The 54,908-nt window shown below is 44.3% G+C and carries 70 protein-coding genes (2 of these 70 only partly in view); 48 read left to right on the top strand and 22 right to left on the bottom strand.

What is annotated here, in order from left to right; translation table 11 throughout:
* Nucleotides 1–187, top strand: partial view of a tyrosine-type recombinase/integrase gene (locus Pas1_RS09340; RefSeq protein ID WP_112295099.1) — the 3' end only. Its footprint begins 1,088 nt before the window's first position; the window shows 187 of its 1,275 coding nt (coding positions 1,089–1,275); its start codon lies off the left edge, out of view; it ends in the stop codon at nt 185–187.
* Between the two features lie 30 nt (nt 188–217).
* Here Pas1_RS09340 and Pas1_RS09335 read toward each other — a convergent pair whose 3' ends face one another.
* From Pas1_RS09335 to Pas1_RS09325, 3 genes are read right to left on the bottom strand one after another with little or no spacing between them, the layout of a single operon-like run.
* A complete protein-coding gene (locus tag Pas1_RS09335; protein ID WP_112295098.1) occupies nt 218–403 on the bottom strand; it encodes a hypothetical protein in 186 nt (61 codons plus the stop codon).
* 10 nt (nt 404–413) lie between these two features.
* A complete protein-coding gene (locus tag Pas1_RS09330; protein ID WP_158526002.1) occupies nt 414–1,097 on the bottom strand; it encodes an AAA family ATPase in 684 nt (227 codons plus the stop codon).
* 54 nt (nt 1,098–1,151) lie between these two features.
* Nucleotides 1,152–1,934, bottom strand: coding sequence for a hypothetical protein (locus tag Pas1_RS09325; protein WP_112295096.1), 783 nt, complete (start codon nt 1,932–1,934; stop codon nt 1,152–1,154).
* Between the two features lie 106 nt (nt 1,935–2,040).
* Here Pas1_RS09325 and Pas1_RS09320 point away from each other — a divergent pair, with 106 nt between their 5' ends.
* Entirely contained in the window at nt 2,041–2,805 is a 765-nt protein-coding gene (locus tag Pas1_RS09320; protein ID WP_136625613.1) for a hypothetical protein, read from the top strand.
* A gap of 63 nt (nt 2,806–2,868) precedes the next feature.
* Nucleotides 2,869–3,207 (top strand): hypothetical protein, encoded by a 339-nt coding sequence (locus Pas1_RS09315; RefSeq protein WP_112295094.1) that lies wholly within the window; start codon nt 2,869–2,871, stop codon nt 3,205–3,207.
* Here Pas1_RS09315 and Pas1_RS09310 read toward each other — a convergent pair whose 3' ends face one another.
* Nucleotides 3,208–3,774 (bottom strand): tyrosine-type recombinase/integrase, encoded by a 567-nt coding sequence (locus Pas1_RS09310; RefSeq protein ID WP_112295093.1) that lies wholly within the window; start codon nt 3,772–3,774, stop codon nt 3,208–3,210.
* Between the two features lie 317 nt (nt 3,775–4,091).
* Between Pas1_RS09310 and Pas1_RS09305 the strand changes: the two genes are divergently transcribed.
* The 6 genes from Pas1_RS09305 to Pas1_RS09280 all read left to right on the top strand — a co-directional run bounded on the left by Pas1_RS09305 (nt 4,092) and on the right by Pas1_RS09280 (nt 8,876).
* Complete coding sequence (locus tag Pas1_RS09305) at nt 4,092–4,730, top strand: hypothetical protein (protein ID WP_112295092.1); 639 nt, start codon at nt 4,092–4,094, stop codon at nt 4,728–4,730.
* A 665-nt stretch (nt 4,731–5,395) separates the two neighbouring features.
* Nucleotides 5,396–5,833 (top strand): DUF6641 family protein, encoded by a 438-nt coding sequence (locus Pas1_RS09300; protein WP_112295091.1) that lies wholly within the window; start codon nt 5,396–5,398, stop codon nt 5,831–5,833.
* A gap of 283 nt (nt 5,834–6,116) precedes the next feature.
* Complete coding sequence (locus Pas1_RS09295; protein WP_112295090.1) at nt 6,117–6,446, top strand: hypothetical protein; 330 nt, start codon at nt 6,117–6,119, stop codon at nt 6,444–6,446.
* A 238-nt stretch (nt 6,447–6,684) separates the two neighbouring features.
* Nucleotides 6,685–7,047, top strand: coding sequence for a hypothetical protein (locus Pas1_RS09290; protein ID WP_112295089.1), 363 nt, complete (start codon nt 6,685–6,687; stop codon nt 7,045–7,047).
* Nucleotides 7,048–7,407: 360 nt separating this feature from the next.
* Nucleotides 7,408–7,923 (top strand): DUF1003 domain-containing protein, encoded by a 516-nt coding sequence (locus Pas1_RS09285; RefSeq protein WP_112295088.1) that lies wholly within the window; start codon nt 7,408–7,410, stop codon nt 7,921–7,923.
* Nucleotides 7,924–8,024: 101 nt separating this feature from the next.
* Entirely contained in the window at nt 8,025–8,876 is an 852-nt protein-coding gene (locus tag Pas1_RS09280) for an LpxL/LpxP family acyltransferase (protein ID WP_112295087.1), read from the top strand.
* 65 nt (nt 8,877–8,941) lie between these two features.
* Here the strand turns inward: Pas1_RS09280 and Pas1_RS09275 are convergent, their stop codons facing one another.
* Nucleotides 8,942–9,382, bottom strand: coding sequence for a tautomerase family protein (locus tag Pas1_RS09275; protein WP_112295086.1), 441 nt, complete (start codon nt 9,380–9,382; stop codon nt 8,942–8,944).
* Nucleotides 9,383–9,782: 400 nt separating this feature from the next.
* Between Pas1_RS09275 and Pas1_RS09270 the strand changes: the two genes are divergently transcribed.
* Entirely contained in the window at nt 9,783–10,016 is a 234-nt protein-coding gene (locus Pas1_RS09270) for a DUF2789 family protein (protein ID WP_112295085.1), read from the top strand.
* 15 nt (nt 10,017–10,031) lie between these two features.
* Here Pas1_RS09270 and Pas1_RS09265 read toward each other — a convergent pair whose 3' ends face one another.
* Complete coding sequence (locus Pas1_RS09265) at nt 10,032–10,907, bottom strand: MBL fold metallo-hydrolase (RefSeq protein ID WP_112295084.1); 876 nt, start codon at nt 10,905–10,907, stop codon at nt 10,032–10,034.
* A 66-nt stretch (nt 10,908–10,973) separates the two neighbouring features.
* Between Pas1_RS09265 and Pas1_RS09260 the strand changes: the two genes are divergently transcribed.
* From Pas1_RS09260 to Pas1_RS09210, 11 genes are all read left to right on the top strand, one after another.
* Nucleotides 10,974–11,783 carry a sulfite exporter TauE/SafE family protein gene (locus Pas1_RS09260; RefSeq protein WP_112295083.1) on the top strand — a complete coding sequence of 270 codons (810 nt, stop codon included), beginning with the start codon at nt 10,974–10,976 and terminating at the stop codon, nt 11,781–11,783.
* A 484-nt stretch (nt 11,784–12,267) separates the two neighbouring features.
* Nucleotides 12,268–12,774: a hypothetical protein gene (locus Pas1_RS09255; protein WP_112295082.1), complete on the top strand. Its 507-nt coding sequence runs from the start codon at nt 12,268–12,270 to the stop codon at nt 12,772–12,774.
* A 150-nt stretch (nt 12,775–12,924) separates the two neighbouring features.
* A complete protein-coding gene (locus Pas1_RS09250) occupies nt 12,925–13,167 on the top strand; it encodes a type II toxin-antitoxin system Phd/YefM family antitoxin (protein WP_112205687.1) in 243 nt (80 codons plus the stop codon).
* Complete coding sequence (locus Pas1_RS09245; RefSeq protein WP_112205897.1) at nt 13,164–13,427, top strand: Txe/YoeB family addiction module toxin; 264 nt, start codon at nt 13,164–13,166, stop codon at nt 13,425–13,427. Before Pas1_RS09250 ends, Pas1_RS09245 begins: the two co-directional genes overlap by 4 nt.
* Before the next feature lie 226 nt (nt 13,428–13,653).
* Nucleotides 13,654–14,874, top strand: coding sequence for a SorA family sulfite dehydrogenase catalytic subunit (gene sorA, locus Pas1_RS09240; protein WP_112208648.1), 1,221 nt, complete (start codon nt 13,654–13,656; stop codon nt 14,872–14,874).
* A gap of 10 nt (nt 14,875–14,884) precedes the next feature.
* Nucleotides 14,885–15,196, top strand: coding sequence for a SorB family sulfite dehydrogenase c-type cytochrome subunit (gene sorB / locus Pas1_RS09235; protein ID WP_112205683.1), 312 nt, complete (start codon nt 14,885–14,887; stop codon nt 15,194–15,196).
* 108 nt (nt 15,197–15,304) lie between these two features.
* Nucleotides 15,305–15,958, top strand: coding sequence for a cupin domain-containing protein (locus Pas1_RS09230; protein ID WP_112295081.1), 654 nt, complete (start codon nt 15,305–15,307; stop codon nt 15,956–15,958).
* A gap of 53 nt (nt 15,959–16,011) precedes the next feature.
* Nucleotides 16,012–16,407: a COG4315 family predicted lipoprotein gene (locus Pas1_RS09225; RefSeq protein WP_112295080.1), complete on the top strand. Its 396-nt coding sequence runs from the start codon at nt 16,012–16,014 to the stop codon at nt 16,405–16,407.
* Between the two features lie 131 nt (nt 16,408–16,538).
* Nucleotides 16,539–17,141: a histidine phosphatase family protein gene (locus tag Pas1_RS09220; protein WP_225971616.1), complete on the top strand. Its 603-nt coding sequence runs from the start codon at nt 16,539–16,541 to the stop codon at nt 17,139–17,141.
* Between the two features lie 27 nt (nt 17,142–17,168).
* A complete protein-coding gene (locus Pas1_RS09215; protein ID WP_225971615.1) occupies nt 17,169–17,615 on the top strand; it encodes a tetratricopeptide repeat protein in 447 nt (148 codons plus the stop codon).
* Nucleotides 17,616–17,716: 101 nt separating this feature from the next.
* Nucleotides 17,717–18,364, top strand: a complete 648-nt coding sequence (locus tag Pas1_RS09210; protein ID WP_112295079.1) for an aquaporin — start codon at nt 17,717–17,719, stop codon at nt 18,362–18,364.
* Nucleotides 18,365–18,378: 14 nt separating this feature from the next.
* On the opposite strand, the gene Pas1_RS09205 is transcribed toward Pas1_RS09210, so the two are convergent.
* The gene (locus Pas1_RS09205; RefSeq protein WP_112295078.1) at nt 18,379–19,134 is read right to left on the bottom strand and encodes a hypothetical protein; all 756 of its coding nucleotides are present in this window, start codon (nt 19,132–19,134) and stop codon (nt 18,379–18,381) included.
* A gap of 120 nt (nt 19,135–19,254) precedes the next feature.
* Between Pas1_RS09205 and Pas1_RS09200 the strand changes: the two genes are divergently transcribed.
* The 7 genes from Pas1_RS09200 to Pas1_RS09175 all read left to right on the top strand — a co-directional run bounded on the left by Pas1_RS09200 (nt 19,255) and on the right by Pas1_RS09175 (nt 24,254).
* The gene (locus Pas1_RS09200) at nt 19,255–19,890 is read left to right on the top strand and encodes a CPBP family intramembrane glutamic endopeptidase (protein WP_112295077.1); all 636 of its coding nucleotides are present in this window, start codon (nt 19,255–19,257) and stop codon (nt 19,888–19,890) included.
* 33 nt (nt 19,891–19,923) lie between these two features.
* Nucleotides 19,924–20,316 carry a tautomerase family protein gene (locus Pas1_RS09195; protein WP_112295076.1) on the top strand — a complete coding sequence of 131 codons (393 nt, stop codon included), beginning with the start codon at nt 19,924–19,926 and terminating at the stop codon, nt 20,314–20,316.
* 105 nt (nt 20,317–20,421) lie between these two features.
* Complete coding sequence (locus Pas1_RS09670; RefSeq protein WP_158526000.1) at nt 20,422–20,574, top strand: hypothetical protein; 153 nt, start codon at nt 20,422–20,424, stop codon at nt 20,572–20,574.
* Nucleotides 20,575–20,686: 112 nt separating this feature from the next.
* Complete coding sequence (locus Pas1_RS09190; RefSeq protein ID WP_112295212.1) at nt 20,687–21,784, top strand: transglutaminase-like domain-containing protein; 1,098 nt, start codon at nt 20,687–20,689, stop codon at nt 21,782–21,784.
* Between the two features lie 3 nt (nt 21,785–21,787).
* Nucleotides 21,788–22,315 (top strand): TlpA disulfide reductase family protein, encoded by a 528-nt coding sequence (locus Pas1_RS09185; RefSeq protein WP_112295075.1) that lies wholly within the window; start codon nt 21,788–21,790, stop codon nt 22,313–22,315.
* 267 nt (nt 22,316–22,582) lie between these two features.
* On the top strand, nt 22,583–22,864 hold the full coding sequence (locus Pas1_RS09180) for an HU family DNA-binding protein (RefSeq protein ID WP_112205669.1): 282 nt from the start codon (nt 22,583–22,585) through the stop codon (nt 22,862–22,864).
* A 76-nt stretch (nt 22,865–22,940) separates the two neighbouring features.
* Nucleotides 22,941–24,254: an alpha/beta fold hydrolase gene (locus Pas1_RS09175; RefSeq protein ID WP_112205667.1), complete on the top strand. Its 1,314-nt coding sequence runs from the start codon at nt 22,941–22,943 to the stop codon at nt 24,252–24,254.
* Nucleotides 24,255–24,267: 13 nt separating this feature from the next.
* Here the strand turns inward: Pas1_RS09175 and Pas1_RS09170 are convergent, their stop codons facing one another.
* Entirely contained in the window at nt 24,268–24,819 is a 552-nt protein-coding gene (locus Pas1_RS09170) for a hypothetical protein (protein WP_225971614.1), read from the bottom strand.
* 79 nt (nt 24,820–24,898) lie between these two features.
* Here Pas1_RS09170 and Pas1_RS09165 point away from each other — a divergent pair, with 79 nt between their 5' ends.
* Entirely contained in the window at nt 24,899–25,675 is a 777-nt protein-coding gene (locus Pas1_RS09165) for a YoaK family protein (RefSeq protein ID WP_112236849.1), read from the top strand.
* Entirely contained in the window at nt 25,675–25,923 is a 249-nt protein-coding gene (locus Pas1_RS09160; protein ID WP_112205663.1) for a CDGSH iron-sulfur domain-containing protein, read from the top strand. Before Pas1_RS09165 ends, Pas1_RS09160 begins: the two co-directional genes overlap by 1 nt.
* A gap of 6 nt (nt 25,924–25,929) precedes the next feature.
* Here the strand turns inward: Pas1_RS09160 and Pas1_RS09155 are convergent, their stop codons facing one another.
* Nucleotides 25,930–26,688 carry a MipA/OmpV family protein gene (locus Pas1_RS09155; protein ID WP_112205661.1) on the bottom strand — a complete coding sequence of 253 codons (759 nt, stop codon included), beginning with the start codon at nt 26,686–26,688 and terminating at the stop codon, nt 25,930–25,932.
* Nucleotides 26,689–26,829: 141 nt separating this feature from the next.
* Here Pas1_RS09155 and Pas1_RS09150 point away from each other — a divergent pair, with 141 nt between their 5' ends.
* On the top strand, nt 26,830–27,882 hold the full coding sequence (locus tag Pas1_RS09150; protein WP_112205659.1) for an alpha/beta hydrolase: 1,053 nt from the start codon (nt 26,830–26,832) through the stop codon (nt 27,880–27,882).
* A gap of 12 nt (nt 27,883–27,894) precedes the next feature.
* On the opposite strand, the gene Pas1_RS09145 is transcribed toward Pas1_RS09150, so the two are convergent.
* Nucleotides 27,895–28,107 (bottom strand): hypothetical protein, encoded by a 213-nt coding sequence (locus Pas1_RS09145; protein ID WP_112205657.1) that lies wholly within the window; start codon nt 28,105–28,107, stop codon nt 27,895–27,897.
* 72 nt (nt 28,108–28,179) lie between these two features.
* On the opposite strand from Pas1_RS09145, the gene Pas1_RS09140 reads away from it, so the two are divergent.
* Nucleotides 28,180–28,416 (top strand): hypothetical protein, encoded by a 237-nt coding sequence (locus tag Pas1_RS09140; RefSeq protein ID WP_112205655.1) that lies wholly within the window; start codon nt 28,180–28,182, stop codon nt 28,414–28,416.
* Here Pas1_RS09140 and Pas1_RS09135 read toward each other — a convergent pair whose 3' ends face one another.
* A complete protein-coding gene (locus tag Pas1_RS09135) occupies nt 28,417–30,045 on the bottom strand; it encodes a peptide chain release factor 3 (protein WP_112295074.1) in 1,629 nt (542 codons plus the stop codon).
* A 53-nt stretch (nt 30,046–30,098) separates the two neighbouring features.
* Entirely contained in the window at nt 30,099–30,842 is a 744-nt protein-coding gene (locus tag Pas1_RS09130; protein WP_112208634.1) for a pseudouridine synthase, read from the bottom strand.
* A 112-nt stretch (nt 30,843–30,954) separates the two neighbouring features.
* Here Pas1_RS09130 and Pas1_RS09125 point away from each other — a divergent pair, with 112 nt between their 5' ends.
* The gene (locus Pas1_RS09125) at nt 30,955–32,283 is read left to right on the top strand and encodes a dicarboxylate/amino acid:cation symporter (protein WP_112208633.1); all 1,329 of its coding nucleotides are present in this window, start codon (nt 30,955–30,957) and stop codon (nt 32,281–32,283) included.
* Between the two features lie 3 nt (nt 32,284–32,286).
* On the opposite strand, the gene Pas1_RS09120 is transcribed toward Pas1_RS09125, so the two are convergent.
* The 4 genes from Pas1_RS09120 to can are packed head-to-tail and all read right to left on the bottom strand — an operon-like array spanning nt 32,287 to nt 36,078.
* The gene (locus Pas1_RS09120; protein ID WP_112205646.1) at nt 32,287–33,705 is read right to left on the bottom strand and encodes a protein kinase domain-containing protein; all 1,419 of its coding nucleotides are present in this window, start codon (nt 33,703–33,705) and stop codon (nt 32,287–32,289) included.
* Between the two features lie 3 nt (nt 33,706–33,708).
* Nucleotides 33,709–34,461: a metallophosphoesterase family protein gene (locus tag Pas1_RS09115; protein WP_112205644.1), complete on the bottom strand. Its 753-nt coding sequence runs from the start codon at nt 34,459–34,461 to the stop codon at nt 33,709–33,711.
* A 57-nt stretch (nt 34,462–34,518) separates the two neighbouring features.
* Nucleotides 34,519–35,391, bottom strand: coding sequence for an LpxL/LpxP family acyltransferase (locus Pas1_RS09110; protein ID WP_225971613.1), 873 nt, complete (start codon nt 35,389–35,391; stop codon nt 34,519–34,521).
* A gap of 15 nt (nt 35,392–35,406) precedes the next feature.
* A complete protein-coding gene (gene can / locus Pas1_RS09105; RefSeq protein ID WP_112205640.1) occupies nt 35,407–36,078 on the bottom strand; it encodes a carbonate dehydratase in 672 nt (223 codons plus the stop codon).
* A 22-nt stretch (nt 36,079–36,100) separates the two neighbouring features.
* On the opposite strand from can, the gene Pas1_RS09100 reads away from it, so the two are divergent.
* On the top strand, nt 36,101–36,400 hold the full coding sequence (locus Pas1_RS09100; protein ID WP_215272773.1) for a DUF167 domain-containing protein: 300 nt from the start codon (nt 36,101–36,103) through the stop codon (nt 36,398–36,400).
* Between the two features lie 12 nt (nt 36,401–36,412).
* Here Pas1_RS09100 and Pas1_RS09095 read toward each other — a convergent pair whose 3' ends face one another.
* On the bottom strand, nt 36,413–37,309 hold the full coding sequence (locus Pas1_RS09095; RefSeq protein WP_215272472.1) for an aspartyl/asparaginyl beta-hydroxylase domain-containing protein: 897 nt from the start codon (nt 37,307–37,309) through the stop codon (nt 36,413–36,415).
* Nucleotides 37,310–37,437: 128 nt separating this feature from the next.
* On the opposite strand from Pas1_RS09095, the gene Pas1_RS09090 reads away from it, so the two are divergent.
* Both Pas1_RS09090 and Pas1_RS09085 read left to right on the top strand, forming a co-directional pair.
* Complete coding sequence (locus tag Pas1_RS09090) at nt 37,438–37,803, top strand: hypothetical protein (RefSeq protein ID WP_112209376.1); 366 nt, start codon at nt 37,438–37,440, stop codon at nt 37,801–37,803.
* Between the two features lie 96 nt (nt 37,804–37,899).
* On the top strand, nt 37,900–38,184 hold the full coding sequence (locus Pas1_RS09085) for an HU family DNA-binding protein (protein ID WP_192874755.1): 285 nt from the start codon (nt 37,900–37,902) through the stop codon (nt 38,182–38,184).
* A 43-nt stretch (nt 38,185–38,227) separates the two neighbouring features.
* Here the strand turns inward: Pas1_RS09085 and rodA are convergent, their stop codons facing one another.
* Genes rodA through Pas1_RS09060 form a run of 5 tightly spaced genes read right to left on the bottom strand, consistent with a single transcriptional unit; the run spans nt 38,228 to nt 43,804 of the window.
* A complete protein-coding gene (gene rodA, locus Pas1_RS09080; RefSeq protein WP_112295071.1) occupies nt 38,228–39,379 on the bottom strand; it encodes a rod shape-determining protein RodA in 1,152 nt (383 codons plus the stop codon).
* Nucleotides 39,361–41,268 (bottom strand): penicillin-binding protein 2, encoded by a 1,908-nt coding sequence (gene mrdA / locus Pas1_RS09075; protein WP_112295070.1) that lies wholly within the window; start codon nt 41,266–41,268, stop codon nt 39,361–39,363. Before mrdA ends, rodA begins: the two co-directional genes overlap by 19 nt.
* Nucleotides 41,269–41,276: 8 nt before the next feature.
* Nucleotides 41,277–41,801: a rod shape-determining protein MreD gene (gene mreD, locus Pas1_RS09070; protein ID WP_112205629.1), complete on the bottom strand. Its 525-nt coding sequence runs from the start codon at nt 41,799–41,801 to the stop codon at nt 41,277–41,279.
* A complete protein-coding gene (mreC, locus tag Pas1_RS09065; RefSeq protein WP_112295069.1) occupies nt 41,798–42,736 on the bottom strand; it encodes a rod shape-determining protein MreC in 939 nt (312 codons plus the stop codon). Before mreC ends, mreD begins: the two co-directional genes overlap by 4 nt.
* Nucleotides 42,737–42,760: 24 nt before the next feature.
* Nucleotides 42,761–43,804, bottom strand: a complete 1,044-nt coding sequence (locus Pas1_RS09060; RefSeq protein ID WP_112295068.1) for a rod shape-determining protein — start codon at nt 43,802–43,804, stop codon at nt 42,761–42,763.
* A gap of 61 nt (nt 43,805–43,865) precedes the next feature.
* On the opposite strand from Pas1_RS09060, the gene gatC reads away from it, so the two are divergent.
* The 12 genes from gatC to Pas1_RS09000 all read left to right on the top strand — a co-directional run.
* The gene (gatC, locus tag Pas1_RS09055; protein ID WP_112205623.1) at nt 43,866–44,159 is read left to right on the top strand and encodes an Asp-tRNA(Asn)/Glu-tRNA(Gln) amidotransferase subunit GatC; all 294 of its coding nucleotides are present in this window, start codon (nt 43,866–43,868) and stop codon (nt 44,157–44,159) included.
* On the top strand, nt 44,156–45,673 hold the full coding sequence (gene gatA, locus Pas1_RS09050) for an Asp-tRNA(Asn)/Glu-tRNA(Gln) amidotransferase subunit GatA (RefSeq protein WP_112208627.1): 1,518 nt from the start codon (nt 44,156–44,158) through the stop codon (nt 45,671–45,673). Before gatC ends, gatA begins: the two co-directional genes overlap by 4 nt.
* Nucleotides 45,673–47,142, top strand: coding sequence for an Asp-tRNA(Asn)/Glu-tRNA(Gln) amidotransferase subunit GatB (gene gatB / locus Pas1_RS09045; RefSeq protein ID WP_112209375.1), 1,470 nt, complete (start codon nt 45,673–45,675; stop codon nt 47,140–47,142). Before gatA ends, gatB begins: the two co-directional genes overlap by 1 nt.
* 23 nt (nt 47,143–47,165) lie before the next feature.
* Nucleotides 47,166–47,840 (top strand): DUF484 family protein, encoded by a 675-nt coding sequence (locus Pas1_RS09040; RefSeq protein ID WP_112205619.1) that lies wholly within the window; start codon nt 47,166–47,168, stop codon nt 47,838–47,840.
* Nucleotides 47,821–48,813 (top strand): tyrosine recombinase XerC, encoded by a 993-nt coding sequence (locus Pas1_RS09035; RefSeq protein ID WP_112295067.1) that lies wholly within the window; start codon nt 47,821–47,823, stop codon nt 48,811–48,813. The genes Pas1_RS09040 and Pas1_RS09035 overlap by 20 nt, the downstream gene beginning before the upstream one ends.
* 59 nt (nt 48,814–48,872) lie before the next feature.
* On the top strand, nt 48,873–49,931 hold the full coding sequence (locus tag Pas1_RS09030; RefSeq protein WP_112205615.1) for a CobW family GTP-binding protein: 1,059 nt from the start codon (nt 48,873–48,875) through the stop codon (nt 49,929–49,931).
* 189 nt (nt 49,932–50,120) lie between these two features.
* Entirely contained in the window at nt 50,121–50,504 is a 384-nt protein-coding gene (gene dksA, locus Pas1_RS09025; RefSeq protein WP_174683308.1) for an RNA polymerase-binding protein DksA, read from the top strand.
* A gap of 12 nt (nt 50,505–50,516) precedes the next feature.
* Nucleotides 50,517–51,419, top strand: coding sequence for an acetylglutamate kinase (gene argB, locus Pas1_RS09020; RefSeq protein WP_112205611.1), 903 nt, complete (start codon nt 50,517–50,519; stop codon nt 51,417–51,419).
* A 21-nt stretch (nt 51,420–51,440) separates the two neighbouring features.
* Nucleotides 51,441–52,079 (top strand): nucleoid occlusion factor SlmA, encoded by a 639-nt coding sequence (slmA, locus tag Pas1_RS09015; protein ID WP_112295066.1) that lies wholly within the window; start codon nt 51,441–51,443, stop codon nt 52,077–52,079.
* On the top strand, nt 52,076–53,215 hold the full coding sequence (metX, locus tag Pas1_RS09010) for a homoserine O-succinyltransferase MetX (RefSeq protein ID WP_112295065.1): 1,140 nt from the start codon (nt 52,076–52,078) through the stop codon (nt 53,213–53,215). The genes slmA and metX overlap by 4 nt, the downstream gene beginning before the upstream one ends.
* Nucleotides 53,212–53,793 carry a methionine biosynthesis protein MetW gene (gene metW, locus Pas1_RS09005; protein WP_112205605.1) on the top strand — a complete coding sequence of 194 codons (582 nt, stop codon included), beginning with the start codon at nt 53,212–53,214 and terminating at the stop codon, nt 53,791–53,793. Before metX ends, metW begins: the two co-directional genes overlap by 4 nt.
* A gap of 15 nt (nt 53,794–53,808) precedes the next feature.
* Nucleotides 53,809–54,908: the 5' portion of an AmpG family muropeptide MFS transporter gene (locus Pas1_RS09000; protein WP_215273587.1), read on the top strand. Its footprint extends 166 nt past the window's final position; 1,100 of the gene's 1,266 nt are visible here — the first part of the coding sequence; it begins with the start codon at nt 53,809–53,811; its stop codon lies beyond the right edge, outside the window.

Below are 54,908 nucleotides of genomic sequence, written 5' to 3'. Positions count from 1 at the left end.
GGGATTGAGTCACGACGGACAGATGCGTACTTTATATTCCTTGCGTCATACCTACGCTACTTTGGAGCTACTAGAGAACAAGACTGATATACATACGCTATCTAAGCAGATGGGAAATAGTGCCGCCATGATTGATCGTCATTACAGCAAGTTGACGGCAACGATGGCGGCGGATAGGTTGGCATAAAAAAGCCCACTCGGAAGTGGGCTATTAACTTTACTCTTCAAGTGGGACGGTAAAGGTAGACTGAAAGTTTGTTGGGTCTATTCTAACGATGTAGGTGGCTGATGGTGCAGAGCTAATGTGGTACTTAAAGCAATCAATGGCCGCCTTTTCGTTATCAAAGACTTCAATAACAAATTCATCATCGTCTGCAAGAAAGACAATCCATGCTGATTCCATAGTTCCCTCCTTAGTAGATAGCATTAGGTGGCACCTTTTCCGCCTTACGTCTAGCCAAGCGCCCCACGTTATGAAACAAGTTACGAAATGATCCATTGGCGGCCTGAATAGTTGGTAGAAGCTCATCATTAGATAAAGTGACTCCTGTTTCATTGGCAATGGATTTGGCAATATCCAAATAAGCATTCGGATTTGCCGCATTCATCTCAACTAAGATGCAACGATCTAACATGCCCTTATCTAATTGAGAAACATTGTTTGTTGTGAGCACAAATACACCTAATGTCGTATTCAAGGCCGTTTTCAAACTTTGTTGCGCCAGCTTGGTTAAGTTATCCACCTCATCAAGGATGAAGTAATGAAGGCCGCTGACGTTTAGCGACATTGTTGTCATGATTGCATCAATCTTAGTCATTAGCTGTGGCCCATTAAAGCCCTGCTGACAGCCTATAAACACTGGATCCCAAACTAACTCTTCTTTAGTTTTGCCATATTCAATGTGGTTAGGTAGCATTTTGGCCAGTGTGGTTTTGCCTGTCCCAAAGACTCCGTATAAAAGAATGGCTGATTTGCCGCTGTAAGGTAATTCTTCGGCACCCGAGACAATATCTTCAATCCGCAATTTAGATTCATTATTTCCAAAGATGATGTCATCAATTGTTTTAGGCTCATGATTATTTCCTTTCGTAAACATTTGTATTCCTTTCAAATAAGAATGGGGAACGCTCATAACATTCCCCTTGATTAATTAAGCTGATTTAGCAACCGCACCATCAGCATCATTTGCCGCTTTGATCTCTGCTTTGGCTTTGTCTTCAAGCTCTTTGCCAACCGCATACAAAGAGGTAAAGGCAGACTTAACCAGTCCGTCTTGACGCAAAACTGCATAGACACCAAAACTGCCATCAGCTTGTTGCTCTGCTAAAAGTACGCACATATCGCCTAGGTACTGAGCATCAGCAACATGTGAGAGCAATTCAGACTTGGCATAGCCAATCGGTGTTTTGCCTTTTAGATTGCTTTTAGCAATCTCAGCTTTGTCCGCAGGCTTGATGTAAGTAGCGCTCTTGCCAAGACTGATCTCTTGAACCCCGCCACGCTCTTCCACCCACGCTGAAAAGTCAGCTATCAAAACTTTCTCTTTCATTGCCTGACGAATAACCAAAGAGTAGGTGCTAATACGACGGCGATCTCTTGATCCAAAAACTGCACGTACTACACGTGTCGCTAATGGGAGATCCTTTTTATATGTGTAGCCGCGATCCTTATAGAAAGACTCTAAAGATGCGCTACGTTGTTTAGCTTCTGGAAGTGTCATATCACCACAAAAAGCCAAGCAATCGCCTAATACTGCATATAAGGCTTGATTACTTGTTCTGTAGGCACCTTGTTCCCAGTTAATACGATTTGCTTCCATATTAGTAAGGGCAACGGTAGTACCAACAGCAACGTTAGTTACTTTGGCTGTGTCCTTTAAAAGGACGTTTGTTGTAACAGGGGTTGTATCTACTGCGTTTAATAATGCATTCATTTTTAACTCTCTTTCTGTATTAAGAAATATGACTGCTTGTTAAGAAATTTAACCGCTTGGCCATAATTAAATTAGAACGCAGAACGGGTATATTTCTGATACGATTATGAATTCCTGCAATTTACATGCCAAGAAAATGCCAAGAAGATTCCTAGCTCCGTACCCTATATTTGGTACAAAAAACAAAAGACTGCCACTTGGATATCAAAAGCGCAGTCCTTATTACTGGTGGTGGCAGTTCTTACGCCGTAATCAAGAATATTTAGAGTGTTGTGAGCGTGGCGGCAAAGGAAAACATGCCGAGCTATATAAAGACTTTGGAGATGTGAGAGATGATGACTTTCACAAGTGGTGGACTAAGGACGAGCGAGGACCGAATTTATTCGCCGAAAACTATGGGGCAATGAAATTAACAGAGCTGGAAGATAAGTCACAGTGGCAAGATGGTTGGAGCAAAGATGAGGTGATGATTCTTGCTGTACCACTAACGTCTAGTAAAAGGTATTTACAAAGTCGTTTTGCACAACTATTAAAAGAGCGCCATACGGCAGGACGTGGTAGACCAACTAAGGGATCAACTAAAAGTAATGCCAAGTATCAATTGGCTAGAAATTACACAGTACAAAATTTAGAGAAAACCTTAGATGTATATGATGAATACATGAAGCACAAAGGAAAGAAGCCAAAAGTGCCCAATTGGAAGATAGGTGAGAGCTTAACTTTAATCCCCAAAGCAATGACTTCTCCAAAGCTCTTTCCAGCTATAAATGCCGCAAGGAGGAACACTATGGGCTCAAGCGTAAAAAGGTATCTAAGTGGTGCCGAGCTAATAATTGAGAATGTGGTTCTAGGTAAATTCCCCGCACAGTAAATGCCCTTTAAAAGGACAAATTTGATATCCTAATAACAACTTGTAAGCAAATATGAGGGTTATATGGATTTCTATTACAAAGCACCAGTGTGGGAAGAGGAAAGTGATATTCCTCACACTACAAAATTAGCGAAGCCTATAAAGCCTATAAAGGTTAAGAATGCTCGTGTAATTGATGTTACCGATGCGAAATATAGGCGTTCAACATTTAGTGGCACTTTCTTGCTTGGTGATCAAGTACTTATTCTTGATGGAAAGAACAATGCAACTAGAGTTGAGGTTCTGTGTAAGTGGTTTGGTCATCGACTTGCCACAAGAGGATTGGCTTTTACTGTCAACTTAAAGACAGCAAGGGTTAATGACAAATACACTGGAGAAGTGTTTAGCGACTTCTCCAAATAGTTAAATTAGCTCTACTGCGGCTTTGAGTTGATCGGGACTGCTGTAGAGATAGGTGGCGGTGGTGCTGATGTTGCGGTGCCCAGCGAGAGATTTCAATATATGAATCGCTGTGCCTTTATTGGCAAGTCCAGTTAAAAAAGACCTTCTACCTGAATGTGAGCTACATCCAGCTAGGCCGACATTGCGATAAAGGTAAAAGAAGTACTGGGTCAAAGAGTTGGATGAGAACCCCGCCTGTTTCTGTGTATAAAACAAGGGTTTCGTTGCATCTTTGATTTTGATTACTTTGATGTACTGCGCCAGCTCCTTTTGCATCCGTTCATTTAAGTAAACAGTACGAGGGTGTTTGCCCTTGGTTTGTTCGGGCATTAAGCGCACTTCACCCTTAATAGTACTGTCGCCGTTTAAAACGTCGTTTATGCGTAGTGCGGCTACTTCAGCGACTCGCATACCCGCGTAGTGCGTTAACAGCAACATAGCGCGATTACGTGCTGAATGCCTACGTGTAGCAACATGGTCTAAAACTCGGCGTAGTTCCTGTGGATTTAAAACTCTAGCTTGTGACATACTTTCTCCTCAAATATATTAAATACAGAACTACAGTATGTTTTCTTAGATTCGGTTTGGGCAACCGAAAATGGCTGAAAAAGAAGTACTTTTTTATCAATGAGTTAGGCAAAAATATAAGAGTAGTACTGTTCTCTTATATTTATCGTGGCATTTTCGCCACGATATTTTGATGACCTTTTAAAACGACCTATAAGCGTTTTAAATTTTGGCTCAGCCACCCAAGCCAGCGAGCTTGAAAGATTTCCGCTTAAAACTATTCTGTTGTTATAAAAATTAGCTATAGTTACTTAAACAAATTTAATTTGAGGTGAAAAATGTCTACACCTGTAGAAAGCACGTTTACTTTTTATGGCAATGAAAAAATTCGTGAATTAGAAAAAGAAATTATCCGAAGATTTAAGAATGATTTCGATAAAAATACAGATAGCTCTGGAACATACTCGTTTGATAAAAATGCGGAGAGATATTCTGCTGTCACAAGAATACTTTATGGCATGAGTAAAGGGGATGAATTTGATGGTGGTGAATTACTTGGAGCTCATGGTTGCTGGTATTTTGGTTCAACCCATAAGCTTGAGTTTGAAAGTAAAAATATCGCCCCTGAAAAGTTACAAGATCATATTGCTAAGTGCGCTTCAATCATAGATCCCGATGTTGTAGTTCAGATGGATTATAAGGACAATAACCCCCATTTAATTGGTACAAGAATTGTCTGTTTTGACAAATTACTTGGATTCATTGAGCACAAAGAGGAAGAAGAATTAAGCTATAGCTGGTCATGTGATATCGACGATATTGATGATGTATTAGAAGAAGAAACTGACTTAAGCAGGGATGACATCATGTCGTTCCAAGAAATGGATGAGCGAATTGAGGATTTAAGAGAAACTTGTATTGAAGAATTTAATTCAATATCAGGAAGAAATATTGAATTTATTGAAATAGATAGATAGGCGAACTACGTTCTCCTGTGATTTCGCTTGTCGCTCATCACATTTCTTTTTCTTATTAAGAGCTTTTGGAAGATTCAACCTACACTGAGCCTTAAGCAACAGGCTCAGTAATAGAAAAGGACTTTTGTTGAGTTCTTTACTACACCACTTATGGGCACAACCAGTTTGGGAAGGGCGGTTTCGCTGTCTCCTTTTACGTGCGGCTTGAAACGCAACAATGACAAAAGCAATAAGTGGCTACCTTTGTCTTGTTTGAAAGTTGCTGTGTAAGCAGGGCTTTCTCGTGATCCATAAAACTAGGTTTTACGATCTTTGTGCTAATTTATATACTTGATTCATATTAGTCAGCAAGGCTAATGGCGTCCTGTAAAGGATGGTGAATACAAGTCTCTGCTACCGCCCAGAATTTCCATGACTGCGACTCTAAGTCCAGCTTTAGGGTGACATAACGACTGGGTGTCACTGCCCTTGTTTCAGTAGTAATAAGTTATGGCATACAAAACGTTCTTCTGCTTTGTCGTCGTAGTTATTTAGTGAAACCTAATAAAAGGAGACAAGATCTGGGTCAGATAATTAGATCTCTGTGGCTTTTGGCAAAAAGAGGTTGTCCATCCAAAAACTCTGACAATAAATTAAGTGTGCCCATTAACTTATAGGAGAAAAAGATGAGCACATTAAACAGTTTGAAAATGGTTAATTCAAAAAAGCCAACAGCTATACCGCCAGTACTACATCGTCGTAATAAATTAGCCAACAAAGTCTGGGAGCAGATCCAGTTAGCTAAAGCCAGCAAAGAAGGCGGCACATTTACTGTTAAGAAATTCAAAACAGTTAAAGACATCACTGGTGCACGTAAAACCATTGAACATGAAAAGCGTATTCGTCAGTGGTGGTTTGTTGCTATGGATGGCAAAGTTTGCTTAAACATCCGCTATGGTGCCAAGATCATTGAGTTTGCTAAAGGTAAAACTGCTGTAGAAGTGAATTCAGCAGAGGAGCTGATTAAAGCCCTAGAGATTATTAAGGTCGCCGTAGAGGCGGGTGAGCTTGATACTCAAATTGAAGCCGCAAGCGGCGCTGTACGTGCGGGCTTTGGCCGTTGATGTTTGTCCTTTTAAAGGACATTTATATATGGGGCGCACCGCAAGGTAGCCCCATAGGTGGCGATAGCTGTCGCCACCGATCCAGCGAAGCCTAAGACGAATGTCCTGCACCAGCTGGTGCGCTTAGGACAGAGAAGACCATCATTTTCCAGCACCACGTGGTGCACGTTTTGGAAAAGATGGGTGGGCTGAAGCCCCCATCGCAGAGGCGAGCCAGCTGGCAAAGAGCCGAATGCGACATGATTTAAAAGACCCGAGGGGCGCCGAGACTATAAATATTTGTATGAACAAATATCAAGCCCTTGTCCGTATCAATGGTCATCAAGTTAAAACAGCAGTATTTGCCGATAGTCAGATCCATGCGCGGCTGATTCTGCAATATCAATTTGGTATGAATAGTTTGGCATCTGCCCCCAGCTTGTCTGAGGATGAAGATGCGCTTACTGTAGATGAAGCTATCAAAATGATTAAGCCTATTAAGACAATGAATCTCAAGCAGGCAAGAGTTACCTCTCTTAGGCGTAATGTAGATTCAGCAAAACAACAATTAAAGCTCGAGAAAGATCGCCAGCATCACCAACAGGCTATTAAGCCGATCAGTAGCAAGCCCTAAAAATTTACCGCGCAATTTTCAACGCCAGTGGAGATCTCGGCCCCTGGTGATCTAATCTAACCCCACCTCGTATTCGTAATAATTCTTATTTTGAAAATCAGGCGATTTGGTATGAATTCAGGGAATTTTTAGTAATCTTTTGGACTAAATTGATTTTTGTGACTATCGGGATGAGAGGTATAGCTAGTATTGATATCTAGCGGAGATAGAATAAGAAAAATATTTGGAGAAAATTGCTATGAAAAAATTTGATTTGCATGCCTCAAGAAATTTTAATAATGACAGCTACTTTGGTTCATTTGAAGTTAAATCAGTAGATGACTTTTATGAGAATTTAATTCTCTACTGGAATAAAGCAGGCCTGCGCGAAGGAAGGGATGAAATGATCATTACTTCAAAAGTTGAATTCGAAGGGGAGATCTATGACTTTAATCTTGGGCACTATGTTGTAGCTGATGACGAGGATGAAGTTGAAGCGTTATTTAATACGCCTGATAAGGATGAAATAGAAAGTTCAATCACTAAACATCTAATTGGCGATTATGCGGGTATGAATGAAGATGACATGTTTGAGCGTCTTGTAGAGGCGCTAATTAAATAACCCGTCCTTTTAAAGGACGCTTCATGCGTGGGGTACCCCGAACATGACAAGGACATCACATCCTTGCGTCAGTCAAATCCCCACTACGCCACCAAACTTTCTCTCACTCCTTGCGTGGGTCAAAATAATTCAACCAAATCAACCCCATACAAACACCCAAGAAAGTTTTGTGCACAAAGTTAGCCTATGGTGGGGTGAACCTTTTGAGATTTAGCGGGAGTTTAGTCTGGGGGACAGAGTTGAAAATCCTTGTGTCGGTGGTTCGATTCCGCCCCGGGCCACCAAGAATCTCAATAGCCCACTTGTTGGGCTATTTTCTTTTATGGGCGTAGAGTACAGAAAGCACACTAGGAGAGCCCCATGACTACAGCCATACCTACCAATCAAGAACTTCAAGTTTTAGACGCTTTGCGTGCCCACAGAAAAAGGCATCGCCAAGGACTGCCGACCCAAATTACAGCCCATGTCGAGCAACCCATAGGACCATTGACTGTTGGGCAAAAAATATCGGATGCGGTGGCAAGAACGGTGGGCTCTTGGAAGTTCATCATTATTCAAAGCGTTTCTATTTTGGGTTGGATTACTTATAACTCTGTAAATAATGCCAATGTTTGGGACCCATACCCTTTCATTCTTTTGAATTTAATGCTGTCATTTCAAGCGGCTTATACAGCGCCAGCAATCATGATGAGTCAGAATAGACTCTCGGAGATAGATCGGCAACATGCCAATAACGACTTTGAAGTCAATGTAAAAGCAGAGCTAGAAATCGAATTACTTCATCAAAAGATCGACATGATGAAAGAAAAAGAGCTTTATGCTTTAACTAAAGCGGTTGAGGCTTTGAGCGAGAAATTAGATAGTTATAGAAGATAGGATTGGACATCCTAGGTCCTGGTCGATTCCGCCCCGGGCCACCAAGAAACACCAAAACCACCTTCGGGTGGTTTTTTCATTAATAGCGTCTAGAATGGCCGATGTTGTATTTCATATTGCGGCTCTTTAGCTCACTTCCATTGGCAGCCATTCAAATTATTGGCGCTGGCACGGGTGTATTGGTTTACTTGTTTTCTGCCAGGTACCGACGACGCCTATATAAAAATCATCAGAGCGCAGCCCATTATTCGGGATTCAAATCAACCCCGTGGAGGGCGGCTGCCGAATCTGGAATGATGTTTGCTGACACATTATGGATTTGGAGGCATCCAAAATCCTCCATTGATAAAGTAACTATTGAAAACTTGGATCAAGTTATTGAGCTATCCAAAAATGGCAAAGGCTTAATTGTTCTTGCTTCACATTTAGGAGGCTTTGAAATAGTGCCTCGTATTTTTGCCGAACATACAAGAGCGACGGTAATGTATAGGCCTGCTCGAAAGGGGTGGGTTAATGAGCTTATGCTTCAATCACGTAAACACTCCAAAATTGATTTTGTTGAGGCAAATATTAGCGGGGTTCGTCAGATTAAACGAGCTTTAATAAAGGGTGAGGTAGTTGGCCTATTGGCGGATCAGGTGCCTAGCGTTGGCGATGGGGTGTGGGCTAAATTTTTTAATCAATATGCTTATACAACCTCATTTCCAATTAAATTGGCTCGCCAAGTAAATGTAGCAATCCTTTTTGTTAGCGCAGAAAGACTGGGATTAGGAAAGGGCTGGCTCATTAAGAGCCAATTGATGAATGAGGCATTTCCTGATTGTCTAGTCGATGCCTGTACAGAAATGAACCACTATTTTGAAGAGATGATACTTTCTAAGCCATATCAATATATGTGGTCTTACAACCGCTACAAAAGACCAGCTGGAGCAGAATTGGCTCCCACAGAGTAAGGCATCCTCAGCCCTGGTCGATTCCGCCCCGGGCCACCAAGAATCTCAATAGCCCACTTGTTGGGCTATTTTTCTAAGGCTTTCAGTTTTGCTTGAAGATCGCTTGATAAGCTGGCAAACCATTCATTCTCTTTACCTGATAGTGGAAGAATTTCTCCATACTCAATCATCTGGGCGGGAATTAGATCAACAATATAAATCCAAATTTGATCTTTACTGAGTCCTGAGCTTTTAATTAAAGCTTCGCGCATTGCTAATATCAGTTTTTCTTTGAGTTCTGGTGGTCGCCCTGCTCGTATTTGTCCATGTAGAAAGATTTGACTATCTTGAACGGGCTTACCTCCCATGAAATGTTTGCCACTTGGAGTTTCTTGAAATATCACTTGAGCAAAGTAGGTATTCGCTCCAGTGCACTCATTGTGGGTTTTGGTAATGGCCTGAGCAATACCTTCCATTTGTATGGCACTTAGTTTGGTATTTGAGTAAGTCACTGTATAGGTCGGCATCTTTCACTCCAAAAGTGTTTTGATCAAGATTTACTGTATCACCAACTAGGATCGAGCATCCTTAGCCTTGGTCGATTCCGCCCCGGGCCACCAAGAATTCTCCGAATATTAGAAGTTGTCCATAGAATCTCTAGTGTAGGCCGCGGTCTGGCACCATTTCCCCTTGGTTTTCCAACTTTCCCATTGACTAGAAGCGTCCTTTAAAAGGACGCTTTATCTATTGGGGCTTTGTCATCCCTGCGTTGGTCAAAGTTGGACTAAAACAACGCCACCATTCATTTTTGATATTAGCAAGGGGGGGGGCTAGACTTGCCCACATTGTCAGATGAAGATGCGAGCTATAGGTGGGGATGTTGATGTTGAGAGATCCCGCTTCAAATACTGGTGAAGGAGAATTCTGATGAGCATGAACAATAGAACTTTGGAAGAGCTTTTTGAGCAGTTAGGATTGTCATCCCAAAAGATTCATATGGAGAGATACATAGAAAGACATCAACTTAAGCCGGGGTCTAATCTGCCCGATGCCATTTACTGGGCACCAGATCAAAAAGCATTTTTGATTGAAGCTAAGGCCCAAGACTCAGAGTGGTCAGAAGTAGTAGATCAATTGGCTAATTTATTAATACAAAAATAAAATTTGATCAATTAACTACCCAAGAGAATTTAATGGAATCTTGAGGTAAGAAACGCCATTCGCTTCTTTGGGAGGAAATTCTCCTGCACGAATATTTACTTGTACTGCAGGCAAAATTAATACGGGCATCTCTAAGGTAGAGTCTCTTGCTGTTCTCATTGCTACAAAGTCTTGCTCTAAAACGCCATCATGAATATGAATGTTATGTTGACGCTCTTCACCAACCGTTGTCATGTAGGCTATTTTCCGCTCGTTTGGTGGGTAGTCATGACACATATACAGCTTAGTTTCATTTGGAAAACTTAGTATCTTCTTCACTGATTGATATAAAACATGTGCATCACCACCAGGAAAATCACATCTAGCCGTACCAACATCAGGCATAAACATGGTGTCACCTACAAAAATAGTATCGCCTATTACATAGGCCATACAAGCTGGAGTATGTCCCGGCACCAATAAAGATTGAATTTTTAGCTTACCTAAAGGCAATTCCTCATTTGCTTCAATCAGATGGTCAAATTGAGATCCGTTGGCTTGAAATGCATCTTCTAAATGAAAAATGTTTTTGAAAACAGCCTGGACCTCTTGAATGTGCTTGCCGATTGCCAGTTTGCCGCCAAGATGCTCCTTAATATATGACCCTGCTGTTAGATGGTCTGCATGGGCATGAGTTTCTAAAATCCATTCAACCTTCAGACTTTGCTCTTGGATAAATTTAATTACCTCATCTGCTGAATGAGTGCTGGTTCGTCCTGACTTGGGATCATAATTGAGCACCGAGTCAATAACTGCACAATGAACACCTGGCTTTTCATAAACTACATGAGTAAAAGTCCAAGTGGGCGCATCAAAAAAGGTTTTAACGATTGGGGCATATTGATTTTCCATGATTCATTGTAGGATCAGTAAACCCCGAATGCCAATGAATATTAACTTGTACTTGAAGGCCAACTAATGGATTCCCATACGCTAATCATTCCAGCTCTAGGTGTATTTGTTGGGATCTTAATGGGACTTACAGGGGCGGGCGGCGGCATACTCTCCGTGCCACTTTTAGTGTTCTTTGTTCATTTACCAGTGGCTGAAGCAAGCCCAATTGCACTATGCGCTATTGCGCTATCAGCTTCTGTAGGTGCAATTATTGGGCTTAAAGAAAAAGTATTGCGCTATAAAGCGGCAATCTTCATGTCTTTCTTTGGCTTAATCATGTCCCCTATTGGTCTATGGGTTGCCAACAAAGTGCCCAATACGCCATTGCTACTTCTATTCAGTGCTATTTTAATTTTTGTGTCTGTACAGCTCTATATACAAGCACATAAGACTATTCATGGCACTTTGCCGACTTCACCAACTCCTCCACCTTGTCAGCTTGATTTGTCTATTAGTAAATTGATTTGGACTATGCCATGTGCGAGGTCTTTAATGTATGCAGGCCTAACTGCTGGTTTCTTATCGGGCTTATTGGGAGTTGGCGGTGGATTTGTCATAGTGCCATCACTAAAGAAATTTACAGACCTTCCAATGAAATCCATTGTTGCCACTTCCCTAGGTGTTCTTGCAATCGTTTCTACTGGTGGGGCTCTTGTATCTCTAGCTTCCGGCAATTTAAATGTGGAGATTGCCAGCCTATTTGCTTTGGGATCACTCGTGGGGCTTGTATTTGGAAAGCTAATGGAGAGAAAGATCAGCGGCACTAGAGTGCAACAAATCTTTGCTATTTTTGCTTTCTTAGTTGCGCTGAGCCTAATATATAAGGCGGTATAAAACTTTTATTGCAGTAACCGTTGCTTTAATAGACGCTCGCTGAGATGTCCTTTAAAAGGACTTCTCATATATACGTATATGCGCATATAAGGAATCTATCATCCACTTACAGCATTAATAAGTAACGTCCTTTAAAAGGACACTTCATGCGCAGGGTATCCCGATCACGACAAGGACATCACATCCCTGTGACAGTCAAATCCCCATCACACCACCAAACTCACATTTAATCCTTGCGTGGGTCAAAATAACTCAACTAAATCAACCCCATACAAACACCCAAGAAAGTTTTGTGCGCAAAGTTAGACTCGGGTGGGGTGAACCTTTTGAGATCTAGCGGGAGTTTAGTCTGGGGGACAGAGTTGAAAATCCTTGTGTCGGTGGTTCGATTCCGCCCCGGGCCACCAAGAAACACCAAAACCACCTTCGGGTGGTTTTTTCATTTATATTCAAATTAATATTGTTGAGTAATGACTGGATACAAATGAGCTTGAAAAAGCTGATATTAATAATCGGCATAACCGCCATTTTGATGGGTTGTCAAACTGCACCTCAGCTTGAACCAGCGGTTAATAATCCTGGTGGGGACGTCACTTTAATTTTTGAGCGTCAACGAAGTCGTGATATGAGCGCTAGAGATGCTATTGTTCTGTTAGATGGCCTGGAGGTCTGCGCTATTCCTAATGGGGATAAATGCCAGTTAAACACAACGGCTGGCAAACACAACTTAAAAGTAAATATTTCATATACAGCAGGCATGTTTTCACATGACTATCTGTTTGAGGCCGGCAAGAGCTATCAATTTCAGATTTCTCCAAGAAATCCAACTGGTGATGCTGTAAGCGCTGCGCTGTGGGCTTTTGTGCCAGGCGATTTAATTATTGGTGCAGCAGCAGGTGCACAAGCTAATAGCGCTAAGGATGACGAGTTAAAAAAAGATAGTGGGGACATAGACAATGGGATGCTAACCATGAGCCTTATCACTAATTAATCATTCTCGGCCCTAATCGATACTGCCCCGGGCCACCAGATTTAAATAATGCTCTGCTTCGTGCGGGGCATTTTCTATTAGTTGGGTGGATGAGATGGTCGCTTGACAAAGCGTACGCTTTTACGTACCATATTGAAAAGGAGTGAAATCATGACCACATTAACCGCAAGTGCAGCTCGAGCAGATTTCTACCGTTTAATTGATCAAGCGGCAGAGTCACACAAGCCAGTAGTCATTTCTGGCAAGCGAGCAAATGCTGTTTTAGTTTCTGAAGAAGATTGGAGTGCTATTCAGGAAACGCTTTATCTATTGGCGATTCCAGGGATGCGTGAGTCAATTAAAGAGTCAATGGCTGAGCCTATTACTAAAAGTAAAAGGGCATTGAAGTGGTGACTTGGAATTTAGCTTATTCCAAATATGCCATTAAGGATGCAAAAAAACTATCTGCCGCAGGCCTTAAAGATAAGGCCCAGGACTTATTGAATATTTTAGAAGTAGATCCTCTCCAAAATCCGCCCCCTTATGAGAAGTTAGTCGGAGATCTAAAAGGGGCATACTCACGCAGAATTAATATTCAACATCGCTTGGTTTATGAAATTTTGCGCAAGGAGAAGATGGTTCGAATCTTAAGAATGTGGACTCACTACGAATAAAGTAGGCATCAGTCCAAAGCTATAGTCAGACATCCTATGCCTTAGTTGATAATGCCCCGTGCAACCAAGAATCACGATAGCCCACTTGTTGGGCTATTTTTCTCCTTAACTCGCAATGTAGTTTTGAAAGATCATTTCAATAATTGCTGAGGGTAATCACTAACGCAGACTTCTATAAAAGTAGCTATTCTGATATGAGCTAAACAATACTGTGGAGGAGACAGCCATGAATTCAGAAAACTTTACCAATAGACGTAAAGTCATTACAGCAGCTTTAGCTGGTGGGGCCAGTTCATTATTGCCATCTTGGGCAATGGGCGCAGAGAAAACAAATTTACCCATAGCCTATGGTGAACGCGAACTCATGTCCTTTCCTGAAAAGAAGCCCATGATTGTGCTGACTTCTAGGCCACCGCAATTAGAGACTCCATTTAAGTATTATGACAATCATGTCATTACGCCAAATGATGAATTCTTTGTGCGTTATCACATGGCAGGCATTCCAACATCCATCGACCCTAATACTTATCGGCTAAAAGTAGGTGGTAATGTAGAAAAACCTTTAGAGATTTCTCTAGAGTCCTTAAAGAAAAACTTTCCATCCCAACGCATTGTTGCTGTTAATCAGTGTTCTGGTAATAGTCGTGGCTTATTTGAGCCCAGAGTCAATGGCGGTCAATTGGGCAATGGGGCGATGGGCAATGCTGCTTGGGTTGGCGTTTCCTTAAAAGATATTCTGAAGGCAGCTAACCCTGGCCGGGGTGCTAAGCAAGTCACGTTTAATGGCTTGGACCAACCAGTTTTGCCAAGCGATTCAGATTTTGTCAAAGGCTTAGACATTGATCATGCAATGGATGGCAATGTCATGGTTGCCTACCAAATGAATGGAACAGATATCCCATTCTTAAATGGCTATCCAATAAAGCTGATAGTCCCCGGTTACTATGGAACTTACTGGGTTAAGCACCTTAGTGAAATTAAAGTAGTTGATGACGTGTACAACGGCTATTGGATGAATCCTGCCTACCGAATTCCGGATAATGATTGCAATTGTGTTGAGCCTGGTACGGCCCCTTCAAAAACTATTCCCATCAATCAATTTACTATTCGCTCTTTCATAACCAACTTTACTGATAGCAGCATTGTCACGGTAGGCAAGCCTATTCAAGCTCGAGGCATTGCCTTTGATGCTGGCTATGGAATAAAGAAAGTATTGTTCTCACAAGATAATGGTCAAAGCTGGACTGAGGCCAGATTAGGCCAGGACCTAGGGCGCTTCTCCTTTAGAGAGTGGCGCACTGAATTTACGCCCAAACAAAAAGGCACCCTGAGCCTCAGGGTGAGAGCGTTTAATCATGCTGGACAGGTTCAGCCTATGACTGCTACTTGGATGCCAGCTGGTTATATGCGAAATATTGTTGAGACTGTTAAAGTCACTGCGGTTTAAGGAGAAGCACATGAAAAAAATGATTCTTCTTTCCTCCCTCTTCGTAATCACATCAATAGCTCAGGCTAAAACGATTGAACTACCCTCCGATACAGTTTTGTGGAGGCCGTCCGATTTGCCTGGCTATGAGCTGACTTTGCAGAAATGTTCAACATGTCACTCGGCTCACTATGCTGAGTATCAACCACCAAATACGGGTGTAGGTTATTGGAATGCTCAAGTATTGAGAATGAAAAACGTCTTCAAAGCGCCCATTACTGATGAAGAAGTGCCAGTGATTGTCGATTATTTAAATAAGACCTATGGAGCCAATAGAAAGTAAATCCTAGGCGTAGAAATACTAAAACCACCTGCGGGTGGTTTTCTTTTGAGCACGCATTGAGTTTGCTTGTTATGCTTTGTTATGTCTTCAAATATATAGATGTGATCTATGAATATCAATGCCGATTACAGCCAAAAGGTTGTGATTAACCACCATGACTTACCTTGGGTTCCTACCCCAGAGTCAGGCGTTGAAAGACGCATGCTCGATCGAATTGGCGATGAGGTAGCAAAAGCAAGCTCAATCGTTCGCTATCATTCTGGGTCGAAATTTCAAACTCACACACATGATTTTGGTGAGGAGATATTGGTTTTGGATGGGGTTTTCAGTGATGAGGCAGGTGATTATCCGGTAGGTACTTACATCATGAATCCCCCAGGCTCATCACATGCACCATATAGCGAGTCTGGCTGCACTCTATTCGTGAAGCTCAGGCATCTCGGGCCAGATCAAATCAAGCGAGAGATCGTCGATACTAAAACGGCCCCTTGGTACCAGGGCATGGTGTCTGGTCTTCATGTCATGCCACTAATGCAACAGGGTAGCGGCTCAACTTTAGTCAGATGGGCACCACAAACCTATTTCAACCCACATCGGCACTATGGCGGTGAAGAAATCTTTGTGGTGGAGGGCGTGTTTGAGGATGAACATGGACGTTATCCTGCCGGGTCTTGGATTAGAAGTCCTCACATGAGTTTGCATCAGCCATTTAGTAAAGAGGGCTGCACTATCTTTGTTAAGACTGGGCATTTGCTGACTTAAAGCAAAAAATATAGATTAGCGTTAGAGTAGAAATCTACCAAAAGGAGACTTTAATGAACCATATTAAAAGCGTATTAGTTGGCTTGATCGCAGCCCTTACTTTAGCGGCATGTGCATCACTCGCAGGTGGATCGATGGCGCCGTATACCAAGGTCAATGATGGGATGTTAGTGGGTAGCAACAATATGACCTTGTATACATTTGCCAAAGACACTGCTGGTTCAGGCAAGTCTATGTGTAACGGCCAATGCGCTGCTAACTGGCCACCGCTATTGGTTGATGGCAGTCCAGCAGTATCGGGCGATTATTCGGTTATTACCCGTGATGATGGTAAGAAGCAATTGGCGTATAAAGGCATGCCTTTGTATTTCTGGGCCAAAGATACCAAGCCGGGCGACAAAACAGGAGATGGCTTCTTGAATGGTGCTTGGCATATTGTCAAGATGTAATGAATGTGACCCAGGATGAGGCATCCTCTACCCTGGGCGCAAAGAATCTTTATAGCCCACTTGTTGGGCTATTTGCTTTTGTGCTGGCTGGAATGAGCAGCCTAGATTAGGATTGGCCTTGAACTTTCACCATGCATGATGAAAAGTATATGAGTTGCGTCAATAAAAAAATTTCTATCTTCATTATTAGCCTTATTTGTCTATTGATCGCATCACAGGCAAAGGCAGCTTTGGTAGATGATCTGAAGGATGGTCAGCATGTTTTATTAATGAGACATGCTGATGCTCCGGGCTATGGAGATCCAGCGGGCTATGACATCGGTCAGTGCTCAACGCAGCGTAACTTGGGAGATTATGGAAAAAAACAAGCCAAGGCCATTGGCTCTTGGCTAAGAGGGCAAGGTATCAACAAGGCCCAAATTTTTAGTAGTCCTTGGTGCAGATGTTCTGATACCGCACAACTGCTAGAGTTGGGTTCTGTAAAAATAGAAACACCCCTAGGCTCTTTCTTTGATGATATGAGTTTAGAGAAAAAACAAACAAAAGAGCTAGAGCAACTGATTAAAAGCGAGCTAGATAAACAATCTAAATTGCCCATTATTCTGATTACTCATCACGTCAATATTCGAGCTTTTATGGGAAAAAATGTCAGCCAAGGCGATATGGTTTTGGTTAAGGTGAATAAAAGTGGGGAATATATTTCTCATGTAATTTATCCAAGCCCTCAGCCATAGAGCAAAATTTAATTTTTTGGAGATTCTATGAAATACTTATTCATCACATTTTTACTAATGCTATCTTTTATCGGAAACATTTACGCATCAGATACGGCGCCCGCTATGTCTGATCCAGCCTGGTTAGCTGAGTCAAGGGCGAGCATTAAGGCAGAAAAATATGATCAAGCTATCAAACAGTTACAAACTGCAAATGACACTAGTTCAGCAGATTGGAATAACTTGATGGGCTACAGTCTTCGCAAGAAACAACCCCCTGATTTAGTGGGGTCGGAAAAGTACTATCAAGCCGCATTAAAAATTGACCCTAGTCATCGCGGCGCTCTTGAATATTATGGAAAACTAAAATTAATTAACAACGATCTCCCGGGAGCTGAGGCGCTGTTGGCAAGATTGAATAAAGCCTGTCCTCTTGGCTGCGAAGAATATTCAGATTTAAAAGGGGCTATACAAAAATATAAGTCTAAAAAGTAGAGCCTGACACCCCGAGTCTTGGTTGATTCTTTCCCGTCAGACCAAGAAACACCACAACCACCTTCGGGTGGTTTTTCACATTTGGGCTTTATGATCAGACTATGAGATCTTATTTATCCGAATTTATTGGTACAGCCTTGCTTTTGGCTATTGTTGCTGGCTCCGGAATTATGGGCGAGACATTGGGTGCAGGTAATGCTGCAGTGGCCTTACTTGGAAATAGTATCGCTACTGGAGCGGGCTTATATGTCTTGATCACATTGCTAGGGCCCATCTCTGGCGCTCACTTTAATCCAGTGGTCACTTTGATGTTTTGGAAGTTGGGCCACCTGACATTGAAAAAGATGTTCAGTTATTGGGCTTGCCAGTTTGCTGGCGCCATCGCTGGTATTTGGCTGACACATCTAATGTTTAGTTTGCCGATCATCCAAGAATCCACCAAAGTCAGAACAGGATTAGGTATTTGGGTAAGTGAATTTATATCAACTCTCATATTACTCGCAGCCATTCGCATTGGTGATAAAGAAGCAAAAGATCGCATTCCTATGTTGGTTGCATTAACTGTTACTGCGGGCTATTGGTTTACTTCATCTACTTTCTTTGCTAATCCTGCTGTTGCTGTGGCAAGAAGTCTCACCGATACATTTGTTGGCATTGCTCCGAGAGACGTCTTAGGATTTGTTGGTTCCGAAGTATTAGCTGTAGCACTCATCGCCAGATGGTTCTGCCGTTCAACGCGACAGTCTTAATTGCAGGATAAACGCTAATCAAAACTTAAGGATGCTATGAGTTTGATGACCCAGTTATCACTATTGGTTGTCACGCCTTTGCCAACGCCAAAGTTAAATGTAGACTTATTATGTTTGGCATCTATGACTACGTAAGCAGTATGGGGTTGTTGCGTGACGTTATACAAACTTTTATTAGGTAAGTTATCTGCGTAGTATTCCATGCCTATATCAAGGCTATGCGTCAGTCCATAAGCCACTTTAGCCGACGGAGAGAAAGTTGCAGAGCTGTATTTATTCAGCACTATATCTACACTAGGATTGATAGTAAAGCGCCAGTCTTGCAGTTGCAGTGCAAGTATGGGCGTTAATTCATAAAAAGTAGTTTCTGTCCCACCTACATCCTTGATGTAGTTGATCTCATTCTTAACGCCATAATGCCAAAGACCTTCTTCATCATGTGTAGGGATATACATATAGCTTAATTTGCCGCCATTCACATAGCTCACGCCGTTGTAATTGCTTAAGTAGATATTGGCACCCACCTCACTATTTTTTGCGATGCCATACCCATACTCCAGTCTAGTTTGAAATACATTCGTTTTGAGGCCTTGTGATGCTGGTGCTTGAAAGAGATTTGTCTCTATTTCATAAGCAGATTCTTGATATTCTGCGATGAGTTCGTCATGAACCTTGATTTCGAAAGGAGCGCCTAAAACAGGGCAGCCTACGAGTGCGAGTAATAAGCAAATAAGCCCATGTTGAGGAGCGCGATGGACAGTCAAAAACATAATGAAACTATAAAGGCTTTATGAGGACATGATTGAGATTTCAGGACCTCGCATATTTTGTCTCCGAGCATGTAATAGTAATTAGGTATATAAAGAAGCCTAATCATTTTTTGGATTCTTATGACTGTTTGGTTGTGGTGCGAGTTGGCGCTATTTTCCCTGGTTTCTCCTTTTGCCTTGATGTTGTTGCGCTCGGCAATTTGGTTCATACCTTTACTATGGGCAGCAGGATTGCTTTGCTGCTGGTATCTGTACACCCAAAAAATCAGCCTTAAGGCACTCTGGGGCTGGCATGCAGTTAATAAGGCATCCTTACTCAAAATTGTGTATCGCTTTATACCGCTGGCTATCATGATTGCTGCAGTCATGGTGAGCTTTATGCCGGAGTCACTATTTAGTCTCTATCGGCGGGATGCTGGCTTATGGTTGCTAGTTATGATTCTGTATCCCGTTCTATCTGTGGTTCCACAAGAAATCATGTATCGCGCTTTTATGTATGCACGTTATCGGACCTTGTTTGAGAATCCTAAGTACTGGGTTATTGCTAGCGCCATTGCATTTGGTATGGCCCACCTCTTTTTACATAATGTACTTGCCCCTGCAATGTCCTTGATTGGTGGTCTGATATTTGCTAGCACTTACGCAAGGTCACGCTCTTTGGCATTGGTTTGCATAGAGCATGCCCTCTACGGAAATTTTATTTTTACACTCGGGTTAGGCCAGTATTTTTATCATGGTACGGTAATGCATTCATAAAATAAGATTAAAAGAAATTACAAGGAGCCTCTTATGCCATTTGTCAGAATCGATTTAAGCAAAAAATATCCCGATGGATTCGCTCAGCAGGTGGGCGACATTATTTACGGGGCAATGCGACAGCACTTTAATGTTCCTGAGGATGATAAGTTTCAAATCATCACCAAGCATGATGCTGATGAGTTAGTCATTCCCAAAAGCTACTTAGGTATTGAGTATTCGGAGGACATCATCTTTATTCAGGCGACCATTAGCGAGGGCAGAAGCACCCAGATGAAGAAATCTCTTTATCAAGCGATTTGTGATGGTTTAGTAGAAAAGCTTAAAGTCAGACCTCAAGATATTTTGATTAATCTGGTTGAAGTTAATAAAGAAAATTGGTCTTTTGGCCATGGCGTGATGCACTACGCACCAAAGGATCAATAAAGCAACAGTCTTTACTAACTTGTCACAAATATCTCATCAATCTGACATAAATCAAGCCTAAAGTTTCGGTCAGGGGTACTTGATTGATAACAATAGGAGACAACGATGAATAAATTTGCTTACTTATTGGTTGCGATAATTGCTTTCTTTGCTGGAGCAGTCAGTGCATCAGTTTTAAATGGAGACGATATTGCGCCCTCTAAGAACAAAGTGATTTCCTATTTTGAGCAAGCCCATATGCAGCAGCAGACTTACTAGTTAGCTCGTAATTTGAATTCCTAAAGCCGCCTTCGGGCGGTTTTTGTTTTACTGGCCAATTGGATACGAGGCAGAGCCTATAATTCAGGCAAACTCATCTACTGAAGGTCTTATGCATATTACCCGCCGCACATTTATCAAAAATACCGTAGGTGCGCTAGCTCTCCCATCCTTGTATCCGCTTGGTAGCTTGGCTGAGAGTGATAACTGGAAGCGTTATGAGATTACTACTGAAGTGAATATTGATGCACCCAATCAGATTGTTCAGGCCTGGATTCCATTGCCCTTGACTAAGGATACGGATTATTTCAAGACTATTGCCATTTCAACCGATGGAGACGCTAAGCAGGCCAGTATTTTCAAAACCCCTACAGGTGATACACGCATGCTGTGGGGTCAGTGGGATGCATCAGGTAATGCACGTAATCTCGTGAGCACTTTTTTGATTGCAACACGAGAACGCAGTACCTTAAATGGACAATTCAACAAATCATTGATGCTAAGCAAAGATGAGAATGCGTATTGGACACGTAGCACTGAATTTTTGCCAACGGATGGCATTGTCAAAGATAGGGCGAACGAGATTCTTAAACCCCTGCCCAAAAATGCAAGCGATGTTGATAAAGCTAAAGCGATTTACAACTGGGTGGTTGAAAATACTTATCGCGATCCTGCGACTAAGGGTTGTGGTGTTGGTGATGTCAAGCTGATGCTTGAAAGTAATAATCTAGGCGGCAAGTGTGCTGACATTAATGCTGTCTTTGTTGCCCTTGCAAGGTCTTCAGGCATTCCTGCACGCGATGTATATGGTATTCGGGTAGATGATTCTGCAAGGGGCTATAAAAGCTTAGGTAGATCTGCTGATATTAGTAAGGCACAACATTGCCGCGCTGAATTCTTTGCTAAAGGTTATGGTTGGGTTGCGGTAGATCCTGCAGACGTACGCAAAGTGATTCTTGAGGAGCCTGTTAATCTCACTTTGACCGATTCTAAGGTGATCGCAATACGTGATTACTTGTTTGGTAATTGGGAGATGAATTGGATGCCTTATAACTATGGGCACGACATTGCATTACCAGGATCTAAATTGGGCAGTAGAGGCAAGATTCCTTTTTTAATGTATCCCCAGGGTGAAACTAAAGAAGGCCGTTTAGATTCATTAGATCCAATCAATTTTAAATACAAAATTACTAGCAAACTCATTGCCTAGTCCATGCTGAACATCAGAAGCGTTTTATTGCCTTATTGTGCGCTTGTGCTTCTAGCCATTCCTGTTTTGGCTCATGCTCAGTGGGCCCCGCTTTCACAGTTGGGGCTAAATAAGCCCCTTTCCTTAGAGCTTAATAATCTTGAAGGCAATACTATTCACCTCCAGCAATACAAAGGGAGGGTAGTTCTGGTCAACTTTTGGGCCACCTGGTGTGAACCCTGCAAGGAGGAGTTTGGTGAGCTAATTTATCTCCAGGAAAAATATCAATCGCAAGGCTTGGTTGTCCTCGCAGTAAATCTAGCTGAGTCTAGGCCGCGCATTAAAACCTTTCTCCAGACAAATTTAGTTTCAGAAAACGCCTTACCCATCGCTTTGGATAACAGCAGTTTGACCTATCGTGCCTGGAAAGTTAGAGGCATTCCGACTACATATTTAGTCGACCGGCAGGGGATTGTGAGAGCATATTGGATGGGGCCAATCGATGCTGAAGATCCTAGTTTTCTAAAATTATTACTACAAACCTTGAAATAAGATTTCAATTAGCAGCCTAATTCAGCGCCCCAATTTTTTCCTTACAGCGCATTAAAAATGCATCTCTAATGCAAAACAGATATATAGACCCCATCCGAAACCCTTATAGGGACTGATTTTGAACCAATTTGGGGATTAAAAAATATTTAACATTTATGTGATTTCCCGATTGTTTTAGTCTAAAAAGGTACATACAATGATCTCGTCAATAGACAAAACAGTTATCAAAAATCCTCACATTAAATTGCATACTCTCCAGGAGATAATATGAATAAAGCAGAATTAGTAGAAAAAATTGCAAACGATGCAGACATTTCTAAAGCAACAGCAGACCGCGTACTGAGCGCAACCATTGAGCAAATTATTAAAGCCGTTACCAAGGGCGATGATGTTCAGTTAATTGGTTTTGGAACATTTAAATCTGGTAAGAGAGCTGCTCGCGTTGGCCGCAACCCAGCCACTGGCGCAGAAATTAAGATACCTGCAGCTAAGACAGCAAAGTTTTCTGCCGGTAAAGCATTCAAAGATGCCGTGAATAAACGCAAGTAATCGTCTGTTTAAATGAAGAACCACCTTCGGGTGGTTTTTTCATGTCCTTTTCATACTGAATGTACAGGAATCTGGAATGAAATTTTATTTACATTGTGTATTAGCACTCATGAGCTCGACGATCAGCTTTATTGCTTCTGCTCAATCAAGCTCTACTCCCGTATACCTTCCCACTTTTTATGAGTCGGTTATGAAGATGCATCCTGAGGGTAAATTAGGACAAGTCATTAAAAAAGAATCGATTAGCACTACCATTGCTGGTGCTCGTGCTTGGCGTATTGCTTATATTTCCTCAGATCTTGCTGGTCGCAAAACCATTTCAACTGGATTAATTGTTGCGCCAGTTGGTAGGGCACCAAAGGATGGACGTCCTGTTATTGCGTGGGCACATGGAACCACCGGCACTGCACAAAATTGCGGACCATCACAATTGCCTAATCCTGCCCAGCCTTTGAGTGAATATTTCTTGATCGGCGGTAATGCTGGCACAGACTATGGATTACCGGCGGTGGAAAAGTTTATCCAAGATGGTTATATTGTCGTGGCAACAGACTACCAAGGCCAAGGCGGTGGCGGTAAACATCAATATATGGTTTCAGGAACTCAAGCACGCGATGCGATTAATTCGATTCGTGCCGCAGGAGATATGAAAGAAATTGGCGCTGGTAAAAAAGCCATGATCTATGGCTGGTCGCAGGGCGGCGGTACTGTATTAGCCGCAGCAAGTTCGCCTGACTATATTGCACAAAAAGGAACAGCCTTTGATGGCATAGAGTTTGTAGGTTTTGTAGCCCTAGCTCCGCCCGATGTTTCAGCGACGATTAGCGCGCGACCAAATGATCCTGCAATTGCAGACCAATTCGTTGGACAGCTATTACAAACCTTTTCTGCCAATGTGATGGACTTTACACATGCCTCTATGACTTTTTGGGCAATACCAAACGGCTTTTCTAATACACACTTGGAAGATATTTTTACACCTGAGGGTGCGCAAGCAATGAATGCAATTTATACCGGTAAATGTATTCATACTGCGGCAGATACTATTACCTATAACTACGGCGATACATACAAGACATTGCTAAAAACTAAAGCAGATAACACGCTTGCGTGGGCTCAAGCTATTTACGATAGTGGCGTTGCAAAAGTAAAACCTGTTGCACCAGTGATTATTTTTTGGGGTACTAAAGATACAGCCGTCCCTCCAGTCATGGGTGATTTATATCGACAACAAATGTGTAAGTTAGGCGCTAATGTGACGCGTATTCAGTTGCCGGGTGAGCAAACGCATTACACAACCCCGCCGGTATCAGAACCTATGTATGTTCCTTGGGTAGAGGCACGCTTTGCAGGAAAACCTGCAGACAATGGTTGTGCAGGTTTGCAATAGAACTAATGAGTTCCTAATCTAAGAGATTCGTTTTATTGCTTTTCTGTTTAATAAAGTCAATGCCGTATTTAATGATGGCAATGAAAAGTATTGAGCCTGCCATGTCACCGGTAAACATGGCAATGAAGTGATTTGCGCTACCAGAGTCTAGCCCTCGTGCAACAAACCAAAGCTGATGAAGTCCTGAGCTTAAAAAAGAGTAAGCCGTAATACTGCCCAATAATTGTTGCATATTGATATTACTTAGATCGGGCGAGACTTTGAGGTTGTGGATGACAAAGTGCCTGCCGAGTAATGGGGCTAGACCACAAATGACTCCAATGCCGAGATTGGTGACGAGGTCGGTTTGATAAAAGCCAATATAGTTAATGAGCAGTGAGGCTAAAACTAAACCAGCGGCTCCAGCGTAATCAAAAATGAGGGTCAGGAAGATTCTCAGACCGGCGGGAATAAATATCCAGTTAACCCCTCTCGTATCCTCGATTGAAGCTGTGATGAAGCCGTTGAAGTAGAAGAAGCCCATATACAGGGCGGCACTCAAGAGGCATTCTAGAAGGCTGCGCATTAAGGGCTTGTGAAAATTCATCTAAATATTATAAGAAAAATATTGGACCAGCTAGCCTAACGAAGATTTAGAATAAGTCATGCCGGTTCAATTTCTGCAAGCCCTTACTAGCCCGCATCGGTCTATGCGCTCAGATTTTCATTTGGGCGTTTATATGGCCTTTGTCGCAGGTGCTGTAAATGCTGGCGGGTTTTTGGCAATTGCGCGCTATACATCCCATATGAGCGGCATTATTGCGGGGATTGGAGATGATCTGGCACTAAGCAGACTATTGCCAGTTTTAGGAGGGCTCTCACTCTTAGCCGCATTCTTATTGGGCGCAATGACAACGGCAATGATTGTGAGCTGGGGGCGAAGAAGGGCCATTCATAGTCAGTTCGCACTGCCGCTTTTGTTCGAGGCATTCTTATTATTAATATTTGGGTTTGTAGGCGACCATCTCAGTTTTTATGTTCCCCTAACCGTCCCTGCCATTGCGCTCTTGCTGTGTTTTGTCATGGGCTTGCAAAATGCCATTGTGACCAAAGTCTCTAGAGCGGAAATTCGCACTACTCATATGACAGGGGTTATTACGGATATCGGTATTGAGCTTGGTAAGTTGCTTTATTGGAACAAGTCTCAGGAGGCCAATCAACATCATTTTGTTGAAGCTAATCGCGACAGACTCAAAACCCACGCCTCTATATTTTTAATGTTTCTACTGGGCGGTATTATTGGAGCAATCAGTTTTAAAAAATTTGGTTTTATTTCTGTTGTACCGCTTTCCTTATCGCTAATGGTTATTGCCGCATTACAAGTTTTTCGAGATATTAAAAATATATATAAAAGACTAATAGAAGGTAAAGAGGGTTGCTGATGACCGCAATGAATAAGCCAGTCATTGCCCAAAAGGCCCCATGCCCAACAGAGGTCGAGGCAGGACAAGTATATTTCTGGTGTACTTGCGGCAAAAGTAAGCGTCAACCTTTTTGTGATGGCTCTCATACTGCCTCAGGATTCAATCCCTTGCGGGTTCAAGAGGCTGAAAGCAAAACGGTATACCTATGTGCTTGCAAACAAACCAGTACGCCACCTTATTGTGATGGCTCACACACCAAGCTCTAGCGAATCTTATTTAAAGCGATACGCTAAGGCAACAAAGATATTATCTTGAAATGAGCGGTTCAGAACGGGGCTATTGTTGATACCATTGCCGAGCCATTTGCGCTTGCCATAAAGATTGACATACCAACTATCAACCACTGGAATTTCTACCATTAAGCCCGCCATTAAATTGCTGGTGGCTGGAGCAGTATAGGCTGAGTAGCCAGTAGCAACAGACTCTCCTGGAGTAATGCCGTAATAGTAGTTTGCATATTGAGAAGACTGTCTCTCAATGCCTACCTGGGGATAAACCACAACATGCGCAAAGGTTTCTATTTCACCAAAATAAGAAAGCTCATAAAGTGCGCCCTTGGATTTGCCAAAGTCATGATAGGCATTCAGAAAGAAAGCACCGATTGGTGTTTCTTGAAAGGTGCCAACGCCAAGCGGAATAGGGTCACTGCGATTAATCGAGGTGCCGTTGATGGAAGATTTCACGGTATAGGTATCGAGATTAATTTTTCCACCAAGCTCAAAATATCCGTAACCCATCTTAAAGGTCTTAATACCAACCTCATCAATACGCGCAAAGAAGCGCTGGTAATCAAAGAAGGCGTAGGGTAAGGCTAAAGATTGCGTACCTTCAGTACCAATGTGTAAGTTCGATGTGTATACCGCCGCTCCAATATCGCCCACAATATGATCAGGCAATCCATCGGAAACATCATCCATTGCAAAACTGGGTATTGCAATAGCCAGAAGAGTGGCAAATAAGATGGATTTCATGGGCAAATGATAAAGAAGATGTGGCAATTATTTGATGGCTAATCTCATTTAAGAGTCTACTGCAAAAAACTCCCAAGATTCGGAAGAAAATAGTGTAGAGTTTTAAGCAAAATAAGCATTAAAAAATAATAGGAGACCAGTATGAAGATTTTGTCCAAATGGTTAAGTGCTGCCCTGATTTCTCTCTTTTGCCTGATTGCCCTTAATACATATGCCGCGGATCGTATTGAAATGGCGGAGTACATGGTTCCTAGCGATACCCCGGGTATTTCTCTATATGTGCGCAATAAGCATTTAAGTGGTCAAAAGCAATTTACTGCTGATAAAACCCTTTTGTATGTCCATGGCTCAACCTATCCTGCAGAAACGGCTTTCGATCTCTCGCTCAATGGAACCTCATGGATGGAGTATTTGGCCAGGCATGGCTATGATGTTTGGCTGGTTGATCTTCGTGGCTATGGCAAATCCACACGGCCTCCAGAGATGGATCAGCCAGCCGATCAAAATGGACCAATCGTTAAAACAGATGTCGCTGTCAGTGATGTCTCAAGCGCTGTAAATTATATTTTGCAAAAGCGCCATATCCAAAAGCTCAACTTACTCGGATGGTCCTGGGGAACCACGATCATGGGTAAATACACTAGTGAAAATAATAATAAGGTGAATAAGTTGGTGCTGTACGCGCCTCAGTGGTTAAGACAAGGCGGCGCACCGCTCACCGACAAGGGTGGACCATTGGGCGCCTATCGAGTAGCCTCTGAAGCAGATGCTAAAAATCGCTGGTTAACAGGCGTGCCTGAAGATCAAAAGGCCAGTCTGATTCCAGAGGGCTGGTTTGAAAAATGGGCGGCTGCAACATTTGATACAGATCCTTGGGGAAAAACCCAAACGCCAAAAAAACTCAGAGCGCCGAATGGCACAGTTCAAGATGCGCGCGATTATTGGACAGCAGGCAAGCCTTTATATGATCCTGGATTAATTAAGGTTCCAGTCATGCTAGTTCATGCAGAGTGGGATGCGGATCTACCTAGCTATATGCTTTATGAGTACTACACCAAGTTAGTGAATGCACCTTATAAAATTCTTTTGCAAATTAGCGAGGGTACGCACACCATCATCATGGAAAAAAATCGCATGCTAATGTTTGCGGGCGTACAAGACTTTTTGGACAGCCACTTTCAGGTAGAAAAATAGTTTGAGCGATTTTTACTTGCGATTCGCTGCAATGTGATCCAGAGTTTCTTTGGCATACCAACCAATACGGCCCTCCGGATCCATGCGTTGAACGTCTTCTAATGCAGTTCTGAGAATCTCATTTTCCTCATCTAACTGATAAACCCGATTACGCAGATTACTGGCATCTAGCCACGAGCCAATCGCGCTAATCAAGCGTGCAATGAGGTAGCTCCAGTTAGGCATAGCAATAGTATGCCAAAACCGGCTTATTCATGATTAAATTGAGCAACATTAAGATAAAACCATTAGGGACCAATGACAAAACCATATTATTTAGTGCTTATTCTGTGTCTAGGCCTTGCTGCTTGTGCAGCAGAGTTTACAGATGGCTCTGACTCGAATCACGTCACCTTTCTAAATAGCAATGGCTCCTCAATGGCAGAGCTGACGAAAAAAGCACAAGCCTATTGTCAGCAATATGGAAAAGTAGCCTCATATAGAAGCAGCGATACTGCTTTAGTCGCTGTGTTTGACTGCAAACTACCGCGTTGATTAGCCGGCTAAGTCAGACTGATAGATGAGGCCTGCATGCTCACGGAGGGCATGGAATTGAATAGCTTCCCAGCGCTGGCTTGCAACTTCTAGCTCTGATTTGTGAGAGGCTAGAAACACAGGGGCTCCCACAACATCTTCAGCCATGCGGTGAATATTTTCTTGAATAAATTTTTTCAAGGCTACTGAATCATCTGAGCTGACCCAACGTGCCAAGCTGTATCGAGCTGGCAGAAGTCGTACTTCGGCGCCATACTCAGTTTGTAGTCGGTGACTTACCACCTCAAATTGAAGTTGACCAAATGCCCCTAGGAGCATAGTCCCGCCTCCCGTTGGCCTAAAGACTTGGATGGCACCTTCTTCACCCAATTGCATGAGTCCAGTGCGCAACTGTTTAGTTCGAAGTGGGTCTGCAGATTCAACCAGGCGAAAAATTTCTGGGGCAAAGAAGGGTAGGCCAGTAAATTGCAATTGCTCACCCTCAGTCAGAGTGTCGCCAAGACGCAGCAAGCCATGATTTGGCAAGCCAATAATGTCGCCTGGAAATGCTTCATCAAGAATATCGCGTCGTTGCGATAAAAATGAGAGGGCATTGTTCGTGCGAACCTCTTTGCCATTGCGACAGATCTTGAGTTTCATGCCGCGCTCAAAGTGACCTGAGCAAATTCGCAAGAAGGCAACGCGATCGCGATGCGCGGGATCCATATTGGCTTGAATTTTGAATACCACTGCCGAGAATTTATTTTCAGCGGGACTGACTTCACGTTGTAAGGCTTTTCGCGATCCGGGGGCAGGAGCCAGATCTACTAAGGTATTAAGAATTTCTCTAACGCCAAAGTTATTAATAGCGGAGCCGAAAAATACGGGAGATTGTCGTCCAGCCAAGAAGGCTTCTCGATTAAAAGCAGGCATTGCATTTTTAATTAGATCAACTTCTGCAAGAGCCTCTTCTAGACTGGACCCAAGGCGCTCTTTCAGTCCCGCATCATTGACGTCGATGATGGTATGAGAGCCCTCGGTAACGCGGTCTTCACCAGCCTTGAACATCCGCATTTGTGAGTTAGCGATATCAATTACGCCTGCGAAGGACTTCCCCATTCCTACTGGCCAAGTGAAAGGAACGACTTCAATACCAAGAGCAGTTTCAATCTCATCCATCAGCTCCATCGGTGGCTTGACTTCCCGATCCATTTTGTTGATGAAAGTCACAATAGGCGTATTGCGTGCACGACAAACCTCAAGCAGACGTAAGGTCTGAGATTCAACGCCGTTGGCAGCGTCAATCACCATGAGTGCAGAGTCAACCGCGGTTAAGACGCGATACGTATCTTCAGAAAAATCTTGGTGGCCAGGCGTGTCGAGCAAATTGATGATGCAATCACGATATTCCATTTGCATTACCGAGCTTGCGACAGAAATACCGCGCTGCTTCTCAATTTCCATCCAGTCTGAGGTGGCGTGCCGACTGGCTTTTCTTGCCTTTACGCTCCCTGCAATCTGAATTGCACCTGCGTATAGAAGTAATTTTTCTGTGAGCGTGGTCTTACCAGCGTCTGGGTGAGAGATGATTGCAAAGCTACGGCGGCGTGATACTTCTGCGGCGGTATTGCTGGATGGATTCGTTTCGATGGTAAATCTGCGCTTATTCTAGGAATGACCATGATTATAAGCGGGCACTCCATTTAGAACTGCTCTTCAGGCCTTAAAAAACGCCATTGTCCAGGCGGTAATGGGCCTAAGGAGATTCTTCCCATGCGAACTCGCTTAAGGCCCAATACCTTCAAGCCCACCATTTCACACATTCTACGAATCTGCCGCTTACGACCTTCTCTTAAAACAAAACGCAATTGATCTTCGTTTTGCCAACTCACTTGAGCGGGTTTAAGCACAACACCATCAAGACTGAGACCGTGCTTTAACAAATCCAAATCCGCAAAGGAGAGCTTGCCTTCCACTCTCACTAGATATTCTTTCTCAATCGGACTATTTTCTCCAATCAAGAGTTTGGCAATACGCCCGTCTTGAGTGAGAACAAGCATGCCCGTAGAGTCAATATCGAGTCGACCAGCAGGCGCCAAGCCGCGAGTATTAAATTTCGGGCTTCTGCCTTTATCTAAGGGGCTAGGAAAATAATGGTCTGGTGTAATTAGTGATGCAGCTGGTTGATATTCTTGCTCATCATCAAAATGTGAAATATAGCCAACGGGCTTATTAAGAATGACGGTGACCCTAGAAGCTTGTTGTTTCTGAGCACTGGACTGCAGTTCAATTTTTTGATGACGAAAGGCCCGTACCCCGAGCTCATTTACAACCTCGCCATCTACAGTGACTAGACCTTGTTCAATATAGGCATCGGCCTCGCGTCTTGAGCATAGGCCCAGCTCTGAGAGCAGCTTAGAAACGCGTACTTTTTCCTGATCTTCCATATAGGCATTATCAGGCACGGGAGAATTATGGGTAAAGTGTCCATTAAGTTATAAAATCGCCGAAGCGGGTATTCCCCAAAAATGAATTCTTATCTTATATAGCGAGACCAAATTGACTGCCACCATTAAAAAACCCCCAATTTATAAAATTCTGTACTTCCAGGTTCTGGTGGCGGTTGTCATCGGTGTTCTGCTAGGTAATTTTTATCCTGAGATAGGCGTTTCCATGAAGCCTTTTGGGGACGCCTTCATTAAAGGCATCAAGATGCTGATCGCCCCGATTATTTTCTGTACCGTCGTATTAGGTATCGCGGGCATGGAAGACATGAAAAAGGTCGGCAGAACTGGTGGTTTAGCACTTCTGTATTTTGAGGTTGTGAGCTCTCTGGCACTCATTATTGGTTTGGTCGTTGTTAACGTGTTGCAGCCAGGCTCTGGCATGAATATCGACCCTGCTAGCCTTGACACTAAGGGTATTTCTGCCTATACCGGGCCAGGCAAGATCGGGACAGTCATCGACTTTTTGATGAATATTATTCCTAATACTGCAATTGATGCATTCGCTAAGGGCGACATCTTGCAGGTCTTATTCTTTGCCGTCTTATTTGGTTTTGCGCTACACAAGTTTGGTGGCCGCGGCACCATGGTATTTGATTTAACCGAAAAGCTCTCGCACGTTTTATTTGATGTGATTGGCATCATTATGAAATTTGCACCGGTAGGCGCTTTTGGTGCGATGGCTTTTACGATTGGTAAATACGGCATTGCATCTTTATTTTCGCTGGGTAAGCTGATGGGTGCCTTCTACTTGACTTGCCTATTATTTATCTTCATTGTGCTTGGCCTGATCGCACGTTTTAATGGCTTTAATATTTTCAAGTTCATACGCTACATCAAAGAAGAGTTACTCATTGTTTTGGGCACATCTTCATCGGAGTCGGTGCTGCCAAGAATGATTGAAAAAATGGAAGTCTTGGGCGCCAAGAAGAGCTGTGTTGGCTTAGTAATTCCAACAGGCTATTCGTTTAATTTAGATGGAACCTCGATTTATCTCACCATGGCTGCGATCTTTATTGCTCAAGCGACTAATACTCAAATGACCTTGATGCAGGAGATTACGCTGTTGCTGGTCTTGCTCTTAACTTCTAAGGGTGCGGCGGGGGTAACAGGCAGCGGCTTCATTGTTTTGGCTGCAACACTCTCTGCAGTGGGCAATGTTCCAGTTGAAGGTTTGGCCATCATCTTGGGCATTGATCGCTTTATGTCTGAAGCAAGAGCTCTGACCAACTTGGTTGGTAACGGTGTTGCGACAATTGTTGTGGCTAACTGGACTGGCGAGCTCGATCATAAGCGAATGACTTCAGTACTTAATCACGATAATTGGATTGAAGCGCAAGATCCAGAAAGAATCCTCGATCTTCAACAGGACAAGATGCAGTAATTGTTAAGTCCGTACGATGTGAACGCTACAGGAGGCCTCCTCGACAATTTTTGTCATTGAGGTTCTCCAGGGCGTCACCTTATTGGGTAGCTTATGAGTCGCGCCAATCAGAATTAAAGCGGCATCATTATCTTTGGCAAACTCAACAATTCTGCTAGCTGGATCCAGCGCCTCAAGTACGTGATAAGAAATTCTTTCGGGTGGTAGCTTGAGTGGCTTAGCCCATTCCATGAGTTGTATTAAATGACCACGCACAATTCCGCTGGCCGTTTCACTTTCTTGATTGCCTTCAAAAGTCGGGGTGCTGGCAATAGTGCTGACACAAATCAAGCGACCTTCTGAATAAGCCTGCAATAAGTTTTTAGCGGTAATTTGCATCTTCTGTTGCAGTGCCTCGTCAGATTGGCGTGTATCAATTGCAGCAATCATGAGCGGTGAATCTTGATTTCCAGCGCTGGGAAGAGGGCTTGGAGAGGGCTCATAACCAGCAGCTTGCAACCAACGGGTAAAGCTTTCCCAGAAGCTGGGAGGCTCAACGCGATCAGCGCGCTCAGTGAGTTTAAGAGACTCGTGATCTAACAAGATTTGTCGTAAGCGTGCCGCACTTTGAATTCGACTGGCTGCTCGAGGTTCGAGGCAACGAAGAATCACTTCTTGAAGCCAGCGAGGAATTTCTTTACGAATCCCTCGAGGTGGAAATGGCTTGGCCCATAAACGTTTTCGAAGGCCACCCATAGTTTGAGGATTGCCAAAAGGAAGCTCGCCAGTAAGGAGTTCATACATGATTACGCCAATAGAGAAGATATCGCTGCGATAGTCTTCTCGGATGCCGACAATTTGTTCTGGTGAGACATAGGGTGCCGAGCCTACACCTTTCCGCATTTCTTCAGCGAGTAGATCCGGGAAGCGCGCATGGTGTGAGAGGCCAAAATCAATCAGGGTGAGTTTGCCATTTTCATCCATCAGAATATTTTCTGGCTTGATATCCAGATGAATGGCATCTTGCGAGTGAAGCGATTGCACTGCTTGAGCTAAATCAGCACTAATACGAATGACTTCTTCGATGCTGAATCTTTTCCCTTCTTTGATGAAATCTTCCAGAGGTCTGCCATTGATCCTTTCCATGGCGATATAGGGTTGGGTTGCCATGCTGCCGGCCCCTAAGTATTTTGGAACATACGCGCTATTCAGGGAGCGCAAGATAGTCAGCTCGGTTTCAAATCCAATTAAGCTTTCTACCGGCTGATCTTTGCCAACGCGTGGAATTTTTAAAAGGATGGGGAGATCAATACCTTCTTTGCTTGCAGAGAAGAGACTGGCCATACCTCCGCGATGCACTTCTTTTCCCAATAAAAAACCATCAACGACCTTGCCCTCTTGAAAAATATCATCGACTGCTTCGATATCTGAAGAAAACGGCATTACTTATTTGCCTGTCAGCAGGCGATTAGCTAGCTCTTCAGGCAAGCCTGCGCGTCGTACTTTTTCTGCCGCTGTGAAGTGATCATAGGGCGTACGATGAAAAGTGAGCGACTGTGATTCAGGCTCAAAGACAGCAAAGCAGGCTGCTGGATTCCCATCACGAGGTTGACCCAGAGAGCCAACCACACTAACCCACTTACGATGATTCATGACTGGCACATCATCACCAGGGTGTGGTGCAAAACGAATGAGCTTGCCTACAGCACTTTGATAGAAGAGAGCTTGTTCATGAGCGTGTCCAACAAAGGTGTAGGGCTTACCAGAGCTTTGCGCGCATTGCCAAGCACTCATACTGTCAGTAATGTAATTCCAGGCTTCTGGATTATGTGCAGAAGCATGGGTATAGCAAATTTGCTCTTCATGAATAATCAATGGCAAGTCTTTTAAAAACTGGACTTGAGCAGAATTGAGTTGGGTTTTAGTCCACTCAATCGCAGCATTCGCATGAGCATTCATTTGCAGTGTGTAGTCTTTGAAGGTGGCTTCATCATGATTGCCACGGACAACAATGGCTTGTTTGGTGTCTACCAAATCAGCAATTCGGTCAAGCAAGGCGCAGGGATCAGCGTTATATCCAACTAGATCACCTAGAAAAGCCATGCGCGTAACGCCAAGCTCTTTAGCTCGGGCCATACAGGCCTCATAGGCCTCTAAATTACTGTGGAGATCGGCAAAAAGCCCAATACGTTCACTCATCCTTCAATGATAGGATAAAAGTAGCGCCAACTGAAGACTGGCCTACAGTCTTGGACCTTAATAAGGGCTGGCTTCTTGATTGGGGCGATTCTTGAAGCGCTTATGGACCCAGTAATATTCGGCGGGCCTCAGACGGATCTCTTTTTCAAAAAATTGATTTAAGCGGGCTGTATCAGCCTCTGGATCGTCGCTGGGAAAATTTTCTAAGGGTTTGCTGATTGAACAGATATAGCCAGAATCATCTTCTTTCAGGGTGGTGATCATGGTGCAGACATCAGCACCTGTAATTTTGGCGAGTCGTGATACTGCCGTGATCGTATTGGTTTGAATATTGAAGAAGGGCACAAAAGTAGAGTCTTTGATGCCCAAATCAATATCAGGTGCGATGATGATAAAGCTACCTTTTCGAATCTCTCGAATCAACCCCATTGAGTTACCTTGTCGATCAATCGAATTTCCACCAAAGCGGTTCCGCCAATCAATAATTTTTTGGTTGAAGAAGGGGCTCTTCATTTTCTGAAAGAAGCCTGAGGTACGGGGCCAATCATGGGTTTTGGAAAGGGCGCTTAATACAATGCTGCCCTCTATTCCAGTGAAGTGCATATTGACAAGAATTCGCGGCTTGCGGCTCGCCAGATCGACTTCGGACTGCACTTCAATCATGTCGCTTACTTGCTTGGCGCTACCCAACCAAATAATGCTTTTTTCTACTAGGCTGCGACCGAGTAAACGCCAATGTTTTTTACTTAAATGATTTATTTCGCTGGGACTCAATTCAGGAAAACACAGATGTAAATTGGTCTTCACTACTCGATTACGATCACTTGGAATCAGAGCGGCAATGCTGCCAAGCATGTAGCCAAGATTCACTAGCAATCTATAGGGCAGTATTGAAAGAAGCTTTAAAAAACCAACTGCAAGTTGATTCAAAAGAGATTTCAGCAACTAGCTAGACTCATTCTCATAGCGCAACAGGGTCTTTTCGTAACGCACCTTCATTTCCTCTGTTGAACTAATCGACATGCCTAAATCATTTACTAAGCCAGTCTCCAGACGGTAAGTCCATCCATGTACCGTTAGATCTTGGCCTCTTGACCATGCATCTCTGACGATCGTTGTTTCGCAAACGTTGACCACTTGCTCAATCACATTAAGCTCACATAAACGATCTTGGCGCTTTGGAGTTGGGAGTACTTCTCCTAGGTAGCGCTCGTGTTTTTGGTGTACGTCCTTCACGTGACGTAACCAATTGTCAGCTAGGCCGACGCGGCGATCGCTTAATGCGGCATGGACACCAGCGCAACCATAGTGGCCAACAACGAGGATATGTTTCACTTTAAGTAAGTCAATAGCAAACTGAATCACCGATAAGCAATTTAAGTCAGTATGGACAACGACATTGGCCACATTACGATGAACAAAAAGTTCGCCTGGCAATAAATCAACAATTTCATTGGCGGGGACGCGGCTGTCTGCGCAGCCAATCCACAGATATTGAGGGGCTTGCTGAGATACCAAGCGTTTAAAGAACTCGGGATCTTCTTTTACCATCGCTTCAGCCCAGGCACGATTATTGGCAAAAAGACCGTTTAAGGATTCAGAGTTTTTGATTGGCATAATTTAAGTTTAAAGTACTTTGATGACGCCGACTTGGATTAAACAAACCCCCACTGGGATTGTGCTTAGTATTTATTGCCAACCTGGAGCCAAGCTAACGAAGGTAGTGGGGCTTTTTGATGATTCCCTGAAGATTTCTTTACAAGCGCCAGCAGTTGAAAATCAAGCCAATGAGCTGCTGTTAGCTTGGCTATCAAAGCAATTAAAAATTCCTCAAAAACAGATTCAGTTTATTTCGGGTCAAAATAGTCGTAAAAAGCGCCTTGAAATTTGGGGATCAATCAGTCCAGATCAGATTATTCAGGCTTTAATGCCCAAGTAATTTTTGAGTTGCTTACCAGAAGATGGACCACAAAATACCTAGAATTAAGACCCATTTTCCAATGTAGTAAACCGATCGATGTTTCGCTTTAAGTTGCTTTGCCAAACTTCGTAGGTGATAAAAATATTTAAATAGGACATTTACAAAGCCGACTTTTTCGCCTTCAACATTTTGAGAAGACGCTGCACTCATGATGTATTTGCCAAACAAGCGATTGAATATCCTCATGAGTGGGGTATACAGTGGCCGCTCAACGTCACAGAACAAAACAATGCGTTGATGATCTGTTTGATTGGCGGCAAAGTGAATAAAAGTTTCATCAAACATCACCGCTTCCCCATCTTTCCAATAATAGGACTGACCATCCACATCAATAAAGCACTTAGGGTCATTGGGCGTTACGAGGCCAAGGTGGTAGCGTAAGGAGCCCGCATAGGGGTCGCGGTGGCGAACGAGGGTGGCGCCAGGGGGCAGCGAAGCGAACATCGCCGCCTTAATCGATGGGATCGATTTCAGTAGGGCTAAGGTTTTTGGGCAGGCTACCATGGCCGAGGGCATTTCTTTGCCGTACCAGCAAAGATGAAAGCGTTTCCAGCCGGTCCGGAAAAAAGAATTAAAGCCCAGGTCGTTATAGCCAGTTGCAGCAGCAATTGCCCCATCGGCATTTAAAGAGAGTGCTTCCTGCCGAATAGTTTCCCAATGATCTCTAAGGGGCGCCAGATCTGGAAACTGATTTACTGAAATATAGGCTGTTGGCTTAATCTTTGAAAAAAGATAGAGCATGCAATTAATGGGGGCCAGCAGAACCTGATAATCCATGAGAGATCGCACCAAGCCAAAGCGGACTTTTCCTCTAAAGTAAACATAGAGCGCGGAGACCACAAAAATGAAAAAGATGATGTGACGTATTTGCATGAGATTGGGCTGATTTATGTGGATTTATTCATTTTAATTTGCCTAATCCAAACTATTCATCTATTTCTTCATTGAGTATGCTCAAATTAGGGCTTATTGGGACTGGCAAAGGAAATGGCAAAATGAAACGATTCATTAAATGGCTCTTAAGCCTTGTTTTAATAGGGTTGGTAGGCCTTTCTGCCTACACTTGGGCAATGCTCAATTGGGCTTATGCCACTGGCGAGAGAGCTGGATATGTCCAGAAATTCTCCAAAAAAGGCTTTATTTGTAAAACATGGGAGGGAGAGCTCGCCATGGTGTCGATGCCTGGAACGATTGCTGAAAAATTCTTCTTTACGGTGCGTGATGAAGCAGTTGCCCAAAAATTGAATGCTAATCTAGGCAATAAAGTGGTCGTGAAATATGAACAACACATCGGTTTACCAACCAGCTGTTTTGGTGAGACGGAATATTTTGTTTCAGGAGTAGACGTTCTTCAAGAGTAAAAACTATTTTAGTTTTACTTTATTTTTGTAATTTTTTATGGTTAAAATCATGAGAGCGCAATCTGCGCCGACATCAATATTAATAAGGAGCTTCACTTGAACAAAGCAGAACTAATCGCAGCGATTGCTGACGATGCTGAGATCTCAAAAGCCAAAGCTGAATTTGCATTAAATTCTGCTATTGAGCACATCATTAAAGCTGTTGCTAAGGCTGACTCAGTTCAGTTGATCGGTTTCGGTACATTCTCTTCTGGCAAACGTGCTGCACGTATGGGCCGCAATCCAAAAACTGGTGAGCCACTCAAAATTGCTGCTGCGAAAACTGTAAAGTTCTCTGCTGGTAAAGCATTTAAAGATTCAGTAAATAAGCGTAAGAAGTAATTTGCACTTATGTGAAAAAAGCCCGGTTCTCCGGGCTTTTTTATTAGCTCTGCACCAGGCGACGATGTCGATGAATACTCATCAAAATGCCAGCACCAAATCCAAGCGTCACTAATGCCGTACCGCCATAGCTGATAAAGGGAAGTGGTACGCCAACGACAGGCAATAAACCGCTGACCATGCCAATATTGACAAAGGCATAGGTGAAGAAAATCATCGTTACCGAGGCGCCCAGCAGTCTAGTAAATAGATTAGGTGCCCCCGCCGAGATTGCTAGCCCTCTTTTAATGAGAGCAAAGAAAAGGGCCAGTAGGATCAAATTACCAAGCAAGCCAAATTCTTCAGAGAAGACTGCAAATACAAAGTCGGTATGTTTCTCGGGAATAAATTCTAGATGCGCTTGCGTCCCCTGAAACCAGCCCTTACCAAGCAGCCCGCCTGAGCCAATCGCAATCATGGATTGAATGGTGTGAAATCCTTTGCCCAAAGGATCACTGCTTGGGTCAAGCAGAGTGCAAATGCGATGTTTTTGATAGTCATGTACAAAGGGCCAGGCAATATCGGGAGTGCAAATCGTATTGCCGAAAATAACGATCAAGACAATTCCAAAAAAGCCCACGCCTACAAACGGTAGAATCCATTTCCAAGGCAGCCCTGCCAAAATAATGACGTACATTCCTGCGGCGGTAACTAATAGTGCAGTACCAAGATCAGGCTGACGAGCAATTAAAAAAACAGGGATCGCCAGAATCACAGCTGCAATCCCATAATCCCAACTTTTTTGAATGCCTTCTCTTTTTTGAAAATACCAAGCCAACATTAGTGGCATAGCAATTTTCATAATCTCAGAGGGCTGAATCACTACACCGATATTGAGCCAGCGCCTCGCACCCTTTTTAATTAAGCCAAATGCAGCCACTGCTACTAAGAGCGCAACACCAAAGCCGTAAATCCATACAGCTGCCAGCTCTAGCCATTTTGGTGGAATGCGTGAAACGATCCACATCACCACAAAAGAGAGCGCCAAATTACGCAACTCATCTTCGATGCTAACGGGAGTAGCCTGGCTAGCCGATAAGAAAGTACAAAAGCCAACGATCGCCAGGCAGAGCAAGATCAAGCTCAGCCGCTGATCAAGCCCAGAGGTAAAACGCGCTAAGAGGATGCGGATCTTTTTTAGGGGGCTCTTTTCCATTCGGGAACCTCTTTAGGCCATTTGCCATCAATGTAGTAATCGAGTGCTTTGCGTGCGATGGGAGCAGCGTACTGCGCACCAAAGCCCGCATTCTCTACCACCATCGCAATCACAATCGTAGGCTTGTCAGCGGGAGCAAAAGCGATGAACAAAGCATGATCTCTTAAGAATTCAGCGGTAGCACCATGTTTGTACTCTTTTGAATTCAGACTAAACACTTGTGCCGTTCCCGTCTTCCCGCCTGCAACATAACCGGCCCCCTGAAATGCTGCCGCAGAGGTACCAGAGCGATTTACTTCAATCATGGCATTTTTGATGACGGCAATATTTTCTGGATTGAGATCGATCCGATAACTTTCCTTGGGTGTTGTGAGCTCACGATGACGTGTAAAGGGATCTTCAATCGCTTTGACTAAATGGGGTTTCATGACTACGCCATTATTGGCAACGTTAGCGATTGCATGTGCCAATTGCAAAATCGTGAATGCGTTATAGCCTTGTCCAATACCCAAAGAAATCGTTTCGCCTTCATACCATTTCTGTTGCTCTGGTTTTTTGAAGGTGTTTTTTTTCCAATCCGTAGAAGGTAATACGCCTCTAGCTTCGCCTTCTAGATCGATGCCGGTGATTTGCCCAAAGCCCAGTGGCTTCATAAACTTCGCAATCATATCTACGCCCATATCGCGTGCGAGCATGTAGTAGTAGGTATCGCAAGATTCAACGATCGACTTTTGCATATCCACCGTACCATGACCACCATTTTTATCGTCGCGGAAGGTATGGTTACCAAAATCAAAATAACCTGGATCAAAAATGGTTTGTGAGGGCGTACGTTTTTTATTCTCTAGTGCTGCTAAAGCCATGAAGGGTTTATAGGTTGACCCAGGCGGATAAATTCCCTTTAAGGGGCGGTTATAGAGGGGCTTAGATGGAGAGTCATTAAGCTCTTTCCAGGTGACTGCATCAATTCCTTCAACAAAGTCATTGGGATTGAAATTGGGCTTTGAGACAAAAGCCAAGACGTCACCCGTTTGTGGTTCGATCGCCACAAATGCACCCCGGAAATTGCCATAGAGCTGCTCAACCAAGTATTGCAACTTGATATCGACCGATAGAACAATATTTTTTCCTGGAATAGAGGGCGAACTAGATAAGGTACGAACTGGCCTACCGCCCGCAGTAATTTCAACTTGATCGTAACCCGGAACCCCGCGCAAAACGCCTTCATACTTTTGTTCTAAGCCAATCTTTCCAACATATTGAATGCCTGGTAAGAAGGAAGTTTGTAGTGCATCGGGATCATCTGCTTTGGCATCGCCGATCTCAGCTTGCATCCGTTCTTTATCTTTTTGCGAGACACGCCCAATATAACCAATTAAATGAGAGGCTAATTCGTTATACGGATACTCACGAAAACTACGTGCACGAATATCCACACCTGGAAAACGATAACGATTAGCCATAAAGCGGGCCGTCTCATTCTCATTGAGCATAGATCGCAAGGGAAAGGTACCCATATTGCGAGAGTCTTCAAGTGAGCGCTTGAAGTTGCGACGATCGCGTGGAGAAATCTGGATCACTTCAGATAATTGATTAATTAACTCATCAACATTACCTTTCACTTCCTCTGCATTGACTTCAAGTGTGAGTGCTGAGTAGTTTCGGCCAATCACAATTCCTGAGCGATCAATGACAAGGCCACGATTGGCTGGTGCCGGTACTAAAGCAATTCGGTTATTTTCAGCAAGTAGTGAGTATCTGCCATGTTGAATCAGTTGCAACCAAACTAATCGAGTAGCTAATAGCAAAAAACAAACTGTCACAAACAAAGTCGCAATATGAATGCGCTTTTGAAATGAATCGAGATTGGGTTTTTTGAAAGAAACCATGCAGCTTCTTATAGTGGCCGAGTGTGATCTACATCTATCGGTCTGCGCTGAGGTGCAAGCAGAATACGGGTTGCGAGTGGCCACAGCAAGGCTTCAATAAATGCTTGGATAGCCCCAGTCAGGGCCCACCAAATAATCTCACCGCTCAAGATCCAATGCATAAGTAAAGGAAACAAGGCCACTAGCAAAAAAATCGGCAAGAGATGGAGTGCTTGAGATGCCACGCTTAGGGCCACAATCCGCTTTTGCCAGGCGATCGCAATATAGGCGACTAACGCATAGCTAAAGGCATGTAAGCCTAGTAAATCAGAGTTATGAACATCCATGAGTAGGCCAAAGATAAATGCCCAAGTCACACCGATATAACGGTGTTGATGAATATTCCAGAAAATAATACAAACGATCAGCCAGTCAGGCACCCAACCATAGTTGCCAATGGGAAGCAGGTTGAGCAACAGGGCGCAAAACAAGCTGAAGTAGATAAAAACCGGATTAACCGGTCGCAGAATGTAGCCACTTTCAAGGTCGATCATTGCATACCTCTAGAGCGGGTTTGCCGGCGTCCCGGTGCAGAATTCGGCGTTGCTGTGCTGCTTCCAAACTTGCTATTTAGAGCAGGGGCTTTTGCATCCCACTGGGGATCATATAGAAAGGCCAGCGCTTGACGATAGCGATTAACAGCAGCAATTGGTACGCAAAAGACATTCGATGAGTTCTTGTCTACATTGCGCTCAATGCGACTGATAACTGCAACAGCATAGCCGGGAGGATATACCCCATCGATACCAGAAGTAATCAAGATGTCACCCACTTCTAAATCGCTCGCAACGGGCAAGTAACGAAGCTCTAGAGAGTTTCCACGGCCAGCGCCAAACACAGCAGCCCGTAAGCCATTACGAGCTACTTGCACTGGTACAGCAAAGTCACGATCTTCCAAGAGTGAAACTTCGGCGGAGTGGTCATACAAGCGCACTACCTGACCCAGAATGCCAGCATCATTGGCAATTGGGTTGCCAAGCTTAAGCCCATCATCATTCCCGCGATTAATGACGACGCGTTGAGAAATAGGATTGGGTGGATTAAAAAGAATTTCAACAGGAAGTGTTTTGAACCCCACTTGTTTTTGTAAATCCATTAACTGACGAAGATTTTGATTCTCAATCAACAAAAACTCAGATTGATTAGCGAGCAAGGCTAGCTCTGCCTGACGTGCTTTGAAGATTTGATTCTCTTGTTCAAGCGTGCTGCGAGTCGTGAAATACTCTGTACTGGCTTGATACACATTACGCGGCGTCAGCATGAGGTATTCCAGTGGACGCAAAACCCAATTGACGTTGTTGCGAATTGGATCCAGTGTTTTGAATCGGTAATCAATCAGCATCAGAGCAATACTGATTGAAAGACAGACAATCAATTTGACTAAGGCCGGAATGCCCTGTCGAAAAAGAGGTGGAGCGCTATATTGCAATGCACTGGTCGATGTGAAAAGCGTTTACTCTTGCGAGAACACTCCGCCTAGCTTGTCCATGCGCTCTAAAGCAATACCAGAGCCACGCGCTACGCAGGTCAAAGGATCTTCTGCAATATGAATTGGCAGACCCGTTTCTTCAAGCAGTAAGCGATCAAGGTCACGCAAAAGTGCGCCACCACCGGTCAACATCATGCCGCGCTCAGCAATGTCTGATGCCAATTCGGGAGGAGTTAGTTCAAGCGCTGCTTTGACTGCAGTCACAATTTGATTGAGCGGATCGGTTAACGCTTCCAGAATTTCATTGCTGGTGACAGTGAAACTACGAGGAATACCTTCAGAAAGGTTACGACCTTTTACTTCCATCTCGCGCACTTCAGTACCAGGGAATGCAGAGCCAACGGTTTTTTTGATCAACTCAGCAGTTTGCTCGCCGATCAACATGCCATAGTTACGACGTATATAGTTGGTAATCGCTTCATCAAACTTGTCGCCACCAACGCGCACTGATCCTTTGTAGACCATGCCGCCTAAAGACATAACGCCAACTTCAGTTGTGCCACCACCGATATCTACCACCATGGAGCCTGCAGCTTCGGAAACGGGTAAGCCTGCACCAATGGCAGCAGCCATGGGTTCTTCAATTAAGAAAACTTGTGACGCACCAGCCCCAAGAGCAGATTCGCGAATAGCGCGACGCTCAACCTGAGTTGATCCACAAGGAACGCAAATAATGATGCGAGGGCTTGGCTTAAGAAGCTTACTCTCATGAACCATTTTGATAAATTGCTTGAGCATCTGCTCGGTGATCGTGAAATCGGCAATCACACCGTCTTTCATAGGGCGAATCGCCTCGATATTGCCGGGAACGCGTCCCAGCATGGCTTTAGCTTCTTTTCCTACGGCCAAAATGGTCTTTTTGCCATTTGGACCGCCTTCTTGGCGGATTGCCACAACTGAGGGCTCATCGAGCACAATACCCCGCTCACGCATATAAATTAAGGTGTTGGCGGTACCTAGGTCGATGGCTAGGTCATTGGCAAAGTAGTTACGAAAAAAACCAAACATGATGTAGTGGGAAAATAAGAAGTGTTAATAAATATATATAGGAATGATACTCTAGCGCCTCATGAAACTTGACGATGTTCAGCGCATTGCGCACTTATCTAGATTGGAATTAAATCCCGCAGAAGCTCAGGCAATTTTACCCCAGTTACAGGCGGTTTTTTCTCTGGTGGAAGAGATGCAGGCGGTAGATACCACGGGGCTTGAGCCTTTGGCCCACCCCATTCTCTTTTTGCGTCAACTAGCCCAGCCACTGAGGGCGGATCAGGTCACCGAATCTGACCATCGGGCTGAAAATATGCTTTCTGCCCCGGCGGAGCAAGATGGTTATTTCTTGGTGCCTAAGGTAATTGAATGAGTTGGCATAAAACCCCGATCACCCTACTGGCAAAGGCTCTGGAGGCTAAACAGGTCTCCAGCGTTGAGTTAACCCAGTACTTTTTAGACCGCATTGCAGCGGGTGAAGTATTCAACGCTTATCTGGACGTTAATCCCGATCTCAGTCTGGTGCAGGCTGCCCAGGCCGATGCCTTAAGGGCCACAGGTAAGGCAGGCAAATTAACTGGCATCCCGATTGCACATAAAGACGTTTTTGTAACGCGGGGCTGGAAATCCACTGCAGCATCAAAAATGTTAGAGAACTATCAAAGTCCTTTCGACGCAACGGTGGTGGCCAATTTGGGTATGCCAGACGAGGCTAATAGCCATGGGGCTGGAATGGTTTGCCTAGGCAAAACCAATATGGACGAGTTTGCGATGGGCTCTTCCAATGAAAACTCTGCTTATGGTCCAGTGTTAAACCCCTGGAATACAGATTATGTTGCGGGTGGCTCATCGGGCGGCTCAGCAGCTGCAGTAGCGGCAGGCTTGGCGCCAATTGCCACTGGAACTGATACTGGTGGATCCATTCGCCAACCTGCTGCGTTCTGTGGGCTGACCGGGATTAAGCCAAGTTACGGCCGTGTATCTCGCTACGGCATGATCGCCTATGCATCATCTTTAGATCAAGCTGGACCCATGGGTAAAAGCGCTGAAGATTGCGCTTTGTTGTTATCTGCCATGTCTTCCCACGATCCACGTGACTCAACTTCTTTAGCAGATTCTGGTGAAGATTATTCACGCTATCTCAATCAGCCATGGCACGAAGGAAATTCAAATTCTGCAAAACCTCTGGAAGGTTTGCGCATTGGTATGCCAAAAGAATTTTTTGCAGAAGGCTTATCTGAAGAAGTTGCTAAATCTGTTCACGCAGCTGCAAAATTATTAGAAGGCTTGGGCGCGCAGATTGTGGAGGTAAGCCTGCCAAAGACCAAGCTTTCTATTCCGGTCTATTACGTTCTGGCGCCCGCTGAAGCTTCAAGCAATTTAAGTCGCTTTGATGGTGTGCGTTATGGTTACCGTGCTAATGAGTATCGCGATTTGAATGACATGTATAAAAAATCCCGTACCGAAGGTTTTGGTGCCGAGGTTAAACGCCGCATCTTGATTGGTACTTACGTTCTGTCTCATGGCTATTACGATGCGTATTATTTACAAGCCCAAAAGATTCGCCGCATTATTGCCGCTGACTTTCAGACTGCGTTCCAAAATTGTGATGTCATTCTTGGCCCCGTTGCACCTGATGTAGCTTGGCGTCTGGGCGATAAGTCAAAAGATCCACTGCAGATGTACCTGGAAGATATTTATACCTTGTCAGCCAACTTAGCGGGCTTACCTGCGATGAGTGCGCCCTGCGGATTTAATTCAAAAAACTTACCAATCGGTATGCAATTAATCGGCAATTATTTTTCTGAAGGCAAGTTATTACAAGTTGCACATCAGTATCAGCAAGCCAGTGACTGGCATTTGCGTCAAGCAGGCGAGGTGGCATGATGCAATGGGAGGTAGTCATCGGGCTAGAAACCCACACGCAGCTGCAAACCCAATCCAAAATTTTTAGTGGTGCAAGCACGCGCTTTGGTGCGGGGCCCAATACGCAAGCTTGTCCGGTTGATCTGGCTTTGCCTGGTGTGTTGCCCGTTCTGAATCGCGCCGCAGTGGAGCATGCTATTCGATTTGGTTTGTCGATCGGAGCCAAGATTGCGCCCACCAGTATCTTTGCCCGTAAAAATTATTTCTATCCTGATCTGCCTAAGGGTTACCAAATTAGTCAGTATGAAATTCCGGTAGTCTTGGGCGGCAGTTTAGAAATCTTAGTAGGCGATGAAATCACGGTGATTGAATTAACCCGCGCACATCTTGAGGAAGATGCTGGCAAGTCAGTTCATGAAGAAGGCTTCATTGGTCCTCATGGCGAAGCTTCTAGCGGCATCGACCTCAATCGTGCAGGCACCCCTTTATTGGAAATTGTCACTGAGCCCGTGATGCGGAGTGCTGCAGAGGCTGTAGCGTATGCCAAAACCCTACATAGTTTGGTAGTGTGGTTAGGTGTATGTGATGGCAATATGCAAGAGGGTTCATTCCGTTGCGATGCCAACGTTTCTGTTCGCCCAATGGGTCAAAAAGAATTTGGTACACGTTGCGAAATTAAAAATCTCAACTCTTTCCGGTTTTTAGAGGAAGCTATTCAGTATGAGATTCGTCGCCAAATTGAGTTGATTGAAGATGGCGGCACTGTGGTCCAAGAGACGCGTCTTTATGATCCCGATCGTGGTGAGACTCGTAGCATGCGTAGTAAAGAAGATGCTAATGATTACCGCTACTTCCCCGATCCTGATTTATTGCCAGTAGTAATTGATGATGCGTGGATTACTGCTGTCCGTGAAACGATGCCAGCATTACCCGCTCAACTACGTCAGCAATGGCAAAGCGAGTATGGTTTGAGCGCCTATGATGTCCAACTCCTGACACAAGATCGCGATACTGCTAAATTATTTGATGCCTTATTAGCAATAACCGGCAAGCCACTTGCTAAGGCTGCGGCCAATTTGATTGCTGGTGAATTTGCCTCTTCACTAAATCGGTCTGGCATCTCTGCTGCTGCTTCGCCTCTGCAGGCCGCCCAACTTGCCCCCTTATTACAACGGGTTGCTGACGGCAGTATTTCAAACAAGATTGCGAAAGATATTTTTGCGATTCTGTGGGAAGAGGCGCTATCTGGAAAATCCATTAGCACGGTTGATCAAATTATTGATGCTAAGGGCCTAAAACAAATCAGTGATAGTGGCGCCTTGGAGACAATCATCGATGCGGTCTTAGCAGCCAATCAAAAATCGGTTGAAGAGTTCCGTTCGGGTAAAGAAAAAGCATTCAATGCCTTGGTTGGCCAAATCATGAAAGCTTCACAGGGTAAAGCCAATCCCGGGCAAGTAAATGAACTGCTACGTAAGAAGTTAAGCTAAAGATTAAATAGAGAGATTGATTCATGAGCGTAATTGATGCGAAACAAGCTGAGCAAGAAGAGCTGGTGGCAGAGTGGTTGCGAGCAACCCCGGGTTTCTTTGAACGTTATGCCAATCTATTGAACGAGATTCGTCTCAAACATCCTCACGAAGATCGCGCAATCTCTTTACAAGAGCGGCAGATGACTTTGCTACGTACACAAAATCAAGAGCTCAATCGTCGCTTAAGCGAGATGCTACATTTCGGTAGTCGTAATGACAAAACCCAGCAAGCGCTAGTTGCTTGGCTGTTACAGCTGATGCGCGCCAATACGAAGGAAGAGGTCGAGAGCGCGATAACGATTGGTCTAGCCGAAGTTTTTGAAGTCGATAGTGCTCAGCTACTCTCGCCCCATTCTGCGTTCGGTCCTTGGATCGACACCCCCTTGTGTGGATCAGCAAAAGAGCTGGCAGCCGCTAGCGTAGATTTATTAGCAACCCAAACTGCGATTGATCCAGAGTGGCAAAGTATGGTGGCGATTGGTTTACCAATTGGCAAAAGTACATCTACACCTCAATCACCTGCTGTACTTTTGTTGGCCAGCAAAGATGAGACTCGCTTTACCGCCGATATGGGCGCCTTCTACTTAAAGCAGATTGCAGAACTCACGGCAGCCGCGTTAGATCGTGTCAAAGCATATGAAGATAACGGCAGTTGAATCTGCGCCGCTTCATCCGCTTGTGCAAGAGTATTTGCATGAGTTACATGTATTACGTCAACTTTCACCGCATACATTAAAAGCGTACAGCCAAGATCTATCCATCTTGCAAAATTTTGCAATTGAAGATTCTCTCGAATTGCTCAAAGTCAGCAATGCCCACATTCGCCTTTGGGCAGGACGCTTACATGCCAAAGGTAAATCCTCTAGAACCATAGCCCGGGCGCTGTCCGCATGGCGAGGTTGGTACGATTGGGTAACCGAAAAAGATGCACGTTCAGCAAAACATAGTCTGACCGCTAACCCTGTCGATGATGTTAAAGCGCCCAAGCGTTTGAAGTCCCTGCCCAAGGCGTTGTCAGTTGAGCAGGCCTTGGCTTTGGTTAATCAGGCGGTACTAGAGGCTAAAGAGAAAAACGATCTAGAGAGTATGCGAGACGCTGCCCTGGTTGATTTGCTGTACTCATCAGGCTTACGGCTTTCAGAGTTATTGGGGATTGATGTATTTCAGAGCAAGGATCGCCAACACGAGTCAGCAGGCTGGTTGGACTGGGATGCTGCTGAAGTAACGGTATTAGGCAAGGGCGGTAAGCGACGCTCAGTACCAGTTGGCGTACCTGCCATGAGCTCCTTGAAGGCTTGGAGAGATCTGCGTGATACATCCCCTCATGCCACTGAATCTATTGCCTTGTTTATCTCAGCGAATGGGACTCGCCTATCGCCAAGAACGGTCCAGGCACGCCTTAAAACATTAGCGATGAGAGCGGGGCTCCCAACCCATGTGCATCCCCACATGATGCGGCACAGCTTCGCCAGCCACGTTTTGCAATCGTCTCAGGATTTGAGGGCTGTTCAAGAGATGCTGGGTCACGCCAGCATTGCCAGTACCCAGATTTATACCTCTTTGGATTTTCAACATTTGGCTCAAGCCTATGACAAAGCGCACCCACGAGCAAAAGTGGGCAAGGGCTAAGCAACTCGGTAAGATATGAGTTTCCCCGATGGGAAATCAGAATTTTGAATGGACCTACGATGGCATTAATTCCTGTAACAATCCTGACTGGCTTTTTAGGCAGCGGCAAAACAACGCTTCTCAAACATATTTTGACTGAGCAGCACGGTAAAAAAATTGCTGTGATTGAAAATGAATTCGGCGAAGAAAATATCGACAACGATATTTTGGTTCAAGATCATCAAGAAAATATTGTGCAGATGAGTAATGGCTGCATCTGTTGCACGATCCGCGGTGACTTGGTTGATGCGCTCAATGCCCTCTGGCAAGAACGTAAAGATAAAAAAATTAGCTTCGATCGGGTTGTGATTGAAACCACGGGAGTCGCTAATCCAGGGCCTGTAGCCCAGACCTTCTTTATGGATGACGATGTTGCTGATCACTATGTTCTCGATGCAGTGGTGACCCTGGTGGATGCCAAGCATGGTCAACAGCAACTTTCGGAGCACGAGGAAGCTCAGCGTCAGGTGGGCTTTGCCGATCAAATCTTCATCACTAAAACAGACCTTGTTAGCCCGGCTGAAGTGGAGGCCTTGAAAAATCGCTTAATGCACATGAATCCTCGCGCACCGATTCAGGGGATTGCCAAAGGGGTGGTGCCCCTCAATGCTGTTTTGGATCTCAAAGGCTTCAATCTCAATGCCAAATTAGACATTGACCCTCATTTTCTGGAGCAAGATGATCACGATCACAGCACTTGTGGGCATGACCACAGTCATGATCATGAGCACCATCATCATGACCACGACCATGCGCATGACCATCATGGCCACGCTGGGCACACAGATCGGATCCAGTCTTTCGTATTTCGTAGTGATAAACCCTTTGATCATCAAAAGCTGGAAGACTTCCTAGGCGGCATTTTGGAGGTATTTGGCGAGAAGATGCTGCGCTATAAAGGGGTCCTTTATGTCAAAGGTAGCCCCCGTAAGGTGGTATTTCAGGGGGTGCATCAGATGATGGGTAGCGATTTAGCTGGTCCATGGGGCACTGAGCCCAAGCAAACCCGCATGGTCTTCATTGGCATCGATCTGCCAAAGGACACATTGATGGCTGGCCTAGAAGGCTGCTTGGTCTGAGCCAGATTCCGATACAATCCACCGCCATAGTAAATATTGATAAAAGGTCGTAAAACTTTGGCAGAATGAGGCAATAATGCTTCAAATCCAGGAAAGAATGAAATGACGGTAAAAACAGCAACAAAACCTGCGGCGGCGAAAACAGCCAGCAAAGCAGTCAAAGGCGCCCCACTCACTGAAGCGACTTTAATGAAGATGTCCGACAAAGAGTATATGAATGCCGCTCAATTGGATTTTTTCCGTCAAAAGCTCCTAACCTTAAAAGACGATATCTTGAAGAATGCATCAGAGACCACCGAGCATTTACGTGAAAATATTTTGGTTCCTGATCCAGCTGATCGGGCAACGATTGAAGAAGAACATGCGCTTGAATTGCGCACTCGTGATCGCGAGCGCAAACTGTTGAAAAAAGTTGAGCAGGCTCTAGCCCGGATTGAGTCTGGTGACTATGGTTGGTGCGAAGAGACCGGCGAGCCGATTGGCCTTTCACGCCTGATCGCAAGACCCACCGCGAACTTATCCCTTGAGGCGCAAGAACGTCGCGAGTTGCGTCAAAAATTATTTGGCGAATAAATTCTCACCCAGATGACGAATTCATTACCCTCGCTCGCCGATATTCCGCCAATCTTAAAGGCGGAGATTTTGGCAGAAGCATTGCCCTACATTCGTCAATATCATGGCAAGACTATCGTCATTAAGTACGGTGGTAATGCGATGGTAGAAGAGCGCTTGAAAGAAAGTTTTGCGCGCGACGTCATTTTGCTCAAGCTCGTTGGCATGAATCCTGTTGTAGTTCACGGCGGCGGCCCCCAGATTGATGAGGCTCTCAAAAAGATTGGTAAGGTCGGCACCTTTATTCAAGGGATGCGCGTCACCGATGAAGAAACCATGGAAGTAGTCGAGTGGGTTCTGGGTGGTGAGGTACAGCAAGATATCGTCATGTTGATTAATCATTTCGGCGGCCAAGCAGTGGGCTTAACCGGAAAAGATGGCGGCTTGATTCATGCGAAAAAATTATTAGTACCTGATGAAAATAAGCGTGGCCAAAATATTGATATTGGCTTCGTAGGTGAAATTGAAGCAATTAATCCCGCAGTAGTAAAGGCGCTTCAGGATGATGCTTTTATTCCGGTGATCTCTCCAATTGGATTTAGCGCAGAAGGTCAGGCCTACAACATTAATGCGGATTTGGTGGCCGGTAAGATGGCTGAAATTTTGCATGCTGAGAAATTGGTGATGATGACTAATATTCCTGGCGTATTGGATAAGAATGGCAAGCTCCTAACCGATTTAACGGCTCGAGAGATTGATGAATTATTTGCAGATGGAACGATTTCTGGAGGCATGCTGCCTAAGATTTCATCTGCGCTAGATGCAGCTAAAAGTGGCGTGAATTCAGTTCATATTATTGATGGCAGAATTGAACACTCCCTACTATTAGAAATTTTGACTGAGCAAGCTTTCGGAACGATGATTCGTTCTCGATAGATATTGAATAAGCGATAAGAGATGCCAGATTCTTTGAATTCAGCGAGCAATATGGATGCTGATAAGACGCGCAAACGTCCGCGTCCTGGCGAGCGCCGCTTACAAATTTTGCAAGTCCTTGCTGAGATGTTACAAAACCCTAAGGGTGAGCGCGTAACCACTGCAGCCCTAGCGGCGAAGATTCAAGTCTCAGAGGCTGCGCTTTACCGTCATTTTGCTAGCAAAGCACAAATGTTCGAGGGCTTGATTGCTTTTATTGAGCAAACCGTTTTTGGATTAATTAATCAAATCAATCAAAAAGAAGAATCTGGGCTTGCTCAAGCCCGCGGTATTTTGCAAATGCTCTTGTTCTTCGCTGAAAAAAATCCTGGCATGACCAGAGTTCTACTCGGTGATGCTTTATTGCAAGAGGATGATCGTTTGCAAGAACGCATCACTCAAGTGCTAGATCGAGTAGAGGCCTCTCTGAAGCAGGCCTTGCGCATTGCCCAGACTCAGGGTGGAGCGTGGGCTCAGGTTAGTCAGGAAGAGGTGAGTATTCGAGCAGCAATGCTGATGAGCTTTGTTTTGGGGCGTTGGCATCGATTTGCACGTAGTGGTTTCAAAAAACTACCAACTGATGCGTCTGATATTAGTCTGCGCATTCTTCTGTCCGAATGAGCGAGTTACACCTCTCTAGAAATACAATCCATTTTGCCGAGCCCTTGCCTTTGCAGAGTGGCGCCATATTGGCTGGCTACGATTTAGTTATTGAAACCTACGGCAGACTTAATCCAGCAAAAAGCAATGCCGTTCTAATTTGCCATGCCTTAAACGCATCGCATCATGTCGCAGGGCCAAGCCCAGATGATCCAGAGGATATCGGCTGGTGGGACAACATGATTGGTCCGGGTAAGCCAATTGATACAGACCATTTTTTTGTCATTGGCGTCAATAACTTGGGTTCCTGTTTTGGTTCAACTGGGCCAATGAGTCTTAATTCCGCAACTGGCAAACCCTATGGCGCTGACTTCCCTGTTATTACAGTAGAAGACTGGGTAAACACCCAGGCCAGACTTGCCGATAAATTAGGTATTCGTAAATTTGCAGCAGTAATGGGTGGTAGTTTGGGTGGAATGCAAGCGATGGCTTGGTCTATTCAATTTCCAAAGCGCATTGAGCATTGTGTGGTGATTGCATCTACTCCTAAATTGAGCGCACAAAATATTGCATTTAATGAAGTTGCACGTAACGCAATTTTGTCTGACCCCGATTTTCATGGGGGCAACTACTATGCACACAATGTAATACCAAAGTCAGGCTTAAAGCTGGCTCGTATGGTTGGTCACATTACCTATCTGTCTGATGACGATATGGCAGAAAAGTTTGGCCGAGAGCTCCAGCGTCCAGTTGGAGAATCCAATGATTATCGCTTTAGCTTTGATGTTGAATTTGAAGTAGAAAGTTATTTACGCCACCAGGGCGAGAAATTCTCTAAGTATTTTGATGCAAATACATATTTACTCATTACGCGCGCTTTAGATTATTTCGATCCAGCACGTCGTTATGAGGGCAGTTTGCAACGCGCATTAGCGGAAGTGCAGGCCAAGTTCCTAGTGGTCAGCTTTACAACGGATTGGCGCTTTCCGCCTAATCGTAGTCGAGAGATTGTGGCGGCTTTGCTCAGCAATAAGAGTGAAGTTAGTTATGCCGAAATCGATGCGCCACACGGTCACGATGCTTTTTTACTAGATGACCCACGTTATCACCATTTAATTCGAGCGTATTTTGATCAAATGCATGAGGCTCGCAGATGATCCGCAGCGACTTTCAAGCGATAGCTAAGTGGATAGCCCCTAATAGCCAAGTGCTTGACTTGGGTTGTGGCGATGGTAGCTTTCTGGAATATTTGCAAGAGCAAAAACCGGTTCATGCCTATGGTGTAGAGATAGATGACTCAAGAGTCCTCTCGTGTGTGCACAAGGGGTTAAATGTGATTCAGCAAGACCTTGAAGGTGGCTTAGCCTTATTTGAGAACGATAGCTTTGATACTGTCGTACTTTCACAAACATTACAAACCATTCATCAAACTGAGAAGATTTTGCGTGAAGTGGTTCGAGTGGGCAAAGAGTCAATCATTTCTTTTCCGAATTTTGGCCATTGGTCACATCGCCTTGCAGTCGGTTTGGGGCATATGCCGGTATCTAAGAGCCTTCCTTATCAGTGGTACAACACGCCCAACGTTAGGGTGCTGACAGTGGCAGACTTTGAGAAGCTCGCATCCAATCTCGGCTTGAAAGTCATTGATCAATGCATCTTGCATGATGGTCGTGAAGTGACTTTGCTGCCTAATCTCTTTGGAAGTCTTGCGTTGTTCCGCATTTCTCGCGCTTAACCATTTCAGAATCTGTTGAGTAATATTCAGACAAGCTACAGCGTTCCCAGCAATACTAGGGCGTTTATTGCCTGTGCTTTTTTAGGCTTTGCGAGTGGCTTGCCTTTATTCATTCTCTATAACTTGCTCTCGGCTTGGCTCAAGTCCGAGGGCGTAGATCTCAAGGCCATTGGTTTATTCGCATTGGTTGGCTTTCCCTATACCTGGAAGTTCTTGTGGTCCCCTTTTTTAGATCGTTTCCCCTTACCTTTTTTAGGAAGACGGCGTGGTTGGATGCTGGTCACCCAAATCATTACGATGCTTGCAGTAATGGGAATGGGCTTTTTCAATCCCGTTTCTGAAATCTGGATTGTCGTTGGCTTAGCAGCAGTGGTTGCGTTCTTTTCAGCCAGCCAAGACATTGTGGTGGATGCCTATCGTCGCGAATGGTTAAGCGATGAGCAATTGGGGTCGGGTACTGCGCTCTTCGTAAACGCGTATAAGTTATCCACTTTAGTTCCAGGATCACTTTCATTAATCCTCTCGGATTATCTGCCCTGGTCTACGGTATTCATGATTACTGGCGCATTCATTGCAATCGGGCCTATCGTCACATTGATGCTGCCTGAACCAACTTTGCGTGGCACACCACCACACACTTTGCGTGAGGCAGTACTAGAGCCATTTAAAGAATTTATTTCTCGTAAAGGCTGGGGCTTTGCACTGACCATCTTGGCGTTTATTTTTCTATATAAGCTCGGCGATTCGATGGCGACCGCACTGGCGACCCCCTTTTATATGGACTTAGGCTTCACTAGAACCCAGATTGGTTTAGTAGCCAAGAACGCAGGCTTATGGGCTAGCCTAGCAGGAGGATTTTTGGGGGCCTACTGGTTGCAGAAGATCACGATTGCCCGTGGACTCTGGATCTTTGGCCTCTTGCAGGCCTTGGCTATTTTAGGTTTTGCTATTTTGGCTAAGGTTGGTTTAAGCCCTTGGGTCTTGGCTTGGGTGATTGGGTTTGAAGCCTTCGCAGTTGGTTTGGGAACGGCTGCGTTTACTTCATTCATTGCGCAAGTAACAGACCCACGTTACACCGCTACCCAATTTGCTTTGTTTACCAGCCTCGCAGCAGT

Origin of the sequence: Polynucleobacter paneuropaeus (assembly GCF_003261235.1) — a bacterium.
GTDB lineage: Bacteria > Pseudomonadota > Gammaproteobacteria > Burkholderiales > Burkholderiaceae > Polynucleobacter > Polynucleobacter paneuropaeus.
The sequence above is the reverse complement of the archived record's forward strand: the minus strand, read 5'-3'. Positions and strand labels throughout refer to the sequence as shown.

Coding starts and splice junctions, on each gene's coding strand:
- Pas1_RS09335 (WP_112295098.1), bottom strand. CDS start 403: ATGGAATCAGCATGGATTGTCTTTCTTGCAGACGATGATGAATTTGTT.
- Pas1_RS09330 (WP_158526002.1), bottom strand. CDS start 1,097: ATGTTTACGAAAGGAAATAATCATGAGCCTAAAACAATTGATGACATC.
- Pas1_RS09325 (WP_112295096.1), bottom strand. CDS start 1,934: ATGAATGCATTATTAAACGCAGTAGATACAACCCCTGTTACAACAAAC.
- Pas1_RS09320 (WP_136625613.1), top strand. CDS start 2,041: ATGAATTCCTGCAATTTACATGCCAAGAAAATGCCAAGAAGATTCCTA.
- Pas1_RS09315 (WP_112295094.1), top strand. CDS start 2,869: ATGGATTTCTATTACAAAGCACCAGTGTGGGAAGAGGAAAGTGATATT.
- Pas1_RS09310 (WP_112295093.1), bottom strand. CDS start 3,774: ATGTCACAAGCTAGAGTTTTAAATCCACAGGAACTACGCCGAGTTTTA.
- Pas1_RS09305 (WP_112295092.1), top strand. CDS start 4,092: ATGTCTACACCTGTAGAAAGCACGTTTACTTTTTATGGCAATGAAAAA.
- Pas1_RS09300 (WP_112295091.1), top strand. CDS start 5,396: ATGAGCACATTAAACAGTTTGAAAATGGTTAATTCAAAAAAGCCAACA.
- Pas1_RS09295 (WP_112295090.1), top strand. CDS start 6,117: ATGAACAAATATCAAGCCCTTGTCCGTATCAATGGTCATCAAGTTAAA.
- Pas1_RS09290 (WP_112295089.1), top strand. CDS start 6,685: ATGAAAAAATTTGATTTGCATGCCTCAAGAAATTTTAATAATGACAGC.
- Pas1_RS09285 (WP_112295088.1), top strand. CDS start 7,408: ATGACTACAGCCATACCTACCAATCAAGAACTTCAAGTTTTAGACGCT.
- Pas1_RS09280 (WP_112295087.1), top strand. CDS start 8,025: ATGTTGTATTTCATATTGCGGCTCTTTAGCTCACTTCCATTGGCAGCC.
- Pas1_RS09275 (WP_112295086.1), bottom strand. CDS start 9,382: ATGCCGACCTATACAGTGACTTACTCAAATACCAAACTAAGTGCCATA.
- Pas1_RS09270 (WP_112295085.1), top strand. CDS start 9,783: ATGAGCATGAACAATAGAACTTTGGAAGAGCTTTTTGAGCAGTTAGGA.
- Pas1_RS09265 (WP_112295084.1), bottom strand. CDS start 10,907: ATGGAAAATCAATATGCCCCAATCGTTAAAACCTTTTTTGATGCGCCC.
- Pas1_RS09260 (WP_112295083.1), top strand. CDS start 10,974: ATGGATTCCCATACGCTAATCATTCCAGCTCTAGGTGTATTTGTTGGG.
- Pas1_RS09255 (WP_112295082.1), top strand. CDS start 12,268: ATGAGCTTGAAAAAGCTGATATTAATAATCGGCATAACCGCCATTTTG.
- Pas1_RS09250 (WP_112205687.1), top strand. CDS start 12,925: ATGACCACATTAACCGCAAGTGCAGCTCGAGCAGATTTCTACCGTTTA.
- sorA (WP_112208648.1), top strand. CDS start 13,654: ATGAATTCAGAAAACTTTACCAATAGACGTAAAGTCATTACAGCAGCT.
- sorB (WP_112205683.1), top strand. CDS start 14,885: ATGAAAAAAATGATTCTTCTTTCCTCCCTCTTCGTAATCACATCAATA.
- Pas1_RS09230 (WP_112295081.1), top strand. CDS start 15,305: ATGAATATCAATGCCGATTACAGCCAAAAGGTTGTGATTAACCACCAT.
- Pas1_RS09225 (WP_112295080.1), top strand. CDS start 16,012: ATGAACCATATTAAAAGCGTATTAGTTGGCTTGATCGCAGCCCTTACT.
- Pas1_RS09220 (WP_225971616.1), top strand. CDS start 16,539: ATGCATGATGAAAAGTATATGAGTTGCGTCAATAAAAAAATTTCTATC.
- Pas1_RS09215 (WP_225971615.1), top strand. CDS start 17,169: ATGAAATACTTATTCATCACATTTTTACTAATGCTATCTTTTATCGGA.
- Pas1_RS09210 (WP_112295079.1), top strand. CDS start 17,717: ATGAGATCTTATTTATCCGAATTTATTGGTACAGCCTTGCTTTTGGCT.
- Pas1_RS09205 (WP_112295078.1), bottom strand. CDS start 19,134: ATGTTTTTGACTGTCCATCGCGCTCCTCAACATGGGCTTATTTGCTTA.
- Pas1_RS09200 (WP_112295077.1), top strand. CDS start 19,255: ATGACTGTTTGGTTGTGGTGCGAGTTGGCGCTATTTTCCCTGGTTTCT.
- Pas1_RS09195 (WP_112295076.1), top strand. CDS start 19,924: ATGCCATTTGTCAGAATCGATTTAAGCAAAAAATATCCCGATGGATTC.
- Pas1_RS09670 (WP_158526000.1), top strand. CDS start 20,422: ATGAATAAATTTGCTTACTTATTGGTTGCGATAATTGCTTTCTTTGCT.
- Pas1_RS09190 (WP_112295212.1), top strand. CDS start 20,687: ATGCATATTACCCGCCGCACATTTATCAAAAATACCGTAGGTGCGCTA.
- Pas1_RS09185 (WP_112295075.1), top strand. CDS start 21,788: ATGCTGAACATCAGAAGCGTTTTATTGCCTTATTGTGCGCTTGTGCTT.
- Pas1_RS09180 (WP_112205669.1), top strand. CDS start 22,583: ATGAATAAAGCAGAATTAGTAGAAAAAATTGCAAACGATGCAGACATT.
- Pas1_RS09175 (WP_112205667.1), top strand. CDS start 22,941: ATGAAATTTTATTTACATTGTGTATTAGCACTCATGAGCTCGACGATC.
- Pas1_RS09170 (WP_225971614.1), bottom strand. CDS start 24,819: ATGCGCAGCCTTCTAGAATGCCTCTTGAGTGCCGCCCTGTATATGGGC.
- Pas1_RS09165 (WP_112236849.1), top strand. CDS start 24,899: ATGCCGGTTCAATTTCTGCAAGCCCTTACTAGCCCGCATCGGTCTATG.
- Pas1_RS09160 (WP_112205663.1), top strand. CDS start 25,675: ATGACCGCAATGAATAAGCCAGTCATTGCCCAAAAGGCCCCATGCCCA.
- Pas1_RS09155 (WP_112205661.1), bottom strand. CDS start 26,688: ATGAAATCCATCTTATTTGCCACTCTTCTGGCTATTGCAATACCCAGT.
- Pas1_RS09150 (WP_112205659.1), top strand. CDS start 26,830: ATGAAGATTTTGTCCAAATGGTTAAGTGCTGCCCTGATTTCTCTCTTT.
- Pas1_RS09145 (WP_112205657.1), bottom strand. CDS start 28,107: ATGCCTAACTGGAGCTACCTCATTGCACGCTTGATTAGCGCGATTGGC.
- Pas1_RS09140 (WP_112205655.1), top strand. CDS start 28,180: ATGACAAAACCATATTATTTAGTGCTTATTCTGTGTCTAGGCCTTGCT.
- Pas1_RS09130 (WP_112208634.1), bottom strand. CDS start 30,842: ATGGAAGATCAGGAAAAAGTACGCGTTTCTAAGCTGCTCTCAGAGCTG.
- Pas1_RS09120 (WP_112205646.1), bottom strand. CDS start 33,705: ATGCCGTTTTCTTCAGATATCGAAGCAGTCGATGATATTTTTCAAGAG.
- Pas1_RS09115 (WP_112205644.1), bottom strand. CDS start 34,461: ATGAGTGAACGTATTGGGCTTTTTGCCGATCTCCACAGTAATTTAGAG.
- can (WP_112205640.1), bottom strand. CDS start 36,078: ATGCCAATCAAAAACTCTGAATCCTTAAACGGTCTTTTTGCCAATAAT.
- Pas1_RS09100 (WP_215272773.1), top strand. CDS start 36,101: ATGACGCCGACTTGGATTAAACAAACCCCCACTGGGATTGTGCTTAGT.
- Pas1_RS09090 (WP_112209376.1), top strand. CDS start 37,438: ATGAAACGATTCATTAAATGGCTCTTAAGCCTTGTTTTAATAGGGTTG.
- rodA (WP_112295071.1), bottom strand. CDS start 39,379: ATGGAAAAGAGCCCCCTAAAAAAGATCCGCATCCTCTTAGCGCGTTTT.
- mrdA (WP_112295070.1), bottom strand. CDS start 41,268: ATGGTTTCTTTCAAAAAACCCAATCTCGATTCATTTCAAAAGCGCATT.
- mreD (WP_112205629.1), bottom strand. CDS start 41,801: ATGATCGACCTTGAAAGTGGCTACATTCTGCGACCGGTTAATCCGGTT.
- Pas1_RS09060 (WP_112295068.1), bottom strand. CDS start 43,804: ATGTTTGGTTTTTTTCGTAACTACTTTGCCAATGACCTAGCCATCGAC.
- gatC (WP_112205623.1), top strand. CDS start 43,866: ATGAAACTTGACGATGTTCAGCGCATTGCGCACTTATCTAGATTGGAA.
- gatA (WP_112208627.1), top strand. CDS start 44,156: ATGAGTTGGCATAAAACCCCGATCACCCTACTGGCAAAGGCTCTGGAG.
- gatB (WP_112209375.1), top strand. CDS start 45,673: ATGCAATGGGAGGTAGTCATCGGGCTAGAAACCCACACGCAGCTGCAA.
- Pas1_RS09040 (WP_112205619.1), top strand. CDS start 47,166: ATGAGCGTAATTGATGCGAAACAAGCTGAGCAAGAAGAGCTGGTGGCA.
- Pas1_RS09035 (WP_112295067.1), top strand. CDS start 47,821: ATGAAGATAACGGCAGTTGAATCTGCGCCGCTTCATCCGCTTGTGCAA.
- Pas1_RS09030 (WP_112205615.1), top strand. CDS start 48,873: ATGGCATTAATTCCTGTAACAATCCTGACTGGCTTTTTAGGCAGCGGC.
- dksA (WP_174683308.1), top strand. CDS start 50,121: ATGAAGATGTCCGACAAAGAGTATATGAATGCCGCTCAATTGGATTTT.
- argB (WP_112205611.1), top strand. CDS start 50,517: ATGACGAATTCATTACCCTCGCTCGCCGATATTCCGCCAATCTTAAAG.
- slmA (WP_112295066.1), top strand. CDS start 51,441: ATGCCAGATTCTTTGAATTCAGCGAGCAATATGGATGCTGATAAGACG.
- metX (WP_112295065.1), top strand. CDS start 52,076: ATGAGCGAGTTACACCTCTCTAGAAATACAATCCATTTTGCCGAGCCC.
- metW (WP_112205605.1), top strand. CDS start 53,212: ATGATCCGCAGCGACTTTCAAGCGATAGCTAAGTGGATAGCCCCTAAT.